The sequence below is a fragment of the Pseudomonas sp. C11 genome, from assembly GCF_034683865.1.
Taxonomy (GTDB): Bacteria; Pseudomonadota; Gammaproteobacteria; order Pseudomonadales; family Pseudomonadaceae; genus Aquipseudomonas.
Window position 1 is genome coordinate 236,110 of record NZ_JAWIIP010000004.1, and the last position, 56,609, is coordinate 292,718.

The following is a 56,609-nucleotide window of genomic DNA, read 5'->3' on the forward strand; positions in this document are numbered from 1 at the left end:
CTGTACCGCGGGCAGCGCATCGAGCCCGTCACGCAATGCGTAAGCGCTGTAGCCGAGCTGCGTCAGCAGGAACACCGCACTGGCGCTGCGTTTGCCGCTGTCGCAGTAGCACAGGTAGGTACGCGAGCGATCCAGCAGACGGGCTTTCAGGCGCAGCAGTTGCAACGGCATGTGCAACGACTCCAGGGCATGCGCCCGCTCGTATTCTTCCTGCAGGCGCACATCCAGCCACTGCCCGCCCTGGCTGAGCAGCCGCGAGGCTTCCCCCAGTGACACCTCGGCCACCACCGGCGCCTTGAGCAGGGCGAAGAAGTCCTGGCGATCGAGGCGCAGCACGCTGCCCTCTTCGATCATGGTCACCGTTGCGTTGCGCGGACGATCCGACAGCAGCGCTTCTTCACCGAAGCAGGCACCCACTTCCAGCTCGGCCAGCACCTGGCTCTCGCTGCCGGCGCCACGCATCACCTCGGCACGACCACTGCGCAGGAAAAAGCAGCAATCCCCCGCCTCACCCTCGGCCAGCACCTGACTGCCGGCGGGTAGCTCCAGGCGCTGCAGGCGGGCCAGCATGGCCTGGATATTGGCCGGCGGCACCTTGGCGAACAGCGGATTTTCCAGCAGTTGCTCTAGCCATTCGACCTCTTCACCGCCCTGCTCCAGCGCCAACAGCAGATCCTGATAGCTCAGGCGCCAGGTCAGCATGCGGTTGAGCACGACACTGTCGATGGCCAGCACGCTGGCATCGGTGATGGCCATGGCCTCATGCAGACGGGGCAGGCTGGGCGAAATGGGGTGGCAACTGGCAGCACTGCCCGCCACCAGATGCTGCGGCAGGCCATCGCCCTGCAGCGACAGCTCACCGGCCAACAGGTAATAAGTCATGCGCGCCTGATCGCCCCGCCGAAACAGCAACTGCCCGGCCAGCAGGGGCTGCGGCACGAGCTGGCCGCGCAATTCACGCCACTGCAGCTCGGAGAGTACGTTGAGCGGCGTCAGGCTGCGCAGTTGTTCGGGGGTGAGCGGGTCAGTCATGTGATGGCATCCAGTCTCTGGATTTCAGTGTAGTCAGCGCGCGGGGCAAGCGATGCCCGTCGCCCTTGCAAACCACCGGTATGGACGAAGATCAGGCGGCTGCCGCGAGCAAAGTAACCGGCCTGCACCTGCTGCCGCAATGCCAGCAGTGCCTTGCCGGTATAGAGCGGCTCCAACGGCAGGCCGCCAGCGCGCTCGGTCGCGACGATAAAGGCCACGAGTTCCTCGTCGACCCGCGCAAAGCCGCCACGCGCCGCCTCCAGTAAACGGTAGCCCAGGTCATCCTGCCCGGCGGCCTGCAGCAGAGTACGAACCTGTTCGGGCACACCGTAGGAGGCCGGCACCGCCAGCGCGCCATGCACCGGTCGCCGGCCCTGCTCGGCCAGCACCAAGCCGGCCAGCGTGGTACCGGTACCGGCGGCCAGCCACCAACCCTGGAAATCCGGCCATCCGAGATCGGCGAGCTGGGCCTCGGCCATCGCCACCAGTTGCCGGCACCCCTCGGCGCCGGCGAGCCCCAGCCCACCCTCGTTAACCGCCTGATAGCGCGGATAACGCGCCAGCCATGGCGCCCAGAAATCGGCGTCATGGCGCTTGCGGTAATCGCCGTGGCTAAGCCAGTGCAGGCGCATGCCGAAGGCCTGCAGGTCACGCACGGTCGGCGTGGCCTGCGCATCACCACGCAGCAGACCGACTGTGGCAAAACCGAAACGCCGGCCCGCCGCCGCCAGGGCATGCAAATGATTGGAATGCGCGCCACCCAGGCTGATCACGCCCAGCGCGCCAGCGGCGCTGGCCTCGCGCAATTGCAGTTCGAGCTTGAACCACTTGTTGCCGCTGATCAGCGGATCGATCAGATCCAGGCGCAGACAGGCCAATTCGATGCCAGCGGCATCGAGCCAATCGAGACGGATGCGTTGCAGCGGCGCGTGGGGCTGCCAGTCAGGTAGCGAGAGCACCAAGATCAGCTGACGGTACGCAGTCGGCTGCTGGCCCTGTGCCGGGAGCAGCAATTGGATTCGCCGACCACGAAACGGCTGGGCGTATCCACCCGGTCGATGGGAATCGCACAGCGCTCACCACTGGCCAGCGCGGCATCGCAGCTGGGCTGCTGATAGTGATCGAGCCAGCGACGATACTGGTCTTCGGAAACGAAGCATTTGGCGGCAGCATAGGCCATGGGGTTGTCCTGGTAGCGGGCGACATCCTGCAGGGCGATGGTCAGGTGCCCGGCGCCCGGATGATAAACCACGAACACCACGCCCAGCCGGGCCAAACGCTCCAGCACCTGATCCCCGCTCTGACCGGCGAGGCTGTCACGCTCGGCTTGCAGGCGCGTGATTTGCGCCTGCAACTGCGCTTCGAGTTCGCTGCAATAGGCCAGCTCGACATCGCGCACCGACACCTGCTCGCGGTAATCGGCCACCGCCGCCGCCACCTTGGCCTGCAGCTCGGCCTCGAACTGGGCCCTCAGGATATCGCTCTCGGTACGCCCATGGCGCTGCACCGCCTGCAGTTGCTGGGCCAGTTCCTCCCGACTGCGCTGATAGCTATCGGCCTGCGCCGCCAGTTGCGCCTTGAGGCTGGCGTTGAGTTCCTCCTGCTGCCGCAGTGCCTGCTGCATGCCCTGCAGTTGCGCCCGCAGCCGTGCGGCCTGCTCCTCGGCGGCCAGCTTGAACTTGGCCAGTTCCTCTTCGTGCTGCTGGGCCAGGCTGGCGATGCGTAAGCGCTGCTGCTTGATCAGTTGCGCGGTCTTGGCGCGGTGCTCCTGATCCATCTTCTTGGCCAGTTGCTCGGCCACTTCCTTGGCCGGATCGGCCGCATACCACTTGTCTTCGGAGGCGACCTGCAAACGCTCGGGGGCCACTGCGGGCGCATCCTCCTCGACCAGCAGGCCAAGCTGATTGCGCTTGACCGCATCGCGCAGCAGCACCAGGTCGTTCTGCCCCGGCGCCAGGCTGGGATCCCACAGATGCATCTGATGCCAGGACACCGGGCACTGACTGCGGCACGCCAGGCGAATCGGCCCGGCGCCCATGTCAGGTCCGCGCCCGGAGCGGTCGGCCAGGTGCTGCAGCGGCAGGTTCCAACCGCGATCCGGACGGCCGTCCTCGTCGAAGTCGAGATAGAAGAACACCGCCGCCTTGACCATCAGGCGCGGGTTGATGACCGCATAGACCACACGCATCTGCTCGTCGGCGAACTCGGGCATGTTCACCACGCCATCGAGCAAAGCCTCGAACTCCGGGTAGAGCATCTGCTTGCAGATGCCGCGATCGCTGAAGAACATCACGGCTTCCACCATCTGCGGCTTGTTCTGCATGCTCATCGATGACCCTCTGACCCAACCGGGAAATATGCGCGCACGGCGCCATGCGCCAGGGCAGCATGGGCTCTGGCGCAGACGTCGTCCTTGAGTGATGGGGCAAGTCTAGGGGAAAACGCAACCGCGGCAATGTGACTCGGTTAGCACGAACTCGGCGCGCTGGCGAAGATTGACCGACGGCGGCGCAAAACTGTGATGAATCCGCGATGCAGAGTGGCGGCCAGGGACGTCCCTCAGCCCTTGGCCGCCTTCAGAAACGGCGCCAGGCGTTGCGCCATCTCCGCGCCCAGGGCCTGCAGCCCACTCATCGGCCGCACCATCACCTCGAACTCGACGATGCGCCCCGCCTCATCGAAACGGATCATGTCGATGCCCTTCAGCTCGCGCTCGCCCACGCGGGCGGAGAACTCCAGCACCACATTGAGGCCATCAGCCGTGGCCAGCTCGCGGCGATAGGCAAATTCCTCGAATACCTGAAGCACGGTATTGAGGATCAGATTGACCGCCTGCGCACCCGGGTACGGGCTGTATGCCATGGGTGAGCGGAACACCGCCTGCGGATGCAGCAACTCGGGCAAGGCGCTGAGATCCTTGGCGGCGATGAACTGGTGCCAGCGTTCGAGGCTGGCTGCGGCGGCGGGTTGCAATTGCGCGTTGAGGGACATGGGCTTCTCCTTGTTATTGTCAGCCACATAGAACACGCCCCGCACAAGGCGGGGCGTTGTCGTTACAGTTCAGCCGCCAGACGCGAGCCCTGGTTGATCGCCCGCTTGGCATCCAGTTCGGCGGCGACATCCGCACCGCCGACCAGGTGCACGCGCTGACCGGCGTTCTCCAGTCCTTGCTGCAGCTCACGCAGCGGATCCTGGCCTGCGCAGACGATCACCGTATCGACCGGCAGCACCTGCTCTTCGCCGCCAGCGATGCGGATATGCAGGCCGGCATCGTCGATCTTCACGTACTCGACCGAATTGAGCATTTGCACGTTCTTGTTCTTCAAGCCAGTGCGGTGAATCCAGCCGGTGGTCTTGCCCAGGCCGTCGCCGACCTTGGTCTTCTTGCGCTGCAGCAGGAACACGTCGCGCGCTGCCGGGTGCGGATGCGCCTCGATGCCAGCCACGCCACCACGCGCTTCAAGCGCCGTGTCGATGCCCCATTCCTGCCAGAACGCCTCACGGTCGAGACTGGTGGCCTTGCCCTGGTGAGTGATGAACTCCGATACATCGAAGCCGATACCGCCAGCGCCGATCACCGCCACCTTCTGCCCAACCGGCTTGCGCTCGAGAATCGCATCCAGATAGCTGATCACCTTGGCATGCTCGATACCCGGAATCTCCGGGGTACGCGGGGCAATGCCGGTGGCCAGGATGATCTCGTCGAAGCCGCCCTTGACCAGGTCATCCACCGCCACGCGGGTATTCAGGCGCACATCGACACCGGTGGTTTCCAGCTTGCGCTTGAAGTAGCGCAGGGTTTCATAGAACTCTTCCTTGCCCGGCACGCGCTTGGCCACGTTGAACTGGCCGCCGATCTCGCTGGCCGAATCGAACAGGGTCACGCTGTGGCCGCGCTCGGCGGCGACGGTGGATGCGGCCAACCCGGCTGGGCCGGCACCGACCACGGCGATCTTCTTCACCGTGGTGGTGGGGATGTAGTTCAGCTCGGTTTCGTGGCAGGCACGCGGGTTGACCAGGCAGCTGGTCAGCTTGCCGCCGAAGGTGTGATCCAGGCAGGCCTGGTTGCAGCCGATGCAGGTGTTGATCTCGTCCGCGCGGCCCTCGGCCGCCTTGTTGACGAACTCCGGGTCGGCGAGGAACGGGCGCGCCATCGACACCATGTCGGCATCGCCCTCGGCCAGCACCTGCTCGGCCACTTCCGGGGTGTTGATGCGGTTGGTGGTGATCAGCGGGATCGATACCTCCCCCTTGAGCTTGGCGGTGACCTTGGTGAAGGCTGCGCGTGGCACCTTGGTGGCGATGGTCGGGATGCGCGCCTCGTGCCAGCCGATGCCAGTGTTGATGATCGTCGCGCCGGCTTTTTCGATGGCCTTGGCCAGCAGCACGATCTCGTCCCAGGTGCTGCCACCCTCGACCAGATCGAGCATCGACAGGCGATAAATGATGATGAAGTTCGGCCCGACTGCCTCACGCACGCGACGGACGATCTCCACCGGCAGGCGCATGCGGTTCTCGAAGCTGCCGCCCCAGCGGTCGGTACGATGGTTGGTGTGGGTCACCAGGAACTGGTTGATGAAGTAACCTTCCGACCCCATCACCTCGACGCCGTCGTAGCCGGCCTGCTGGGCCAGCGCCGCGCAATTGACGAAATCGGCGATCTGCTTCTCGATGCCCTCCTCGTCCAGCTCACGCGGCTTGAACGGGTTGATCGGCGCCTGGATGGCGCTCGGCGCCACGGACTTGGGGCTGTAGGCGTAGCGCCCAGCGTGCAGGATCTGCATGCAGATCTTGCCACCGGCCTCGTGCACGGCCTGGGTGACGACCTTGTGCTTCTCGGCCTCCTCCACCGTGCTCAGTTTGGCCGCACCGGAATAGACGCCGCCCTCTTCGTTCGGGCCGATGCCGCCGGTGACCATCAGGCCAACGCCGCCACGGGCACGCTCGGCAAAATAGGCCGCCATGCGCTCGAAGCCGCCCGGCTTCTCTTCCAGACCGGTGTGCATGGAGCCCATCAGGGTGCGGTTCTTCAGCGTGGTGAAGCCCAGATCGAGCGGGGCCAGCAGGTGCGGGTAACGAGCAGTCATGGAATTCTCCACATCGCGGTGCAGTTCACGGATTGCCGCGGTCTCATGGGCACGCGGTCGGTTATGAGGCCAGACGATAAAGAGGCCAAACGACAGGCTCAATGATCGAATCTGACAAGATAATGATCAAAAGCAACATCAAGGCTTGGCACGCGGCCCGACCCGACCTAACCTGAACCGCCTGTTTCAAGAACAACCCTCATGCAACGACTGATCATTTACCTCAGCATCGCCCTCCTGCTCGGCAGCCTGGGTGGCTACGCCTACTGGTGCGAGCAACGCGAACCAGTGCGCTACCTGTCCGACCTGCGCAGCCATGTCGCCCTGGATCAGGGACGCCCCAGCGCACGCGGCAATCTGCTGGGCATCCAGCCCGAGCTGGTCACCAGCGACTACCAGAGCGTCGAGCGCCTGCGCCTGAAGCTGGCGGCCTACCTCGATCATGCTCGCGATCTGAACCTGCTCAATGCACGCACCCTGGTGGTGTTGCCCGAACATATCGGCACCTGGCTGCTGGCCGTCGGCGAGAAGGACGAACTGTATCAGGCCCGCGACCGGCAGCAGGCGCTGCACTGGCTGGCCGCGAGCAATCCGCTGTCATTCACCCAGGCGCTGCTGACCGCCAAGGGCGAGGCACGGCTGCAGGACGCCATGATCCGCACCAAGGCAAAGACCATGGCACGCGACTACCAGCAACTGTTCGGCGGCCTGGCGCGCGACTATGGCGTGACGCTGGTGGCCGGCTCCATCGTGCTGCCGGAGCCCCGAGTCGAGCTGGGCCAACTGAAAGTGGCCAACGGGCCGCTGTACAACGTCAGCCTGGTCTTCGACAGCGCCGGTAATCCCATCGGCCAGCCACAACGCCAGACGCAAGGTGACCAGATCATCGCAGGCGCCCCGCCCTCGCAGCTGCATGTGCTTGATACACCCGCCGGACGGCTGGGCATTCTGCTCGGAAAGGACGCCCAGGACAGCGAGCACCATCGCCTGCTGGCCGCACAACAGGCCGAGCTGCTGGCCCTGCCGACCAGCAGGCAAGCGAGCCCGGAGCAGGCAACCCGCCTCGCGCAGCAGATGCAGCAGATGCAGCAGCACAGCCTGCGCGCGGCCATCGCCGTGCAACTGCGCGGTCGTCTGTGGGGTAAAGCGGCGCAGCCACGCAGCCTGGTGGTAGAACCTGGCCAGCCCCTGTTCGGCGACGCGCGCAGTGGCGCCCAACTGGTCAATCTGTGGTTATGAAAGCCTCACGCATTCGCCTCGGCGACCTCTCTGTCGGCTTCACCCAGGCACTGGCAGCCGCACTCGCCGAGTGCGGGCATGACCCTCAGCCGCTGCTGCAACAGTTTGGCCTGAATGCCGAACGCCTGGCCGAACCCCGTGCACGCCTGTCGATTCCGCGCTATATGCGCCTGGGCCACAGCGCCATTGCCCTGAGCGGCGAGCCGGCGCTCGGCCTGAGCATGGGCAGGCTGAGCCGTCTGGCGCATATCGGCCTAGCCGGCATCTGCGCCGCACAAGCGCCGGATCTGCGCGAGGCGGCGCGCACCCTGACCCGTTTCGAACCGCTCTACGCCGCCAACTACCGCGGCCATTCCAGCTTCAGCGAAGACAGCCGCGGTGCGTGGCTGCACTTCTATTCCATCAGCCCGTACAACGCCTACAACCGCTTCGTGGTGGATTCGGTGCTGGCTGGCTGGCAGAGCAACCTGAGCCAGGTGGTAGCCCGCCCGATCAGCGCGGAGAAGGTCGAGATCGAATTTCCTGCACCCGAGTATGGCGAGCGTTATGCCAGCACCTTCGGCTGCCCGGTGGACTTCGCAGCCGGCGCCAATCGCCTGCGCCTCAGTAGCGAGACCCTGGCCCTGCGTAACCCGGAACATTGCCCGGGCACCTGGCGGCATCTGCTGGAATTGTGCGAGCGAGAGCTGGATCAGTTGACCCGCACGCGCAGCCTGCGTGAACGGGTGATCCAGTTGCTCGGCCCGCTGCTGCATGGACACGAGCCGGATCTGCAGGAGGTCGCCCGCAGCCTGCAGTTGCCGAGCTGGACGCTCAGGCGCAAGCTCGCCGAGGAAGGCACGCAGTTTCGCACCATCCTCAACGATACCCGCCGCGACCTGGCCACGGCCTATATCCGCGACACTGAACTGGCCTTCGGCGAAATCGCCTACCTGCTCGGTTTCGCCTCAGCCGAAGCGTTCCAGCGCGCCTTCAAACGCTGGCTCGGGCAAACGCCCGGCGACTACCGCCGCGCCCAACGCCGGGGCGGTAGCGCTGCTCAAAGCTCAGTAGCGTCATCCGCTTCAGTCACGTCCTGATCGAAGGCATCACGCTCGAGCAATTCTTCCTGGTAATCGTCCATCTGCTGCTCTCCTGTCATTTCAGCTGATCGATAGCAAGCTACGTTCGCGAAATGAAGACAAGATGACGAAAAGTCACAGGCAATAAAAAACCCGCTGATCTCGCGATCAGCGGGTTTCGTATATGGCGCAGCGGACGGGACTCGAACCCGCGACCCCCGGCGTGACAGGCCGGTATTCTAACCGACTGAACTACCGCTGCGTGTCGGTTGGACTTTCGTCCAGAGAACTCTCTAAAACGTCTTGCATCTGATAGCGCCCTTGCGGGCTTTGCCATCTCAAACCGACTAACCGTCGATCTGGGAAATAATGGCGCAGCGGACGGGACTCGAACCCGCGACCCCCGGCGTGACAGGCCGGTATTCTAACCGACTGAACTACCGCTGCGCGTCGGTGGACTTTCGTCCTTCTCACTAGGGCTATGGTGGGTGATGACGGGATCGAACCGCCGACCCTCTGCTTGTAAGGCAGATGCTCTCCCGGCTGAGCTAATCACCCATGTGCCTTAGCGAGGCGCGCACTTTATGCAGGCAGCGACGCTAAGTCAACACCCTGCTTGAATTTTTTCTGAAAAAGACGGGTCACCGCCTAATGCCATTCAGTTAAACGTCGCCGCTGCGAATTGGGTAGGAGCGGCGCCCCGCCGCGAACCGGGGGAATGCGCAATTGAAAAGCTTCGCCCCGGGGCGGGGCTCCTACGAAAGGACAGTTTGGCAACCTAGGGTCACCACCCGGCTCAGTCCATCTCGCCACACAGCTCGGCGGCCCTCAAGAGTGCCGCAGCCAAGCTGTGGCGCTCCCACTCGGCCAGCGCGGCGAAACGCTGATTGAACTCCGGTGGCATCAACGATGGCGCCTGCTGGATCAACTCACGTCCGGCCTCGCTGATCAGCAGCCATTGGCGGCGGCGATCCTGATCATCGCGCTGGCGCTGCAACAGGCCACGCTCTTCGAGGCGGTCGAGCAGGCCGGACAGCGTCGCGGCGGTCAGGCTGACGCGGCTGCTGAGTACGCTGGCGGTCAGGCGCGTCTCGCTGGCCAAAACCTGCAGGATCATCAACTGCATCGGCGTCAGCCCACCGAAGCGGGCCAGGCGCTTGGCATGCACCTCCCCTGCCTGCTGCAGGCGGCGCAAGGCCTGGAACAGAGGCATCTCGAAGGCCATGACAGATGACAAATCTATTTCAACAGGAACTTTTTTATCACTCATAAGCACCAATTCATAACAACCAAAACTTTGACATGAAAGCATTATTTTGTTTTGGTGTAAAAGGCTCGACCACGAGCCACTCCCCAACGGCAACACCGGTAAGGAACTATGTGCGGAATAGCTGGAGAACTTCGTTTTGATCGACGCCCCGCGGATCTGGCGGCAGTCGAACGCATCACCCACCACCTGGCCCCTCGCGGCCCCGATGCCCACGGCTTCCACAGCCAGGGCCCCATCGCCCTCGGCCATCGCCGCCTGAAGATCATGGATCTGGCCGAAGCCTCGGGCCAGCCGATGATCGACAGCGATCTCGGCCTGTCGATGGTGTTCAACGGCGCCATCTACAACTACCCCGAATTGCGTGCCGAGCTGGAAACGCTGGGTTATCGCTTCTTCTCCGGCGGCGACACCGAGGTGCTGCTCAAGGGCTACCACGCCTGGGGCGAAAAGCTGCTGCCCAAGCTCAACGGCATGTTCGCCTTTGCCGTCTGGGAGCGCGACACGCAAAGCCTGTTCATCGCCCGTGACCGCCTCGGCATCAAGCCGCTGTACCTGTCGCGCACTGGCGAGCGCCTGCGCTTCGCCTCGTCGCTGCCGGCCCTGCTGCAAGGTGGCGATATCGCCAAGACGCTGGATGCCGTCGCCCTCAACCACTATTTGAATTTCCATGCCGTGGTACCGGCGCCGCGCACCATTCTGGCGGGTGTCGAGAAGCTGCCGCCGGCCACCTGGATGCGTGTCGACGCCGACGGCGAGGTCGAGCAAAAGACCTGGTGGGCGCTGCAGTTCGGCCCACAGGGCGAGGAAGTGAATTACGGCTTTGAAGAATGGCGCGACCGCACGCTGCAAGCCATGCGCGAGGCGGTGGAGATTCGTCAGCGTGCCGCCGTGGATGTTGGCGTGCTGCTCTCCGGCGGCGTCGATTCGAGCCTGCTGGTCGGCCTGCTGCGCGAAGCCGGCGTGGAAAACCTGCTGACCTTCTCCATCGGTTTTCAGGACGCCGGCGGCGAGCGCGGTGACGAGTTCCAGTATTCGGATCTGATCGCACAGCGCTTTGGCACCCAGCATCATCAGCTGCGCATCGGCGAGCACGAGATTCTCGAGCAACTGCCGCAGGCCTTCCGCGCCATGAGCGAGCCGATGGTCAGCCACGACTGCATCGCCTTCTACCTGCTCTCGCGTGAAGTGGCCAAGCACTGCAAGGTGGTGCAGAGCGGCCAGGGCGCCGACGAACTGTTCGCCGGTTACCACTGGTACCCACAGGTCGATGGCGCCAAGGATGCATTCGCTGCCTACCGCGCCGCCTTCTTCGACCGCGAGCACGACGAATATGCCACTTGTGTGCAGCCCGCCTGGTTGACCGGCGACATGGCCGGCGAGTTCGTCCGCGAACACTTCGCCATGCCGGGTGCAGACGCCGCCGTGGACAAGGCGCTGCGCCTGGACAGCACCGTGATGCTGGTCGATGACCCGGTCAAGCGCGTGGACAACATGACCATGGCCTGGGGCCTGGAGGCGCGCACGCCGTTCCTCGACTACCGCGTGGCCGAGCTGTCGGCGCGTATCCCGGCACGGTTCAAGCTGCCCGAAGGCGGCAAGTACGTGCTCAAGGAAGCGGCGCGCAAGGTCATCCCCAGCGAGGTGATCGACCGACCCAAGGGTTACTTCCCGGTGCCGGGCCTCAAGCATCTGGAAGGCGCCACCCTGGGCTGGGTGCGCGATCTGCTGCTCGACCCCAGCCAGGATCGCGGCCTGTTCAACCCGAGCATGCTCGATCAGTTGCTGACTAACCCGCAGGGCCAGCTCACGCCGCTGCGCGGCTCCAAGCTGTGGCAGTTGGCGGCGCTCAACCTGTGGCTGAGCGAACAGGGTCTGTAACGACGCAGGAGCGGCTGCAGCGCAATGCCGCCCAGCCGCTCCTACGCGTTAAAGAACGGTCGTCGCCCAGATGCCATTTCGGCTCGACATGACTCAACACTCGATCCGGCTCAGACCGGCGAAGGACAACTCATGCGCTCCCCTGCCTTCAAACAACGCCTGATCCGTGGCCAGACACCCTCCTACGAGCGCTTGCAGGCGCGCCTGGCCGAAGATCACACCAGCGAGCCGAGCCAACCGCAGGCCATTCACTGCGGCTGGGGTCGCCTGCTGATCGGCCACACCTACCCGGACGCCATGGCGCTGGCCGAATCCCTGCTCGATGAGCAACCCGGCGAGCGCGATATCGCCCTGTACGTCGCTGCTCCCCATCAAGTGCTGGCACACGCCCCGCAGCAGCTTTTTCTCGACCCCTCCGACACCTTGCGCCTGTGGTTCACCGACTACCGTCCGGCGCGCCGCAGTTTTCGCGGCTTTCGTATTCGCCGTGCACAGAACGAGGCGGATTGGCAGGCCATCAACTGCCTGTACCAGACCCGTAACATGCTGCCCATCGACCCGGCCAAGCTCACGCCCTACAACGAAGGCGGCCCCACCTACTGGCTGGCCGAGGACGAAGACAGCGGCGCGGTGATCGGCAGCGTCATGGGCCTCAACCACCAGCGTGCCTTCCGCGATCCGGAAAACGGCAGCAGCCTCTGGTGCCTGGCGGTCGACCCGCAATGCAGCCGCCCCGGTGTCGGCGAAGTACTGGTGCGCCACCTGATCGAACACGGCATGAGCCGCGGCTTGAGCTACCTCGACCTGTCGGTGCTGCACGATAACCAACAGGCCAAGAAGCTCTACGCCAAGCTTGGCTTCCGTGAACTGCAGACCTTCAGCCTCAAGCGCAAGAACGGCATCAACCAGCCGCTGTTCCTCGGCCCCGGCCCACAGGCCGAACTCAACCCTTACGCCCGCATCATCGTCGATGAGGCGCTGCGTCGAGGTATCGAAGTAACGGTGGACGATGCCGAAGCCGGACTGTTCACCCTCAGTCACGGCGGCCGGCGCATCCGCTGCCGTGAGTCGCTGTGCGACCTGACCAGCGCCGTGAGCATGACCCTGTGTCAGGACAAGCGCCTGACCCATCGCACCCTGTCACGCGCCGGCCTCAGCGTGCCGGCGCAACGCCTGGCCGGCAGCGCCGAGGACAACGCCGCCTTCCTGGCCGAGCATGGCTCGGTGGTGGTCAAGCCGGTCGACGGCGAACAGGGTCAAGGCGTGGCGGTGGATTTGCGCACGCCCGGCGAGGTGCAGGAGGCCATCGAACGCGCCCGTGTTTTCGACCAGCGCGTGCTGCTGGAGAGTTATCACGCCGGCCATGACCTGCGCGTGCTGGTGATCGGCTATGAAGTGGTGGCTGCAGCCATCCGCCGCCCGGCCGAGATCATCGGCGATGGCCGCCACAGCATCGGCCAGTTGATCGACGCACAGAGCCGCCGCCGCCAGGCTGCCACCGGTGGCGAGAGCCGCATCCCCAAGGACGCCGAAACCCTGCGCACGCTGCACGGTGCCGGCCTCGACTACGACAGCGTACTGCCGGCCGGCGAGCGCCTGGCCGTGCGCAAGACCGCCAACCTGCACACCGGCGGCACCCTGGAGGACGTCACCGCGATCCTCCACCCGACCCTGCGTGACGCCGCGATCAAGGCCGCGCGAGCGTTGGACATCCCGGTGGTCGGCCTCGACCTGCTGGTGCCCGCCGCCGATCAAGCCGAGTACGTATTCATCGAAGCCAATGAGCGTGCCGGCCTGGCCAACCATGAGCCTCAGCCGACCGCCGAGCGTTTCGTCGACCTGCTGTTCCCGCTGAGCCACGCCACAAGCTGAGCTACTCGCCCGGCCCACTCCCGCAAACGGGAGTGGGAAGACTCAAACGCCGAGGAGACTATATGCAACAACTACCCGAACCCGACCTCGACTACCTGCACAAGGTCTTGCTGGAAATGCTCGCCATTCCCAGCCCCACCGGTTTCACCGACACCATCGTGCGCTACGTCGCCGAGCGTCTGGAAGAACTGGAAATCCCCTTCGAGCTGACCCGTCGCGGCACCATCCGCGCCACCCTGCGCGGGCGCCAGAGCGAGTACGAACGCTTCGACCGCGCCGTGTCCGCGCACCTCGACACCATTGGCGCCATCGTCCGCGAGATCAAGGACAACGGCCGCCTCGGCCTGGCACCGGTGGGCTGCTGGTCGAGCCGTTTCGCCGAAGGCAGCCGCGTCAGCCTGTTCACCGACAACGGCGTGATCCGTGGCAGCGTATTGCCGCTGCTGGCCTCCGGGCATGCCTTCAACACCGCTGTGGATACCTTGCCGGTGAGCTGGGATCACGTCGAACTGCGCCTGGACGCCTACTGCGCCACCCGTGCCGATTGCGATTCGCTGGGCATCTCGGTGGGCGATATCGTGGCCTTCGACCCGCTGCCGGAGTTCTCCGAAAGCGGCCATATCAGCGCCCGTCACCTCGATGACAAAGCCGGTGTCGCCGCTCTGCTGACCGCGCTCAAGGCAATTCGCGACCATGGCCTGCAGCCGATGATCGACTGCCATCCGCTGTTCACCATCACCGAAGAGGTTGGCTCCGGCGCCGCCGCTGCCCTGCCCTGGGACGTCAGCGAGTTCGTCGGCATCGACATCGCCCCGGTCGCGCCTGGCCAGCAGTCCAGTGAGCACGCGGTCAGCGTGGCCATGCAGGATTCCGGCGGCCCCTATGACTATCACCTGTCGCGGCAACTGCTGCGTCTGGCGGCGGAAAACGACATCCCGGTGCGCCGCGATCTGTTCCGCTACTACCACAGCGACGCCCAGTCGGCCGTAACCGCCGGCCACGATATCCGCACGGCATTGCTGGCCTTCGGTTGCGACGCCACTCACGGCTACGAGCGCACCCACACCGACAGCCTCAAGGCGCTGACCCAGATCCTCACTGCCTACGTGCTCAGCCCACCGGTTTTCGCCAGCGACGCGCAGCCGGCGCAGGGCTCGCTGGAGCGCTTCAGCCACCAGTTGGAACACGAGGCGCAAATGGAAAGCGATACCCGTGTGCCTTCGGTGGACAGCCTGTTGGGGCAACGTGATCAGGACGCTTGAAGGCCGCTCGGCATAAAGGCAAAGTGACGGCAACGGAAAGCGAGGGGAGCGACAGCTCCCCTTTTTGTGGCCGCGATTCGCGCGACTACTCTTCATACGGATCGTCGCACCGCGACGTTGGAATGACTGCCGGCCATGCCTGCATGGCCCCTCTGAGGTTCACGGATGCCTCGTTTCTGCCTGGCTTTGCTCCTGTTCTGGCTGGCCGGCCCGCTCTGGGCCGCGCAACCCGCGCCGCTGGATAGCGACGAGCTGCGCCTTTCCCTCGGCCCGTACACGACCTATTACGAAGACGCCGGTGGGCAGATGGACAGCGACCAGATTATGGCGCTGGACGATGCGGCGTTTCAGCCGCTCAAAGGCGAGTACGCCAATCTGGGCAAGAACAACTCGGTCTGGTGGTTCAAGCTGCGCCTGGTCAATAGCCTCGAACACCCGCTGGGCGGCTATCTGGAGGTCAACTACCCGCTGCTCGATGACCTGCAGGTGTACCTGATCGATCCGCTGGGGCAGACGCTGCGCCAGGAAAGCGGTGATCACTTCGCCTTCGCCCAACGCCCGGTCAAGGTGCGCAACTTCTGGTTCCCGCTGCAGGTGGAGCCAGGCGTCAGCACCCTGCTGGTGCGGGTCGAGACCACCAGCACGGTGTTCGTGCCCCTGTTCTTCGCCACTCATGGGGCCAGCGCGGCCGCGCAAGAAAACCTCATGGGTTTCAACGGTGCGTTCTACGGCGTGCTGTTTGCCATGTTCTGCTACAACCTGTTTCTCTACCTGTCGCTGCGCGAATCCGCCTACCTCTGGTACCTGGCCTACAACCTCAACGTCGGCCTGCTCGCCGCCTGTTTCGACGGCATGTTGTTCAAGCTACTGCCCGAACACGTGGCGCTGCAATCGGTGGCCATCTACATCCTGATGTACCTGCACTGCCTGAGCGCCATCCAGTTCAGCCGCCACTTCCTGCATGCCGCGCAGTTCTTCCCGCGCCTGGACACCGGCCTGCGCCTGCTCATGCTGGCCTGCATCGGCTGCCTGGTTTCGGTGCCGCTGATCGGTTTCGCCGCCTGGAACATCCTCGCCAGCCTGACCGTTTCGCTGGTCTCGCTGATCCTCCTGCTGACCGGCCTGTACGCCTGGCGTCGCGGCGTGCGCTACGGCTCCTACTACACCCTGGCCTGGGCCGTGCTGCTGTTCGCCTTCATCCAGGCCACCACCGGCTCGCTCGGCCTTGAAGTGTTCGGGGTGTTCGGCGGCACCGTGGTGAAAATCGGCGTCACCCTCGAACTGATCACCCTGTCCATCGGCCTGGCCGACCGCATCAACCTGCTCAAGGAAGAAGGCTTCCAGTCGCGCCGCGCGGCCGAACAGGCAGAGTTCGAGAGCCAGGCCAAGAGCCGCTTCCTGGCCAAGATGAGCCATGAGATCCGTACGCCGCTCAATGGCGTACTGGGCATGCTGCAACTGCTGCGCGAAACGCCGCTCGACCGCAGCCAGCGTTTCTACGTGGACACTATCTCCAGCTCCGGCAGCTCGCTGATGGCGGTGATCAACGACATCCTCGACTACGCCCGCATCGAATCCGGCAAGCTCAGCCTGGAGCAGATCGACTTCGACCTCGAAGACATGATTTCCGAGACGCTCAGCCTGTTCACCGGCCAGGCGCTGGACAAGCGCCTGCGCCTCTATGTCAGCCTGGAAGCCGGCGTGCCACGGCGCATCCAGGGCGACCCGACACGGCTCAAGCAGGTGCTGATGAACCTGCTCAGCAACGCCCTGAAGTTCACTCCCGAGGGCCACGTCGCGCTCAGCGTCAGCCTGCGCAACGACAGCCAGGGCAACCCGCATCTGGTCTTCGCGGTGGGCGACAGCGGTATCGGCATCAGTGAACAGGTGCTGGCCAAGCTGTTCGAGTCCTTCGCCCAGGGCGACTCCAGCACCACCCGCCGCTATGGCGGCAGCGGCCTCGGCCTGGCGATCAGCAAGGAACTGGTGGAAATGATGGGCGGCCGCATCGAGGTGCAAAGCACCATCGGCCAGGGCACCCGCTTCGCTTTCGACGTACCGCTGCTCGCCGAGGCGGCCGCCCCCGACGAGCTGACGCGCCTGCTCAACGGGCGTACCGCCCTGCTCGCCTCGCTCGACGGCCTGGGCCTGGACGCCATGAGCCGCCTGCTCGGCCGCTGGGGCTTGCGTACCGAGCGCTGCCAGACGCCCGAACGCCTGCAGGACTACCTGGAGGACTTCAAGGCGCCGCCCCTACTGGTGCTGATGGCGCCCTGGCCCGGCAGCGTCATGCACTGGCTCGAATCGCTGCGTCACAAGCTGCAACCCGGACAGCGCGTGTTGCTGGTATGCCCTCCCGAGAACTGCCAGACTCTGCCCCCCAGTCAGGGGCTGCGCCTGCAGCACCTGGCCCAACCGGTCGCGGTCAATGCTCTGCGCCTGGCATTGAACGAGCTATACGCAGAACCCCGTGCAAAGGTGCATCAGTTGATCCGAGAGATACGCAGCGACAAGGGCGAAGCCCCCTGCATCCTGGTCGCAGAAGACAACCCGGTGAATCAGTTGGTGGTACAAGGCTTCCTGAAGAAGCGTGGCTACAGCGTGAAGCTGGTCACCAATGGCCAGGCCGCCGTGGACGAGTACCGCCGGGATCCCGGCGGCGTCCACCTGATCCTCATGGACTGCGAAATGCCGCAGATGGACGGCTTCGAGGCCACCCGGCAGATTCGCCGCCTGGAGCGTGACACGCCGTTGCCCGCAGTACCGATCATCGCCCTGACCGCGCACATTCTCGAAGAGCATCGGCAGAACGGTCTCGATGCCGGCATGGACGACTTCCTCGGCAAACCGCTGGACAGCGGCCTGCTTTACAGCACCCTGGAGCGCTACCTGCAGGCTCGCAGCCCATCCTGACAGCCTTTATCATGGGCGCCGTCCGACCGGAGCGCCCCACCGTGCTGATCCCCGCCAACCTGCTGCAAGCTGAAACCCTTACCGCCCTGATCGAAGACTTCGTCACCCGTGACGGCACCGACAACGGCGACGACACCCCACTGGAAACCCGCGTACAGCGCGTGCGCCGCGCCCTGGACAAGGGCGAGGCGGTAATCGTCTTCGACCCCGACAGCCAGCAGTGCCAACTGGCGCTCAAGCGCGACGTGCCCAAGGAATGGATCGACGCTCTGCGCGACGACGCCTGAACCCTCAACGGCGCCAGCGCCGTGCCAGCCAGTAATCGACGCTCAACCAACGCCCTGCCCCACTGAAGAACAACGCCACCAACATCACCAGATAGGTGGCGGCGAACTCGATGCCGTTGTTCAGCACCACGAACTTGCCGCTGCCAGTCAGCCAATCGTAATTGCCGTGCTCACGCAGAATCGCCCGCGCCCGTTCGAGTTTCTCTGCCGCTGCCAGCACACGCTCATTGGCGAAGGGCGCGGACGGGTCGGCAATCGCCTGCCAACCATAGGGCCAGTGCACGGTGACGATCGCCACCAGCATGGTGACGATCAAGGGAATACTGATCCAGCGCACGGCAAAACCAAACAGCAGCAGGATGGCGCCACCAGCCTCGGTCAGCGCCGCCGCCCAGGCCAGCAGTTCGGGAAATGGCAGGCCCAGGCCCCAGTCCGGGTTACCGAACCAGGCGGCGGTGGCGTCGATATCGGCCAGCTTCTGCATGCCGGCCATCCAGAACACCGGCACCAGATACAGGCGCAGCAACAGCGGGCCGAGAAAATCCAGGCGCCGGGTGGCCTCCAGCGCATCCTGAAAGCGATTGAGCAAAGCGATCATGGTGGTCAGTCCTCGGAATGGGGAAACCAGATATCGCGCGCCTGCCAGTCATCCAGCAGTACGCGAGCGTTAGCGAAATAGTTGCGATCAGCGGCCAGACCATGGGCGGCGGCCAACCCAAGCTGCGCCTGCATCGGCGGCTCGCCAGCCTGCAGGCGCAACGCCAACTGATAGGCGAACGGCGCCAGTTGCATGAAGCGCACCTGATCCTGGCGATCGCGCCAGACCAGCAGGCAGGTCGGCTCGTCAGGCGGCTGCGTGGGGCAGTGATCGGCACCGATCCTCTGCACCGGCCAGCAATAGGCCAGCGGCCAGGCCAGTGGCGACCAGCCTTGCGCGGGCAACCGCGCATCGCTGACATCCAGCGCCAGCTCGACCCACTCGTAATGAGCCAGCTCCAGCATGAACGCAGGGTCGTCAGGCTCGGCGCGATAGCCCTGCTGCAGCCAGGCGATGAACTCCTGGCTGATTTCCAGAAAGTACGGCGTACTCGCCCGATGCTCGGCGAAGAACGCGCGCAGTAGCCGTTGCCAGCGCTCGCCCCCGAGAACCCCGCGCAGCACCGGAAAGGCGCCGCTGACCAGGCTAGCGACGTTGTTGAAGAAAAGCTCCTCGTAGATCGCCATGCGCTCGCCGCTGATGCCCGGCAACAGCGGCTGCGCCTCGGGCTGGCGAATACGCGCAGCGAAGTCGCGCTGCAATTGCACGCTGCTCATGTGCCGTACCTGCTCTGCGGTTGCGCGGCCTGTTGCAGGCTGCGGATATGCGCCAGCTCGGCATACAGCTCGGCCAGCGGCGGGAAGTTGAAGTCGCGCTCCAGCAGCGTCGGGCGTACGCCATGCTGCGCATAAGCGCGGCTCAGCAATGCCCACACCGGGTCGATCACCGGCGCACCGTGGGTGTCGATCTTCAGATCTGCCGCCTGGTCGTAATGCCCGGCGACGTGCAAATAGGCGATGCGCTCACTGGGCATCGCGGCGATATAGGCTTCGGCATCGAAGTCGAAGTTCAGACTGTTGACGTAGACGTTGTTGACGTCCAGCAACAATTGGCAGTCAGCACGCTCCAGCACCGCGCGAACGAAATCCGCCTCATCCAGCTCGCCGGGCAGGCGCGCGTAGGCCGAGACATTCTCGATGATCAGCGGCCGCTCCAGCACGTCCTGCACGATACGCACGCGCTCGGCGATGCGCGCCACCGACTCTTCGGAAAACGGCAACGGCATTAAGTCATAGAGCAGGCCATCGTCGGCACAGGCCGACAGATGCTCGCTGTAGGCCAGCACGCCATGCGCGTCGAGAAAGCCCTTGATGGCGTGCAGCAACTCCAGATTCAGCGGCGCGAAGCCGCCGAGGTTGAGGGACAGACCATGGCACAGCAACGGCCGGCGCTCGCTCAGGGCGCGCAATTGCTTGCCCAGGCGGCCACCGACGCCGATCCAGTTCTCCGGCGCCACTTCGAGAAAGTCGGCGCCGCTGGCTTGATCGCCAATCAGCTCGGCGAGTAACCCGCGACGCAGGCCGAGACCGGCGCCGGTTAGGTTTGCGAGGTGCATGATCCGTCCTCCCCTGCGCCCTTACTCGTGCTTCTCGCCGCCGCACTTGCCTTCGGCGTCAGTCTTCTTGTCGGCGCCGCAGGAGCCTTCCTTGTCCGCTTTCATATCGCCTTTCATCTCACCGCCACATTTGCCTTCACCGCAGGAACCTTCCTGCGCCTTCTCACCGGCAGCCAGGCTATAGCCGCTGCTCAGCTCCTGCGCGGCGAACGGGTTGCTCGCGGCCTGCGCGGTAAAGGCAACGGTGCTCAGCAGCGCGGCGCCCAGGGTAGCGGTCAGGGTATTGAGTTGTTTCATGGCATCTCTCCATCGGCTTCGAATACGGCGCCGGATTGGCGCCCTCGCAGCAATGGACGAGGCACAGGTGCGGGCGTTACAGCAGAGACAAAAATTTTCCGTAGCCCGGATGAAATCCGGGGAGCGTTGCCCGCCACCAGTCGCGGCTACGACTGCATGGATGCAGGAGCTAGAGCGAAGCAGGATGCGAGAGCCGCCCGCTCCCACAGACACAGAAAAATCCACCGCACCGTGGGAGCTTCAGCGGCGAGGCTTTCGATAGCCAGTAGCCCGAACGGCCAGCGCAAACGGTGGATGAAAAAAGCGTCATCCACGCGCTGGAGCTGTTGCTGATCACGGCCCTTTACAGGCATGGGATGAATGTCGGAGGAACGCGCGACTTACAGCATGGCATCGCAGTCATTACGCTTGGTCTTGCTACGACGGCGATAGGGCAGCACGTACCGAAGATGCAGCAGCCTGACCTGATGACCGAGCGATTGCGCCAAGCGCCCCCAGTAATGCGCTGTGCCGCAGGCTTCCATCACCCACTCGACCGGCTCGGCCTGCTCCTGTATATATCGCCGGAACGCCTCTCGGTTCAGCCGCTTGCGCTGCACCACTTGGCCGGAACGGACACACTCGGCAACTTGGTAAACGGACTTGGCCAGATCAACAGCGATGCACTTCATAACGGCTCTCCCGTTCAAAAACCTCGAAACTTTGGGATAGAACTGTGGTGTGGGGAGAGTCCATTGCAGCATTCAAGCCGCTAGCGTCGCTCACTGGGACGGGCTAAAGCCCGCCCTTTAACCAAACGTTAGATTTCTCATGAACGAACCACTCACGCTCAAAAGCATTGCCCTGAGATTCATAAACCGGATTGCCAATCCCAGCTTTGAAAACAAGGCAATCGGCGCATTTCTCGTATCGGGCTTCGCCTTTCTATATTTCTCACAGCCGCTCAGCATCAACGGAAGGATTCAACTAGATTTCGGCTTCCTGAAAGCTGACCTTGCTGCCGGGAACGATCCGAATTGGTATCTCTTTTCGCTGGGAGTTTTTTTCATCGCTTATGGTGGATATGCACTGTTCAAGCTGAAATTGGCACCACCAGTCTCACGACGCAGCGAAATTGGCGAATTACTCTTAATGATCGAGCAGAAAAAATCGCAGTTGAAGAACGCACAGATTCAGCAGTTCTTTTCGGATCTATTCAAAATCAAAGCACCTGTTCCCATTATCGAAAAACTCTTGTCTGCGGATGATCCGACCGGTTGTATCTACGACTATCGCTTCGCCGGCCACCTCGTCTCATTGCGCAACAATAGTTTCGTCTCTGCAAAGCCAACAATTGACCATCAGCGCCAAGTCACGAGATATAGTTGGGCCTACTACGCCGTGAGCTTTACCCTATTAACCTGTATGGCCGCACCGCTTGCGCCCTTTATCGATGCACCATCCCGCCAGCAACTCTCAGTACTAGGATTTCCGTTTGCGATTGCACTCGGACTAGTCGCAGCACTAATTTTGAGTCTTATTCGCGCCCACTCTGCAGCCCTAAGACTTCTCGCTTCGCCCGCTGGTGAATCGCCGGAGGCCAAGAAAGACAGGGAAACCATGTTAAAGTTATTAAACAGTGTACATACACCCACCTTCGATAACTTCATCTACTACGGGCGTCTTCATTTTATTGACAATAGCATTTTCCACTTCTGGGAAGGACTAAACGGAAAGATCAATGCCTCAAACTTCCATATATATGATGATGACCTTCGAGTCGCCACTTTGGGACTTCATGCGAATTGGGGGAAAAGCCTCAGCTTCGGCAAATACTTTATAAACACAAACAACGGTCACTTTCACAAATTTGACAGCCGAGACGACAACTATCGAGACCAAGAGGCCAAGGCTGCTCATGACGCCTTTTCTGAGGCGATCAATGAGGCAGACCAATATCTAAGATCACTACTTGCGCTCGTTCGCGAGAAGTTTCCCGACATTGATATTGAGACCACCAACTCTATTGCGCTCGCTGACTATCGAAGTTACCAACTTGAGGACATCTAACATTTCATTCCACTGGATCTGTGCAAAAAACCGCGCAGATCGGTGAATTCAAACGTTAGGATAAAAGGAATACGCATGACAGAGCAGTTACTTCTAGCCAAAAGATTGTTTTTGATTGGCTCAGGGTATGCTGAGAAAGATGACCCAGTTTCGGCAGGGGTTTCAATCTCACTATTCCAAGACTCGATAGAAATATTCATATGGTCACTATTGAAAACCCTTGACGCCGAAGCAAATGATAAAACCCCGTTCACTGCATTTTTTGACCTTGTAAAGAACGCCAAAGGAAATACAAATAACTCATCACTTCCTTTCAAAGCCAAAATACTAGAACTAAACAAGGCACGAGTTAACTTCAAGCACTATGGGAATTTACCAGACATTTCTGAAGCAAAAAAATTTAAAGCATACACTGAAGAATTTTTATCCATCAGTTTCTATGAGTTTCACTCAATAGAGTTTTCATCGCTATCGCTTGCTGAGTTAATTCCATACCCACACATTCGCGCTCAGATAAAAAGCGCAGAAACGATGCTAGAAAGCAAAGAGTACGAGCAAGCTATAGCTGAACTATCAATCGCAAAAGCTATGCTATTCGAAAAAATCTCCGATTACTTACCAAAGCCAGACAGAAGACTTTCCGACGGCGATAGCTTTTTAAGGAAAATATCCGGCACACAAAGTATAAGACTGTTTGGCCCGCTCACACAGTACTTAGAAAAATCAAATGAAATCAGTATTATTGCATTGCTTGGAATCCAAATAAGTGACTATTTTTTGTTGCAAAAATATCTCCCTGCGGCACTAAAAATGGCTGCTGGCAATTGGGTATTGCAATATCACAACAGGCTTAGCCCTGATGAAAAAATCACAAAAAATGCCATCAATATAATTACATCAGCAGCAATTCGAGCCAAAGAAGTCATCGGAGCATAGTCAGCTATCAAATTAGCGCCTAACAAGTGGATATGGACTCCCCCCACAAGTAGTAAACAATAGCTTTTCGAACCTGTCGTCAGCGCGGTTACATTCGTATATCCGGCCTGTTCTGGGCGCTCACGCCCTGGCCATTCTGTAGTTCGCGCAGCGGGGGCCAAGCGTTCAATCGATCACACGGATCATCATTCTTATCGGCTTTGCTCCACTGCGGGGCTCGCCTGTTCCGGGAGTGGACATCCGAGAAACCAATAACCCCCCTCGCTCACACCTGATTGCGCTGGTTCTGCGCCAGACGCTCAGCCAGGGTGTCGAGCAAGTAGCCTGGGTAGAGCACAGCGAAACCCGGGGGAAATTCGAAGGGTTTCGCGTTGCTCTACCCATCCTACGGTGCTGCTCTTGCAAGCGAGGTTTCTTAGCCCTAGGGCGCTAGCAAGTAGCCCGAACAACCACCGCAAACGGTGGATGAAAAAAGCGTCGACTACGCACCCCGATCCACCCTACGCGTGAGGACGCAACCAAGCCCCTCAACATTGACGCAGTTCACCCCTGATCACGCCGATTCTGCGCCAGGTGCTCGGCCAGCACATCGAGTTCAGGTAACTCCTCCTCCGGCATCTGCCGGATCACCGCCTGGGTCAGTTTCATCTGGCGGATAAAACGCCGACAGTTGCCGCACATGGCCAGGTGGGCGCGTACGGCCAGGCGCTGGCGCAGGGTCAGTTGGCCGTCGAGAAAATCGCTGGAGTGAGCGACCAGTTCCTTGCAGGTCAGCATTGGCCTGTCTCCTCGAAATGTTCCAGGGTGGCGAAGACTTTCAGGCGTGCCCGGTGCAGCAGCACACGGGCATTGGAGAGGGAGATGTCGAGAAGATTACAGATCGCCTCCAGCTCCAGGCCCTGGCGTTCGCGCAACACCAGCACGCTGGCCTGCAGTTCGGACAGGCTGGCCAATGTGTGTTCCAGGCATTGGCGCAGTTCGTCCTCGGTCAGCAGCGCCTCGGGGCTGTCCTGGTGCCAGGCATGGGGCGCCAGCAGCCAGTGGCCGTCATCGGCGAAACGCTCGTCCCCCACCGTGCCGTGGGGCGCGGGCAGGTCGTCGAGCAGTACTTCGCGGCGGTTGTGTTTGAGACGGGTCTTGGCTGTGTTGGCGGTGATGGTCAGCAGCCAGGTCTTGAGGCTGGCGCGTTCCTGAAAGCCCGCCAGGCTGCGCACCACGGCGAGCCAGGCATCCTGCACCACTTCGTCGGCGTGGCGGCTGCCGACGATGGCGTAGGCCACTGCGCGCATCGCGCCCTGATAACGCGCGACCAGCTCGCGATAGGCCTTCTGCTCACCGGCGAGCAGGCGGCCCAAGAGATCGGAATCGGACATAGCACTCCCATAGGTGATGCCTGCGCACAGGTGTGAACACTCCCGTGCGCCTCAGGCATACCTACAGAGAGTTCAACGCTTGCGCAAAATTACACTGCCGATCGAATAACCGGCACCAAAGGAGCTTAGAACACCCAGGCTGCCCGCCGGCAGGTCGTCCTGGTTCTTGTGCAGGGCGATCACCGAGCCGGCCGAGCTGGTGTTGGCATAGGTGTCGAGGATCACCGGCGCCTCGTGCGGCTCGGCGTCGCGACCGAGCAACTTGCGCGCGATCAGCAGGTTCATGTTGAGGTTGGCCTGGTGCAGCCAGAAGCGCTTGACGTCGCTGACGTTGAGCTGGTTTTCCGCCAGGTGTGCAGCGATCAGCTCGGCGACCATCGGGCAGACGTCCTTGAACACCTTGCGGCCTTCCTGCACGAACAACTTGTCGCGGGCGCCAACGCCCTCTTCCGCGGCGCGGTTGAGGAAGCCGAAGTTGTTGCGGATGTTGTTGGAGAACTGGGTCAGCAGCTTGGTGCCGACCACGTCGAACTGGTGCTTGGAGGTGGCCTGGTCGGCACGTTCGATGATCACCGCCGTGGCGGCGTCACCGAAGATGAAGTGGCTGTCGCGGTCACGGAAGTTGAGGTGGCCGGTGCAGATTTCCGGGTTGACCATGAGGATGGCGCGGGCCTGGCCGGTCTGGATCGCAGTGGTCGCGGCCTGGATGCCGAAGGTGGCCGAGGAACAGGCCACGTTCATGTCATAGCCCCAGCCCTGGATACCCAGCGCGGCCTGCACTTCGATGGCCACCGCCGGATAGGCGCGCTGCAGATTCGAGCAAGCGACGATTACCCCGTCGATATCGGCGACGGTCTTGCCGGCGCGCTCCAGCGCCTGCTTGGCAGCGCCGACGGCCATTTCGCAGAGGATGCCCCACTGCTCGTTATCACGTTCAGGAATGCGCGGCACCATGCGCTGCGGGTCGAGGATGCCATCCTTGTCGATGACGAAGCGGCTCTTGATGCCCGACGCTTTCTCGATGAAAGCCGTGCTGGATTCGCTCAGCGCCTCGATCTCGCCACGGGCGATGGCCTCGGCATTGTCGGCGTTGAACTGCTGTACGTAGGCATTGAAGGATGCCACCAGCTCGTCGTTGGAAATGCTGTTGGCCGGGGTATACAGGCCGGTACCACTGATCACGACGTTATGCACGGTCATTCCTCTTCTCGGCCGCTGGCGGCCTCAGGCAGTAGGCCGGCGACAGGCGCGCAGGCCGGAAATCGGGGGAGATGCGGGCGAAGCTCTGACGACGGTTTCGCTCCGAGTCACGGAGTGTGCCACAGGGCAAAGCCATTCGTCCTCAGCCCGTGAGAGTGTCTGAACGGCCACAACATGACCGTTTATAGCCAACTGGTCTAACATGCACGTTGACCCGTGATCCAGGAGCCTGCATGAACCTCTCTTTACTGAGCCGCTACGCCTTCTTCGCCCTCTGCGTACTGTTCACCCTGGCTAGCCTGCCCTTTCTGCATCACGAATGGTTGTGGCCGTTCACGCTGCTCACCGGCGTGCTCAGCCTGATCGGTATCGGCGATCTGCTGCAAACCCGCCATGCCGTACGGCGCAACTACCCGATCCTGGGCAATATCCGCTACTTGGTCGAGGGCATCCGCCCGGAGATCCGTCAGTACCTGCTCGAAGGCGATGCTGAACAGCTGCCCTTCTCCCGCGCTCAGCGCTCGCTGGTCTACGCCCGGGCCAAGAACGAAGGCGCCGACAAACCCTTCGGTACCCTGAGCGACGTGTACCAGAACGGCTTCGAGTTCATCAGCCACTCCATGCGCCCGGCGCCGCTGACCGATCCGTGCAGCTTTCGCGTGGAGATCGGCGGGCCGCAGTGCAGCCAGCCGTATTCGGCTTCGCTGTTCAACATCTCGGCGATGAGCTTCGGCTCGCTCAGCGCCAATGCCATTCGCGCACTGAACGAGGGCGCCAAGCTCGGCGAGTTCTACCACGACACCGGCGAAGGCAGCATCAGCCCCTACCACCGCGAGCACGGCGGCGATCTGGTCTGGGAATTGGGCAGCGGCTACTTCGGCTGCCGTACCTCGGACGGTCGCTTCGACCCCGAGCGTTTCACCGCGCAGGCCACCAGCCCGCAAGTGAAGATGATCGAAATCAAGCTCAGCCAGGGCGCCAAACCGGGCCACGGCGGCATCCTGCCCAAGCACAAGATCACCGAGGAAATCGCCAGCACCCGTGGCGTGCCGATGGGCGAGGACTGCGTCTCGCCGTCACGCCACAGCGCCTTCTCCACGCCGACCGAGCTGCTGCAGTTCATCGCTCAGCTGCGCGAGCTGTCCGGCGGCAAGCCAGTCGGCTTCAAGTTCTGCCTGGGCCACCCTTGGGAGTTCATGGGCATCGTCAAGGCCATGCTGCAGACCGGCATCCTCCCGGATTTCATCGTCATCGACGGCAAGGAAGGCGGCACCGGCGCGGCGCCGCTGGAGTTCACCGACCACCTCGGCGTGCCGCTGCGTGAGGGCCTGCTGTTCGTGCACAACACTCTGGTCGGCAGCAACCTGCGCGACAAGATCAAGCTCGGCGCCAGCGGCAAGATCGTCAGCGCCTTCGACATCGCCCGCGTGCTGGCCATCGGCGCCGACTGGGCCAACTCGGCGCGCGGCTTCATGTTCGCCATCGGCTGCATCCAGTCGCAGTCGTACGGGGGAGTTAGGCCAGCTTGACACGCCTGGGGAGCTGCGCAACAAATGGACAAACCTCCCCCAAACGAGCCGTCCAGATGAGCGAACTGCCCACGATAGAGAAGGTACGGATAGCGAACTTTCTGATCGCCTGCCCTACCACAGAAGCAGGTGCACCGCTCTTTCCCTCGACTCTCTGGTCCTCTGTGAAGGTAGCCACGTACTACTGGCGCCCAATCCCGGATAGCGCAATCACACAGTATCCACATATGCCGGTGCTGCTGGAATCAAATGGAAGCATCTGGGTGCATGGCTGCTTGTATCTCCTTAACCGCGCAATTGACCCGCTGAGAAACGAACCGCTAGCCCCTGCGACACTTGACTCCTTGGCTCGTGACTTGCGGATATTCAGAGAAGCACTTGACTCCGTCAATTGCGATTACCTGCTAGATAGCGAGTATCAAAGTCGACGACCAACGTATCGGCTAAAGGCAGCCCTCAAGAAGAAGATTGATGACGGGTATGCGATCAGTTCGGCAAATAGGATTCTCTCGACGGTAAAGAGCTTCTATTCATGGCTTATCGATTCAAAACTTGCGACCTTCAAATTTGGGCTTTGGAGAGCAAGAAAATCGAACGTCCGCACAGTCAACGACCAAGGCTATACGTTCTACAAAACAATTGAATTAACTGATCTTACCTTTAGAAATATAAAGCAAAGCGAAGAAATGAGTTCAGACTCCATTCATGATGGAGGGAAACTACACCCAATAACATTCGCAGAACAAAGAGAAATTGCAATAGCTCTTTCTGAGCTTCAGAATCCTGAAATGACGCTAGGCATACTCCTAGCTCTTATGACTGGCGCACGAATCCAATCAGTCTTTACTCTGCGAATTGGTGAATTTTCCAACGAAAAGGTACAGGACACCGATAGCGTCCCAATCGAGATTGGCAGGCACGGCGCCGACAGCAAACGTAGTAAATCCTACCCACTTTATGTTCCAGGCTGGCTTTACAACCGGATTAGACTCTATATCGGTTCTACACGCGCCTTGGGTAGACGACAGCTGAGTACCAACATATACAGCGACACTCAGGACCAATACTTGTTTCTGACCACCAGCGGGAATCCGTACTACATGAGGCGCTCAGATCCAGATATCTACTCCTCAAAGGAGCCAGTTCGAGGCGGCGCAGTACGAAAATTCATCAATGATCAGTTAATTCCACACCTTGCTTCCAAGGGCCTTGGCATCCGATTCACGTTTCATGACTTGAGGGCAAGTTTCGGAATGAACTTGGTTAGGGATGGAATTCGCGACATTGAAAATGGCCTGCAATCAATGGACGGACTACTGCATTATGTTATGACACGCATGGGGCATAAGAGCATCAAGGTCACCATGCGTTATCTCAATCACGACTACGCCAGGGCGGCATCCTATCGCGCTCAAAGCGGCTGGGAAAAAGAAGTTGCGAAGCTTACGGAAATAGGTTTTCATCAAGGACATCTTGATGAAGATCATGACAATGGTATTGACGAAAACTGAGATAGACTTACGAAATCTGAACGAAGCAGAGTTTGAGAGACTTCTCTCTCATCCCAACCCAGAGACTTTCACTCTCATTTTAGAGTCCAAGCGAAAAAGATTCTTTATTGGACAGATTGCGTACTTGGCACGTAAGCGCGAAGAAGATGACGTAGTCGAAAGCAGCCTCTCCTTCACTCGCCGGGCTATAGTCTTCAAATTCCTAGACTGGGTGTATCATAGGGCCTCTACGGGTGACCTCGCGATTACTACGATTGAAGGGCGAGTCAGAAAGACCCTTGATTTTTTTCACTGGTGCGATGCGAATAATTATCAAGACTTTACTCAAGACGCTGAGCTAGGGAGCGTCGCCTATAGAGCGTACTCAGATCATCTGAAAGAAAGGGTTAGACTTGGCGAGATGCATCCGACCTATGCTTCCGAGCATCAGGGAATTGCAGAAGATTGCCTGTACTGGATATTCCCAACTTTTCAGCCAGAATCACTCCAAGGTATCAGACGGATACAGGCATCAAGCGCTGAAAGAAATGCCACCCCAGTTTCAGACGAAAATGATACCGCTAAAAACCTAGCACTTAGCCAGGCCCTATTTGATGGTCTGACAGACTTCCTTATTAACAACGCCCCCTTTCCGTTCCAGCTTTCACTTCCGAATGAAACTTGCTGGGTTTTACCGTGCCAGCAATGGATCAGACCGGCGTTCAGGCTCAATGAACGCAACTACACTCCAAACTGGTCGTGGAACTATGAAACCGGTCAAATTAACGATATCGACTTCATAGAGAGCAAGTATCAAAAAGGCCGAAGTGAGGCCGCAAAAATGTATCGAAGGGCGCAGAAGAACCTTCAAGAGGCTAACAGCAACCCTCATCACCATACACGATTAGGTCTGGCTGCCTGGGCACTAAAATCATTTTCTTTTCTCTTCTGCAACAATGTTGGCGGTAACAGAAAGTCATTCCTAGACCAAAAGTGGGACATTGAATGGAAATATGTAGAGGATGACCGACTACCACAGCCTCAGAAGAAAAGCATCCAATTCACGACCATCAAGCCAAGAGCAAGTCGCTATACCAGCTTCAAAATAACCAAGACATTTATCCCGCAATTCGAAAAATTTCTGAAGCTGAGAGACTTTCTACTTAATGGGCAGGAATTCGAATATTTATTTTTCGATTACGACCAATATGGTGCAATCAAAAAAACCTCCCCTCACTTCCTGCAAACGTACTTCCACCTTGCAAGAAAGCTGCTTGACCCAACAATAGCCAATATTTCAACCAGAGCGATTCGAGCCTCAAAAGGCGATTGGGCACAAAACAATCATCGACCTGAGGTTGCAGCTGAACTTCTTCAGAACAATATTGGTACGGCACAGAAGTCCTATGCAACCGGCAATGAAACGAGTCAATCGCTAGAGTTCTCAAATTTTTTTGAGGTTCTTTCCTCACGCACAGGACTTATTGCAACCGACAGGCCTAACAACTACACCTCATTGTCCAACGGGGGATGCAATGACTTCGGAAAGCCAAAGTCTATTCATCCGAACGCTCCTACCGAGCCAGATTGCAAAAACCGGGGCAGCTGTCTTTGGTGTGAGCACTTTGTGTTGCATGCCGACGAAGAAGACGCTCATAAACTTTTCAGCATGAGATATGTGTTTGAGAAGCTAGGTGAATTTACCGACTCCTCAACTCGTAAAAACATGATCGAACCGACCATAGAAGCTATTAACATTTTCATTGGAAAAATTAATAGCAGTGGTCCTGATGCCTCGATTTTTTTGCAACGAGCAGAATCACGCGTGGACGGTGGGTACTTGAGCGATTACTGGTCAGGAAAACTTGACCTACTGCTAGATATTGGGGTTATTCAATGATTGCCCGTCAAATGCTACTTGAATACATACCAGGGAACTCGCTGCCAGATGCTTATATAGAAGCTCAGGACGGTGAAATTCATTATCCTGACCAAAATTTTGTAATTTCCCGCGACGAGCACGGCAATACAGTAAGCACCTTCGGCGAGCTAGAATGGAAATTAAGTACTTATAGCAGAAACCTAAAGGAAACCACGTCTATATTCTTTCACACACTGGGCTTCTACCGAAATAAATCCCTACAAATCCAGGTTAAATGGCTAGTATTTATCCTGATGTTCTTCCACCACGGAAGGCGTGGAAATGGCCTAGCCATTTCAACTTTGGTGAATTACTCACTATTATTAAACAGACTCTCCGCCTACGCTGATGAGAACTCACTAAGCCTGTATGACTTTTTTACCAATCAAGAATTGCTCATAAACTTTGGAAAAACCCTCGGAACTTCCGAAAGACGAAGGTGGCTCTCGCTTGCAAGATTTTACTACACGCTACCCAGCTCGGCTTGCGGATTTAGGTGTATAAACGCAAGAAGACTACCATCAGCCCGCTTGAGTAACGCATCAGATAAATGGTGGCCCGACCAAACAGAGGTCATTCCCCAGCGCATTTACTTGGCAACCCTAGATTACCTCAACGAAAGAATAGTTGAATTTATAGATAATCTTGAAAATTTAAGAGACCTCCTCATAGCTCTTAGCGAGGACATTACTTATGGAAGAAGCAAAACCCAGCAAAGACTATATGGAAATAAAGCAGGAACCTATCAACCAACTTTTCCTGAAGCAACCAAAAATTTTGGACTAAATGATTTTTTCGACAAACATGGAATCAATGATGTCACCCAACTTTCTCATTACTTAAGCACCATTCAGTTCACCTGCAAGAGCATGATTCATGCTTATAGCGGTATGCGCGACGGCGAAGTGTATCTACTCCAGTTCGACTACCTTGAAACAAAAAAATTAAAAGGCAAAAAGACTCTTCGCCTAATTGGATATACAACTAAACTATCTGACACAAAAAAAGAGACATACTGGGTTACATCACCAGAAATTGAACTACCCGTCCGCGCTGCTCAATACATATGCCAACTTGTCTCTATTCACACTGGTGTCCCGGCCGAAAACACATATTTATTCCCCAGCCTGAGTCATTTAAACTTCAGCAACGCAAATACTCGTATTGATCGCAACGAGATTCTTGTAGCCAACCTAAAGAACGCGGTATTCAATTATATTTTTAAAAAGGATGAGAGATTCAGGATTACTGCTCAAGATCGAGCGCAGCTCCATAAAATTGATTTCACCCGCAGATGGGAACGCGACCATAGTTTTGATGAAGGGCAATTTTGGCCATTTGCATCGCACCAATTCCGCAGATCGTTGGCTGTATATGCGCTCAGCAGTAAGCTGGTTTCACTGACCTCCTTAAAGCGCCAACTTCAACATATTTCGCTTGCTATGACACTCTACTATCTAAAAGGAAATCTCGCAGAACAGAACCTATTCGGGGACGCCCCGGACCACTTCATTAATGAAGTGAAGCACTCCTACGCCATTGTGGCGGGGCTTGACTACTTGGAGGTAGTCCTCTCTGATGAGAAACTCTATGGCGTACGTGGCCAGCAAATAGAAAAACAAATCAAGCCACTCGGAAAGAAAAAAATTCTCGATAGCCGTAAAGAAACAGTTCGTCGATTCCAGAACGGAGAGTTGTCTTACCGCCCGACCCACGCGGGAGGTTGTAGCAATCCCGAGCCTTGCGCAAAGGTTCTTCACCAACCTCTGACCAGTTGTATAAATAAATGTCATCACGCAATCCTGCTCGAGGGCTCCCTGCAAGCTGCACGAAAACACCAAATTAAGCTAGTCTCCAACTTGGAGCCAGGTCACGAGCGCAATACCGAGTTACTCGAACTCGAACACCTTGAAAACTACATGAAAAAGAATGGAATGGCATTAGAAAATGACTAAGCCCCAAAAAAATGGAGAATCAACCCCGATCTTTGAACTTTTCTTAGCTCTTGAGCGCCTCAAATCCAATACACCTGCGATCTTGCCTCCAAACTCAAAGATTAACAATGACAATGTGGCTCTAGAATCCGGCAGACAGAAAGGCTACATCAAAGCAGTTCGCCCCCAGTTCCATAAACTCATTGAGTGCATCAAGGCAGCAGCCGCTGAACAGAAGTCGATCAAGCCAGACCCAAAGTTCCAAATCAGAAAACTCAAGGACGAAAAAAGAGAACTGGAACTCAAGCTTCACTCAGCCTTGAACAGAGAGGTTTTGCTTCACCAACGCCTCATGGAACTAGAAGTAAAAATCCGCGCGTACGAATCTGGTACTGTCGTTAATATCAGCCGGTAACTCGAACGTTTTACAACTGAGGTTGCACATAATGAGGCTTTGCGATTCGTATAGTTTGGAACAGCTCAACCTGATGAGTAAGGATGGTCTGCCAGGCTTTATGGGAATTAAAGTATGCGTGCTACAAGAGAAATATCTTGAAGGCCAACTAATTATCGAGCAGAAGCACCTACAGGATGGTTATTTGCATACCGGAAGTGTTACTACACTTGCTGATACTATTTGTGGCTATGCAACTCTCACTCATCTACCGCCTGAGGCGCATACCTTCACCCCCTTTGAATTAAATAGCCATTATCTCAAAAAGTCGACTACAAGCTCCATCCTTTGCATAGTGGAGGCGGTTCAGCTCCGGAAAGAAATCTACACATGGGATGCGACTATTTATGAGGAATCTGCGGAGGAAGACACTTTTGGCCAAAAATTGGCCCTCTTTCGCTGCACTCATCTCATTCGACGGCTAAGTTAGATTGACTGATCCGCTCCTGATGATGTCAAAAGCCGTATCCATATACTTCATGCTGTTATTTTTTGCTGTTCATCCCCGTACTTTTTAACAAACGAATCAATCGTTGAAGAGTATTTATCTGCAAAAACCCTAGTGCTTGCAGCCCTTACGATTCCTCTATTAAAGCGCCTAGTCTCTGCTGCTGACTGCTTGAAGGCCTCGACTGGTTTTCGCCCTCTTGGTGTACATACCAATGCCAAATCTTTACGCAAACTCAGCATTAGCTCTGCGTGAGGATGCGCCGGTCCCATGCCTTGTCCACCACTAATCACCACTGGATTATCGGAGGTCATGAAGCTCACACCATCCGCAGCGACAAAAAACTGCCAATTCTTATTTAAGGCACTTTGAGCAATGGCATGCCCAAGCTCTAACATGGGACGCAGTGATACCCAAGGCTTGGCTTCCGCCTTTATCCCATGTGCCAAAATCTGTTTCGCAATTTCAGACTGCTCATTGGCAACTTCTTGGAGTGCCATATTGGCAACCCAAGTATAAATATCATTAATCCCATCCCTAAAACTTGGCACCCTTGTAAGTCCGACACCAATAAAAAATGCGAGCTTACCTTTATCCTCTTCAGACAGCAGGACCTGTCGCCCAGGCTGCACCACAAGCGCCTTTATTATTTTTGGTATTTCGTTATCCAAATTACGAGCGAATGCTTCTTCTAGAATATCAATATCTTGCTCACCACCCTCCGTCTCCTGCGAATAGTAATAGTCTAAATACGCCACGGACTTAACGGATTTTCTAGCTGGCATAAAACCCGGCCGCTTGTCGTAAACCCAAACAAACGGAGATCCGGCCTCATCCGAAAAACCCTTTAAATAAGCTTGCGGCACAAAATGCTGCCTGACAGTTGTCAATCAAACCTCCAGTTCAAGACTTTCTATTTCATGGGTGCAGCCTTAAGCTCTATCTTGCTTATACAACTTGAACCCGTGCGGATTCTTATACCCTTTGTTATAAGATTCGTACGCCTGCCTTATGCTCCCCTTTGTTATAAACAGCTTATGATAGAATATATGGGAAAACAAGGCAGCATTATTAACCCGGCAATTTAACAGGGCAAGTAGCGATCAACTTGTAGATTCATAAATTATTGAAATTAATGGTTTTTTGTGAAAGCTGGAGATGTGCTATTTGATTGCCGCGTTAATATAAAATTTCGGACTGCGCGAGGGGCCTATGTAATACTTAGCGCCCAAATCATTGACTATAAACTTACCAAACCCTTCGCTCCCCGACATACATGCCGTACTAACAATGGCAACTGCATTCGACTTAAAGCTATATTTTGTAAAATTCTTCCTACTCCCTATACCATTAGGCGTCCACCACCCCGAAAATTTTCCGCGCGCGCTAACTTTCCCGTGCGCCGAGACATGAATATACTTATACCTAGATTCAGCAATTAACGCTATCAGATCTTCAATACTATTAACTGAAGAGTATTTAGACTTCACCTCCATTAATCTAAATATATTTCTCAAACAATGACCTTCTGACCCCGGATCTTCTTCATCAAGGCACTCGATGACCTCAACCCCATCTTTTAATTTCACATACGCTCCTTAGCCGATCTCAAACATGAATTTTTTGCGTGTGATTTTTGAATTAGTTTATCCATTACGTAGTATTACTAGATCTCTTGGCTTTATGCGAGGAGGCCGGTTACAATGACCGCTCAAGGGCCGAAGCACGTCGGCCCGCCCGTCCGCATTGGCGAAGCTGTAGCAGCATCGTGCGACTCATCTCTCGAGCCAGGTTGCCTTTCTACGGTAAGCCGTGTGTCTCGATGTGCGGACGCATCGACTGTCACCGGTTGATTGTCGGAGGCCATCGTGGCAAGAGTCTTCACTGAAGCTCAAGTAGAGCGCTTTAAACGCGAAGCCAAAAAGCTTCGTCATTTCGAACCTGATCTTACTCACAGCGCGGCCCTCGACCGCATCGCAGCTCAACAGGGTTTTTCGAACTGGTCCCTTCTGCACAGACACTGTGAGTGCAACGACCCAAGATCTGTTCTCCAGTCGATCAGCGTTGCCCCCCTTCCGCTGATGTTTCAACGCACTCCCGAGGAAATGCGGCAGACGCTTCGCAAGCTCCCCGAGAGGTCTGACAGCAATCGCCCTGTCTCAGCTGAAGTGCGTGCCCAGACAGAAGACATCAGAGGCAAGTTCGTATCGGCCGTCAATGCTTTGGACTACGCGATTGCCTACATGGGTAGCCTACTATCGGTACCGCGGTTCCATATCAATGCCTCGTCTCTTGCCAACTGGGAGATGCGGTGCTGGTTACCGTACTCCATTCATCCCATTGCGGATGACGATGATTTCGCCCAGGGCCAGATCTTGGTGAATCGTCGCTACAAGCCAGTAGGACAGACCTCTGACGAGTGGACAGATTATAGGGAGCACACAAGGTCTCACCTGAAGCTAGATGCCTCGCAGCTCAAAGACATAACAGGCAACAGGTGCAGACAGGGATACTTGTTCAATGACGGTTCGTGTCCGTGGCACTCACGCAAGCTCTCCGAAGGCTATTTGGAGCGACTTCTGTTGTTGCGGGACATCCTGAGAGGGTGACAACGGACACGGTGATCCATCGTTTAACGGTGGATCACAAACAGCTTCGCATCAGCCCGCCAAAGTGACGGATTGCTCTCCCTTCCCTGACAACCTCAAGGAAATTACGACTCGAACCACACGAACTCGTCAGTAGCGATTCGATGCGAGATCCTTCTGATATCCACTGGCTTGTCCAGCATGCCGGCCGCTACATCGGCATCTTCTCTCGATAGATGCATGCTGTTCAGCGCATAAGAGTCACCCGAGAAGACGCCCCAGCACACACGCCAGCCCGGGTTGTCCCTATCTAACGTGGGCGCAAGGCCTTCTAGATCTGGGATCAGTCCGAAATACGCGGCGAACCCTATCCCAGGTTTACCAGGTTCAGGTAGTAACGAGCGGCTCACCATTCCGACCACTTCGCCATTGCGATTGAATACAGGGCCTCCGCTCATTCCAGACGGCCAGTCACTCTCCACAACAAACACGGGTGTTCTGTTTGAGCTACTGACCCCTTCAGGGTGAACCCCAGTGATCCGTCCATAGGCGCCAAACATGCCTTCCGTGAGCAGCGCCTGCTGTGCCGAATCGTCTACCTCAGACAGGTCCAACTGCGGGAATCCAATGGCTAACACTATCTCTCCGGGATAAGGAACCCATCCACTGGACCGAATGGGTACCGTCTGTGGAGGCCTAACGCCTGGACCGTGCGGGGCTGCCTTCAACGACGCAACATCGATGGCCGGCTTGCTCGTTGACTCACCTCTCAAGGTAGCTAATGGATCATCCGCCTCGGTCATCGGCACGTAAGCTCCAATAGCCGGCACGAAGCAATCTGGGGGGATACGTATAGTCCCGAAGATAACGGCATGCATACTAAGGAACAAAATGGGTCGACTGCCAGTATCCTGCTCAATGAAGTCGATCACATGGTACGCCGTCAGGAAGCAGCCAAACCCATCGACATGAAATGCTGTTCCAAGGCCGTACATCCTCCCCTCCAGGTCCTGCCGAAAGACCGGAACAATCGCATTTCGAAGCCCAAACGGGTCATGAATTTCAAACGGCGAATAGGGCTTGCCTTGAACTGGCTTGTAAATACTAACGCGATGCTCCCCATCAATATGCGCCTCGCAGGTACGAACGCTAAACGGTTCGAACTCTTCCATCCGTAGTGCCCTCTCCCAGATTTCATTGCTATGACAGGCGTTTTCAAGGCTCCCCTCCGTGGCAGCAAACCCTGCTGTAGCCAATAACCAGATCCCTGCCCACCTAAGCCCGACATACACAGATTCGTGCCGCCAACTCATGGAGACGACGTGCTGTTACGCGCCACGCCTTTCTGCTGAAAGCACGTTTAACTCCCGAACGAGGGAAAACTGCTTCCCGTCTCACTACCAAGGCACATGCGGCAAATTTACCCAGGGTTTGACTGCTTTGACAGACTCTTCAGGTACAACCCCAAGTCCTGGAACCCGGCATTACGCAGGATCTCCGATACCTTGACCGAACGCTTTTCAGCTTTTGGCAGAAAGATGGCGTGCTGTTCTGAGTACGGCTGAGGTAACGCTTGGCAGAAATAGGTGGCCTGGAAAGCCCGCATCGCTCTGTAAAAAGCGTTCTGGTGTTCGGCCCAGGAAGAGAGCACGAAAATGTCGAAATCACGCCTCAGGCTCGCCAAGGCCGTCTCATTTAAGCCATACACCCGATACCGCCCCTTAAGCGGAACCTTCACGTCTATACGAGCAGCAATGTATTTGGCCGCAGCAAAATGATGGGAGCCTCCGCTATTCATCAGGAACACCCGCCGATCCCAAGCCCAAGTCGCAAAGTAGTCATGGTCCTCGCGGCTTATGATTCGAATTTCGTCCCAGGAAAGGTGCTCAGCGAGCCGCTCAGGGCTGACATCAGTAATCAACGCCTTGGAATTTCGCTCAACCATCGCATCCATGCTCTTAAACATGCGGAGGTCCGACTTTGACGCAGCGAAACCATCGACATCCTGGATATCACACGTCCAATCTTGGATTTCGTACTCCGCCCCAAGATTGGCAAGGTCATCGCGCTGGATCGAGGTGTCACCATAGTTACAGTGAGACCCCGGAGAATATGTCCAGCCACGCAAGCGCCCCGGTGTTGGCCAACTGTAACCCAACGCCATTTGGCCAAACCTATCCCACTTCACAACCTCTTCAGCCGAAATCCCTTTCTCATACTCAACCAACGGCATGTTCAGGCCCGGTTCCTGGTTAACTAAGCTGATGACAGACGCGGGATATCCCAGGTCATCGCATATCGAATCAAAGACGAATCTTGCTGCTTTCTTCCACATACGCCTGCTCGCCGATCAATGAGAGAAGGCTCTAGGATGCATTTATCCCAAAGCAGATGCGAGCCTTTTGACGCCATAAATATGGCGTATTAGCGCTTGTTCCAAGCATAGGCACACATGAAAAGTGGAAGGAAAGGTTTCTTCCTCAAGCTCCGCAGTGGCCTAAAGCTAAGCGATGAAAGCCAAATCAGCTATCAGTCAGCAGTTGCATCTCAGCGCAAGCGGCTTGCTGCTTGCTGCTTGCTGCTTGCTGCTTGCTGCTTGCTGCTTGCGGTCGCGATTCGTAGGCAGTGTGCCGGGGGCTTCCAGAGGCGGATCGGAACTTCGCTATGACACCTCTGTAGCCGAGTGGATGAATCTGACTATCTGGTCAACGTCATGGACTGCTGGTTGCCACCCACATAATGGCAATGCAATATTGCGATGACGTTGGTAAGGAGACTGGCTCATGTCACAGCAGATCGTGCAGCAACGACAAATCAATCATCTGATACATTTCACTCGTTTTCCGAACCTCCAGGGCATCCTTCGAGACGGGATCATTCCCCGGCAAGCGTTGGTCGCCCAGCGCGTTCCGTTCTTGTTTAATGATGAACACAGATGGGACGGAAGAACTAATGCCAGTTGCTTGTCAATCTCATTTCCTAATTACAAAATGTTCTGGCCCATTCGTTTAAATAATCCTAACGATGATTGGGCTGTGCTGCGCATCCACCCGAGCATCTTATGGGAAAAACAATGCTTATACTGTGACGGAAATGCAGCACGTGGCGATATCGCAGCAACAGCCACTCACCTTCTTCAAGGTCAAAACGCCCTTGAGCAAATGTTTGGCGAGAAAGAAGACTTTCCAACCAGAGCACAAGCACGGTTAAACAACAATGAACCGACAGACGTACAAGCAGAAGTTCTTGTATTCGGAACAATTGAGCCTAGATACATAATAGACATCAATATTGATGCAGCTAACAAAACACAAAATTTTAATCAGATCCTTGCCTTTTCAAGAGAGCACCCACAATTTGCTTGGCGGCACGAACCGGCCTATTATTACCCACGACATGATCATTGGATAGTCAGAGAGTTCCAGGATGGCTGAGAGACCTGTTTTTATCCCATGCGAAAATGGCGACTTCCTTGTTAAAACTTGCTTTGTTGGTTTCGAATGGTACCCAGGATTTTCCATTTCTCAAAAGCAGAAAAGCATAAATTCTTTGCACAGCAATGCGAAACGCAAACTAAACATTAGTAGCACCTTAGAAATATCATCAAAATCACCTGACATGTCAGGTGTCGCTGCAAGTGCCTTTAACTTAAAAATCACAACAAAAAAGCTAAATAAAACATTTTCGGTAGAGTGCGCCTTTCAAGCAAGCAAAAAATTTGAGCGCGGCGGCCCTTTTGTAGACTTGCTCGAAAAATCATCTATTGATGCAAAGAAAGATGAGCGACTGAGAAACAGTGGTCGCCTCGTAGAGTTTAGATTCTATAATACTTTTTGGCCACTAGAGCCTAAAACTATGTTTTACGACTGGCTCTATATCAATGCACTTCACAGTAACCCAGAGCTTGCCAAGCGAATAATTGAGCACGATAGCTATACTGACATTGAGTTCAATCACGAACGCTCCATTAATTGCCAAGCCTATTCGGCCGCTCTGTATAAAGCCCTTTTCAAAAGAGACCTACTAGAAAAAGCCCTTTCTTCGCAAGAGAGCTATGTAGAAATTATAAATAGTTATAAAACAGATGGCGCCAGAGACAACAACTCAATCCAGCCCGGCTTAGTGTAAGGCGCGATAGATCATGCAGGAACGAAAACGTCTCATGGATGGCATCATCGCAAGAATCAGCTGGATAAAAAGCCAGGTTGAGCTATCCAATAAAATCAACTTAACAGATATAAACATACACGCCGAAAACTTCTATCGGGACTTACTAAATCTAGTCCTCGGCATCCAGCTAAAAAACATAAACATTGCCGAACAAAATGCTACCGCCATTGACTTAGGCGACGCAGAAAATAGAATTGCGATTCAAGTCACCTCAAGTAGCGACTTAACAAAAGCAAAAACAACACTAGAAAAATTCGTCGAAAAAAATCTTGATAAAAAATACGACCAACTGAAGATTCTTAACATAACAACCAAGAAACACCACAAAACAAAAGAACTTAAACGAGGGAGTCTCATCTTAAGCACAGAAAGCGATATCGTAGACACCTCTTGGCTTATTCGCAAAATTTCAGATTTGAACTCAGACAAGCTACGGCAGGTGCACGAGTTTCTACGAAAGGAAATTAATCTCGGGGAAAATAAATCAAGCATCCCCAAAGAAGTTGACACAATACTAAGAATTATTGAGTACATCAGCGACGACGCTCACCCAATGGCGGGAGCGGGTGATGACTTTCTTGAAGAGCCCTATCCAGACGAAAAAATAAACATCCGATTCAAAGACCATGCCGATTTTTTAAAAGCAAGATACACCGATCTATACGGTGAGTATGGTGCAGTTCTCAAGGAAACTAAAGCGTCAGCAGATATAGGACAAGTTAAATTGAGACGCGCAGCCATGCACCTTAGAGGGCACAGTGATAAGTTACTAAGAGAGAGCAACGGAGATCCACAGCTAGCCCTTAATAAGATCATTGAAAATTTATCTCTATTGATTAGTTCAACTGGAATACAGTTCGACTCTAATGCAGCAGAATTCTATATCGTCGATCAACTAATTCAATGCAACGTTTTCCCTAACAGGCCTGAATCGTGCCCAGCTTGATATCCAAGGATGACGACTTAGCCTCCTGCGCACCTGTAGTAGGATTTGAAATTCTTAAAGCGTTACAGAATAGTGACCAGAAGAAATTAAGCATCAGCGAAATATCAAATAAACTAAAAGCAAAGAACAAAGCAAACGTACGCACACTTTACTTTGGTCTCATATTTCTATACTCGGCCGGCCTTATTGATTTAACGCCGCCATATGTGGTGCTAAATGTTCAAACTGACAAGACTCTATAGCTATCCAGAAGCTTTCGACGAAATCCAGTTCCACAGCGGACTCAACATCATTCTGGGCGAAACCAAAGAAGACAATCACAAAACGAATGGCGTTGGAAAGTCGCTGGTCGTTGACTTCATAAACTTCTGCCTACTAAAAAAATACAAAGATTGCCGAATATCCTTAATACCAGAATCAGTTTTACCACAAGACACGGCGATAATTCTTGAGTTCGAGTTTGATGGAGTACCATACAAGGTAATAAGATCCCCAAAAAACCACAATAATCCTCGCCTTCAATCGTACCTTGCCGATCTAAATATAGAGTTCTCTAACTTAGAGGATGCAACTGAATATTTCACCACGAGATTCATCAAGAGCAACGCAAGCGGCTACAACCCATCCTTTCGAACCATGCTGGGCCCGCTTATCAGAGATGAAAAATCAGAGTTTAAATCTATCGTTCTTTGCCACGACACATCAAAGAGAATACCAGCTGACTATACGCCCCACTTGTATTTGCTAAATATCAACGCGGTTCCGTATATTGATATAAAGCGCCTTTGGAGCGAGACGGACAAAGTTTCTGAGGCACTTTCGAAGATCAAGAGCGATATCCAAGCACTTACCGGAAAAAACTACAATGCATCCAAGGCCGAACTTAATGAGCTTACAAGTCAGGTTCAAAAAATCAAGAATGATATAGACACCCTTGAGAATACTGAAACCAATAAGATTATTAGCGATGAAATAGCTGAACTAGAAGATAGAATTGACAGAGCAAAATCGAAGCAAGCCGTTCTCAGACGAGAACTAGTAAAGACCAAGATTGCCAACGAAGAGCAATACATTCCAAACAACGAAATTGAACACCTCTACAACCAGCTATCCGAGGGACTAGGTAGCTTAATAAAGCGGCAGCTTGATGAGGTCATAGGATTCAAAGAACGAATTGACGACTTTCAAAGGTCGCTACTGTCTGCGAAGCGAGATGAGATCAGTCGTCAAGTTGAAAAAATAGAAAACGAGCTACAAGAGTTAGATTCAAAATATAGTGATAAGGTCGCACTACTAGACCAGGCAGGGTTACTCAAGAGTCTTCGGCAGACCATAGCTATTCATCAGAGCAAGGTAGAGGATCTATCCTCACTATCGGCCTGGTTCAAGACGTGCACAAAATACGAGCTGGAAAAGGTTCAGCTTGAATCTAATAGAAACTCAAAAACACTAGAACTCAGCATTTCACTAAACGAAGCCAATGAAGTACTGGACTCCTTTCAGGAATCAATACTAAAAATCCATGAATTTATAGCTGGCAATCGACATTGCTCTTTTGATATAGAAATTAATAGCAAAACTCGCGAGATAATCAAGTACAACCTTCGAATCCATGACGACGGCAGCCACAGCAACGAGCGAGAAAAGGTTTTTATGTACGACATATCTCTACTCCTCAACCATGAAACAAGTCGATATCATCCCCGCCTATTAATCCACGACAACATATTCGATGTAGACCAAGACACACTAGTCAGAAGCCTAAACTATTTGCACGAGAACAAATTGACCCTTGACCAAAGGCAATACATCTTAACTATAAATATCGACAAATTCCGAAGTGAAGATTTTGAAAGGTTGAAGTGGAATATACCTAGTATATCCGTCGCCAAACTCACCAAGCGACAAAAATTCCTTCGTACCAACTATCAAGAATTGTCCCATAAATCGAAAAAGGCGCGGTAAAAAATTGCAACCCCAGCGCACCAACGCAGCATAACCTTGAAACAATACATATCCAAAATAGCAGAACATAAAGCGTTTAAAGAAATACTGGAAGAGCCACCGGCACAGCTCAATGCATTCAAACGCAACTCAAGCTCTGAAAGAGAAAAGTTAGAGAAGGATAACCCAGAGCGATTAAAATAAAAATTCTCGACAGAATAATCATCTGTTAACGAGGAGAGGAGAGTAAAATTTGCATTTCGGATACATAGAAGGAGAAAAATGCAAGCCTGAACCAGGAAAAAAGTCAACCTGTGCCTACTGCAACGGCGAGCTGATAGCACACTGCGGCACACACAAAATTTGGCACTGGCATCACAAATCAAAAATATCTTGTGATGGGTGGTGGGAGCCTGAAACTGATTGGCACCGCAATTGGAAGATGCTATTCCCAAGGGAGCAACAGGAAGTAATTCAGCTTGATAAAACAACAGGTGAAAGGCACATCGCCGACATAAGGACGGATAAAGGCTATGTGCTTGAGTTACAACATTCTATCCTCAAGGAAGATGAACTTAAAGCACGCGAGATTTTTTACGGAGATGCATTAGTTTGGATCGTGGACGGTATGCGGCTTGAGTTTGACCGCTTCAATTTCAATTTCTTGCGTAAGGGTGATTGGCCAAACTTTACGTTTGGTTGGTATTGCGCATCTAAACTTCCCCACCGATGGACTATAGCTCAACGTCCGGTTTTCTTTGATTTTGGATGCGAAAATCTATTTAGACTCGAAAGCTTTGACCCGATAGGAAAAACAGGAATGGTTAAAGCATTCACCAAGCGTAGGTTTATAAGTTATTGCGGAATAACTCCTACAGAAGAAGAAATAAAAATCGTCTTAGATCCAATCGGTTACCGAAACAAATAACATCTCACCAAGCTGGAATGCACCCGACCTAAGCCCACTAAAAGTTTCGGTATAAAATCCAAACTTCGAGACAATCTCATCAATTGCAGTTGAAATCTTAGATTCAGCTATTACCGTCTGCGGCGCATAGTTTATACGATACACTTTACTCTCTTCTAATTACCTCACCTAGATTCTTGAGCAAGAACGAAGGAGCATCTTCGCATGCGTAAAGTACGACTGATAGCGGCCCTGAGACAAACGATATTGAGCGCCAGCCATGCTCTTTAAGCTGTGGATTTACTAAAACCTCGCCTGAAATATAACCATGTACATCATCTAGATTTACATAGAAAAGCAAATCTAATTTACGCTGTGTCGCAGGGGCATATGGTCTGATTTTTGGAATCGTTTCTTCGACTAGTCTGCATAGTTCGGTGTATGTTATATCTATGGCCGTATATTCCTCGAATAGATCCTCTACCACTTTGGCTTCCTTCGCGCGGCGAAGACTCTCCTTATATTCGGAGTGACGACGCTTTCCAGGGTCCATGATTTCCTTGATCTCGAAGCAAGCATCAAGGAAAACCACATCCGGCGGCTCGTCATTTGCAGAAAAAACAGGTCCAGCAGGTGCTTGCCCCCCAAGATTAGCCAAGAACTCCTCTACAACCCAACGCTCCCGTTCGGGTTTTCTTGCGGCAGAAAAGAATGAGACCGCTTCTTCCCGGGCCCTGATAGTGGCGGCAATGAAATCTTCGTCATCCACAGCGGTCCCTCTAATAAATTTAACGAATATCGCTTACAGTCTAATCTTTTACTTGAGAGGATGCCCAGTCAGACGGAAATTCGTCATCAGTATCAGATAAACCTAGTGAACCGCCTAAGTTTTTCCTTCTTCAATTAGAGCCCACGGATCAGCAACCAAATTGTCCTCGTATTCTTTGACACCACCAGAAACTTGACTAGAGCTGTGATTAGGTGTACCTAGAAACCCTTTAACTTCCTTGACCATATCTTTTGGTATCAACACCAATTCAGCATCGACGGCTTCCGCAATTTTGTCGATAGTTGAAAGATTTGGATTACCACCCTTCTCTATTTTTTCGTATTGCTGCCGATTTATTCCTGCAAGTAAAGGCATATCAGAAGACTTTATCTTCAGTGCAAGCCTGCGCTTTTTTATTTGATCTAGAAGCGTCGTTCTCATCGCCAATCGCCAATCGCCCATTGCAGCACGAATGCTGCACAGAATTGACTCCAACACACCGCGACAGAGCATTCTAGGGTCGCAGGGTATTAACCCGGCAATTTAACAGGGCAAATAGCGATTGGCTCGTAAAGTCATAAGCCATTGAAAAATATGGTTTTCTCCAGAGTCCATAGATGTGCTATTTGATTGCCGCGTTAATATCAAGGACTAGCCAGAGGCCTTGACCGCGACTCACCTTTACCGTCGAACTCCAACCTCCTCAGCCTAGTTAGCAGTGTATCTGACTCATCATATCCCGGCGCATAGCCCAGACGGGTTGCTCCCGGCACCCGGCCAATGCGCAAAGTTCCTCTCCCTTCTCGTTGTTTAATTTGATCCAAAACCTCCATCAGCCGCTAAGCACCCAGTCGCGGCGCTGGTGCAAATAGATCAGGCGTTAGCTCTGCACGCTGCCTCAGGTCCATCAGCAAGATGGGGCATTTGGATAAGGGTATCCAGGTCGGTAGATTTGGCTCATGCCTCGCTGAGCGAATGCCAGAATCTCACGCGTATCATCCGTGGCGATTGGCAGGGCCAGGAGGCCCGGCGCCATGATTGCTGGCCGTTACAGGCGGAGCTTAAAAGCGCAAGCCTGTGACCCTAGCTCTTTCACCAATACCAATTGCTTAAAGCTAGCATTCGACGGTGCCTGTCAAGCGACGTGTGACTTAGTAAGCTCCGAAGAAATGGCTAAAATAGGTTGCTACTGATCAATATTAGGGAAAGTAAAATGACAATGAGCAATATCGAGAAATTCGACGAAATAACAGGAGAAGTGTTCGCTAAGCTCTATCTAAATTTCCCCGTACCATGCCTGCTTCGATCCGCTGAATATGTTGCTAACTCAACTGAGTACAACGAACACATCGGAGCTGACGTGCCTACTAAAGAAGCGGAGTTTTTCTTTGCAAGTATCCGCTGGCTAGAAGACGCAGGATATATCGCTACAAAAGCTGAGAACGAATTTTATGTAGCAGAAGTTGTGCTCACTAGCAAAGGACTAGAGGTTTTGCGAGCAATGCCATCAAGCCTACAAGGGAAAGCATCCATCGGAGAACGTCTAGGGGATACAGCAGCTAAAGGCGGGAAAGAAATTGCACGCATGCTAGTTTCAGAAGCACTTGCTCTCGGAACGCGGATCGTTAGCCAAAAAGTAGGAATAGCTGTCTGATTTTCATAGGAATATTCGGAGACCGGGAGTACGCATAGATGCTTCAAGCAGCAACGGGGAAACTGTTCACTTATGACGTAGAACGCACCAACGTTCTTCGTGGCGTCGTTTATACAAACATTAGTTTTTTAGCAGGGGAAGGATTCGAGACCTCAATCGGCTCTATACAGAGCCTATCATCTAGAAGCTTTCCCAATGTCTTCAATTGTTCAATCACAGAGAAAATTGAAAAAAGCGGGAGTGGACCTGGAGTCTTAGTATCCAACAGCATCAGCGCATACATTCAAGACTTTTCGGATGTTATATCGTTTGTGCTTGGCGTTACTTGCACTCCGGACATTAAGGCCGCTGAAAGAGCTTTGATTGAGAAAAGCCGAATCAGTAGAGACCCTGAAAGCCCAGCTTTAAAACGATATTTCTCCCCAGATATAGTTATTAAAACATCTGAAATCGAACACCTGAAGCAGGTAACAAGCGATCTAATCGCACTTCGTCGTGCACAATACCTGGCTGCAATAAAGTCCATTCGATCTTACACCACCGCCGTTTATCGTTCTAAAGATGATCTTGACTTAGCATACACACTTCTAATTATTTCTCTTGAATCACTTGTCCAAAATTTCGACAACTACGAAACATCATGGGCCGATCTCAACGAGATAAAAAGAAAGCCTATTGACAAAGCGCTAACGGGGCTTTCTACCGAGAGAGCAGAATCCATCAGAGGAGCCGTTTTATCTGGTGAACATGTCGCCCTTAGCAGACGATTCAAGCAGTTTGTATTTTCCCATATTCCAGACGATTACTTCGGAAAAATGGCAGATACGGAGCCTCGACCGGCTGGAAAAAAGGATCTTAAGCAGGCGTTAGACAATCTCTACCAGACACGCTCCAAGTACGTTCACGAACTAGTTTCTCTACCACGCAACATGCTCCATGCTGTGGATGCAGAAACCGTCGTGATTGACGGAAAAATACTATTTACCTTTCAGGGACTCCTACGCTTAGCAAAGACTGTAATTCTTGAGTTCATTCTTAGGCAAGAAAAAATAGAGAAGGAACCATGCAATTACATGATTGATAACCCCAATATTATTTTCGCAAAAATGTGCCCCTCCACATGGGTCGGAAACACACAAGGGCTAGCTACAAACAATTGCCCATCCTATTTTGGCGGTTTTATAGAGCTGATAGGAAATTTTTATGAAGCCCACCCAAATGGAAAAATATATGATGTCAGAGAAGTGATCAAGAGCGGCCTTAAACTTAAAGGCCTAAAGCCAAATCAAAAAAGATCACTGCTAGGTATGCACTTCATATTCAATTACTTCATTCGAGGCGACCAGCAGTCAAAAATAAAAATATCGAACGCCGACTTAAAGTCCATCAACGAGCCATCCCTTGAGTCCTTGATAACACATGTAATTATTGGACAAAACACTGAATGGGACACGAAGGATCACGAGAAGTACTATCATGCTTACTACAAGCAACGTCTCAATAAATCCGGAATTTATCTCTCCAACAAGATAGAAGCATGCCTAGGTCTATCTCTCGCTGAGAGTTTTCGCCTGTCCAACCAAATACAAGAATGTGTTGCCCAGCTCCGCACCACCGCTGAAGACCATCCTGCGCTCATCAAAATTCGTGAGCTGTCGGAAAATTTTGACAGCAACACTCCGATTCAGTGGATTACTTTGGTCTATTCTAATATCGTTAAGCCCAAATCAAACCTGGAGTGTGTTGGCCTATAAGCGGTATTTTCAGCCTTCCTATAAACTGAAATAGGATTAGAAATGTCCAAAATCGTTGAATATAAAGCTCTAGAGGCACAGGTCGCCGCGCAGATTGCTCAGCTGGATGCAATGAAAGCAAGCGGCGCGCTAAAGCGCGAGATTGAGTTTGAGGACAGCTTCGTACACTCCTTGCGACTTAGAATATTTCACTGCGGGATGTCATTGCGATACTCGACCCAAACTCTAACCGCAAACCGGCAGTCGATCAGCAAGCTGATCGCCGTAAGAAGCGTGTTCTTAAGCGGTACAAGAATCCCAACACTGGCGAAATCATCGAAACGAAAGGTGGTAACCATAAAGTTCTTAAAGGCTGGAAAGCGGAACACGGCAATGCCGTTGTCGAGAGTTGGGTGCAGTAACCTTCACGCTAGCTACGCTAAAAGCAAAAGGATGGGCGAACCGCAGTCAAAACTCATCCGTATAGTAGCCCCATTGCTGGACCAGCTCATTAATAGCGAGAGAGATTCTAGATTCAGACGTCAACTCGGCTGAGGTGTAACTCAGAGCTACAGCAACCACCATCTGAAAGTCATCCAAGAGCCTTGGATCAAACGGCCAGACCTGAATATTCATCACAGAGGCATCCAGGCTAGTAAATTCGTTCACGAACTCCACATGCATCTTCAGGACCTCCCACTCACCTAAAGCTAGTGCAAAGCTTTTCTGTGGATAGTCTGCAAGCATCGTTCTTGTGTCCAAATACGTATCGCCGGCAGGACATAGGGCAGGATGACTGAAGGCCTTAATGCTGAACGACATCAACCTAGGAGACGATACGAAGTTTCTTATGAGTGCAAAATCCACTGGACCACGGCTAAACTCCCAATCGAGAACCCGAGTGAGATATTGTTGTAGATTGGGATGATTTGCCATCACCACGCAATTAACAGGGGCCGTCATCATTTATACACCAACCCCGTGCTCTAATTGTTTCAATAATTTATATACGGACTCGCACCCTGCGGTCGTTGCCATCGCTTCGCAAGGAGAGATGCCCCCTAAAGCGGTGCTTTTTAGCTGTATCCAGCGGGCAGCATTTTCGCTGAATAAGTACATAACCAAACCCAGCGTCGCTGCATACTTCACGATGTACTGCTCATCAGAGCATCTCGGGTCAATCACGTCTAGAATTGCTACTCCACTGTGCTCAGGGCACCGAGCCCTAAACCATCCGTGGCGCTCGGTATTCTCTCCTTCACTGCCACATATTTCGCAGACAAAGCCAGATACCAGCTCTGTGATATCGAGAGCCATATCAACTGTGGCATCCCCACCTCGCTGGTATATGCGCAGCTCGCCGAATTTCTCCTTGACTTGAACTATGCCGACTTCAAGACCGGCTTGACCAGCATAACTTTGGACAAAACGAAAAGTTCCTTCCAGTAGATCTGCCCAGCCGTCATGACACTCGAAACCGAAATGGATAGAGTCACCACCTAAATTGAGCAGAGTGCCGTAACGGATGGAAAGGCGTCTTTCGTTGAGGTTATTCATCTGCACCACTTTCCCTAGGCCACACCACCTTTCCAGAACTATCGTCCATCCCAACCGGATAGCAGTTTCCATTCTCCAACAGGTAACAAAATACTCGCCCAATCAATCTGATTTCACGGAGAGGCTCCATTAGCCAACTTCCGCTCTCATTAAGCCAAGGAGGTGATACAAGCTGAATCTGCTGAATACGTGTCTCTGAGGTGTCTCTGGATGCGAGCCCCAATAGATAATGCGCACGAGGGATCATGAGCTGCTGACAATGCTTATTGTCATCTTCGTCCGTCGACTCAAGCGTTACAAAAAACCATTCATGACTCCAAGTTTGAGCCACGTACGCCCAGCGATGCGAGCCAGCCTGAGGAGCAATGAACAGATCTGGCGCCAAAAGCGCGTGGTCATGAGTTTCGAACATATTATATCTCCAGTCGAAGGCATATGCGTACTATAGTACGCTTACATTCTCACCTCAACGTGGCTTCATACTCCCTTTTGGAGAGGGACTTATGAGGGACTTGAACGAGGCGTTTGCCCATGCGCTGAAATGCTTGAGGATCGAAGCAAAACTTACCCAGAACGACTTCCCCCCTGAGGTCAGTCGCGAGCACGTGAGCTTAATAGAGCGCGGCCTGCGCTCTCCTAGCCTTGAGATGATCGATCTGCTTGCGAACAAGCTGGGTATCCACCCGCTAACCCTCGTTACACAGTGCTACTTATCCGGCATGCGCTCAGTGGAATTGGACGATTTACTGGAGACTGTGCGGAACCAAGCCAGGCCAGACCTTGCTAGGTGAGGGCTTTAGCTTTGATAGATCTGGCTGATCCACTTTTAATCGAAAAAGATGGACATCCTGTTTTTTCCCTAAGCATCTGATTTTTCTGGAGTAATGTATGTCCATTTTTCCTATTACTCCCCAGTATCCTTCTTGCCACACCAACAAATGCCCGACCGGCGTGGCCACCCAGGATCCACTGCGCCAGCGTGCTCTAGTGGTCGAGGACAAGGCCCAGCGCGTTTACAACTTCCACCGCAACACGCTCAAGGCGCTGGCCGAAATGCTCGCCGCCGCCGGCCTCGACCATCCTTCGCAGATCGACGCCAAGCACCTGGTGCAACGCCTGTCGGCGACCGAGATCAAGCTGTTCGCTCAGCAGCACGTCTTCCTCCAGCCGGGCGAATTGCTCAGTGGCCAGATCGGCGGCGAGTTCTACCAACGCATGTGGCAGATGGCGCGCGCCGACAGCTTCGAGCCGGCCTCGGCCTGAACCTGGGCAGCGCCGGCGCTCCGACCTTCGCCTGGCATCTTGAGCGACGCACGAAAGCGTGACACCTTCGCCCGTGCGCCTGGCAGTAGAGGAGTCGCCATGCTTACCCCACGCTGCACGACATCATCGCTCGGCCGGTCATCGCACCCCGCATGAGTACATCGTCCCTTTGTCGCCTGGGCGCTCTGCTGGCCTGTCTGTTCAGTTCGCTGACCCAGGCCGGGCAGCCGGCGCTGCGCTTCGCCGTCACCGAAAGCACCGCCATGCCGATGATGCAGATCGAGCATGGCGAAGCGGTGGGCGGCATTCTCTACGACCTGCAAGCGCGCCTGGCGCAGAAAGTCGGGCGCGAAGCCAGGATGCTGGTGCGGCCCCGCCTGCGTGTGCAGAGCATGATGATGCACGGCGAGATCGACGTGCGTTGCAATGTCAGCCCGGCCTGGCTGATCAGCGGGCATCACCAGTACATCTGGAGCCTGCCGTTCATGTTCCAGCGCGACGTGCTGGTGACCCGTGCCGACGTACAGCATCGCGAGCCCAAGGCCGGCGAACGGATCGGTACCGTGCTCGGCTTCGGCTACGCCGCGCTGGAGGGGCGCTTTCTCAGCGGCGACCTGCTGCGCGAAGACGTGCGCACCCAGGCTCAGGTGCTGGAGAAGCTGGCCGCCCGGCGCTATGACTTCGCCGTCGCCAACCAGTTGACCCTGGACTGGTTCAACCGCCACCTCGCCCCGGACAAGCGCCTGGTGCGAGTGGCCGAGATTGGTAGAGACCCACTGGCCTGCATCGTCCGCGACGAAGCGGACGTACCAACCCAGGCCCTGCTCCGGGCCATGGTGCAGATGAAAGAGGATGGCGAGCTCGACGCCATCCTCGCTCACTATCGCTAGGTTCTGTACGAAAGGTAGTCGAGCGAAGGTCAGGCAAGGCAAAAACAGGTGAGGAAGCGGAGTTTACGAGCTGTAAATGAGCATTCCGAACCTGTTTTTAACGAAGCATCACCGAGCACAGGCACTTTTCGTACCGAACCTAAACCCTGGGCGCCGCGTACTGCGGCAGCGTAATACAGCCGACATTGCCACCGCCGAGCAGCAGCTCACGCGAGCGCTCGATGCCAATGATGCGATGCTGCGGGAACAGCTCGGCCAGCACAGCCTGGGCCGCGCGGTCATTGGGGTCGTCGAACAGCGGCATGACGATCGCCGAGTTGCCGGTGTAGAAGTTGATGTAGGACGCGCAGATCAGCGTGCCGGCCTGGCGCGCCATACTGCCGTCCACCGCATCGAGCCCCTCGGCCTCCTCCGCGCTCCACTCCAGCACCCGTGGTTGCGGCAGCTTGTGCACGTCCAACGCACGGCCACGGGCGTCGCGGGCACTGCGCAGCACGTCGTAGGCTTCCTGGTAGATTTCCCACTGCGGGTCGCTGCGGTCGTCCGTCCACTGCATCACTACCACGCCCGGCCGTACGAAACAGGCCAGGTCGTCGATGTGCCCGTCGGTTTCGTCGAACTTACAGCCACGCGGCAGCCAGATGATTTGCTCGGCGCCCAGGTAATCGGTCAGGCGCCGGGTGACCTCGGCCTTGCCCAGGTGGCCATTGCGATTGCGGTTGAGCACGCACTGCTCGGTGCTCAGCAAGGTGCCCTGACCATCGCTGCGGATGCTGCCCATCTCGGCGATCAGCGAGGCACGGTAGCGGTCGCACTCTTCCAGTTCGAGAATCTTCTGCGCGATCTGGTCGTCCTTGTCCCAGGGAAAATACAGCCCGCCATCGAAGCCACCATAGGCATTGAACTGGAAATCCACGCCGCGCACTTCACCCGTGGCGTCATTGACCAGGAAGGCCGGGCCGCTGTCGCGGAACCAGGTGTCGTTGCAGCTCATTTCCACCACCCGTACCTGCGCTGGCAGGCGGCTGCGGGCATTGGCGTACTGCGCGGCCGAGGCGCAGACGGTGACCGGCTCGCTGCTGGCGATGGCGCTGACCACGTCCACCCAGACCTGCTGCGCCGGCTTGCCGCCGTTGCGCCACACGTCCGGACGCTCCGGCCAGCCCAGCCAGCAGCGGCGCTTGGGCTCGAACTCGCCGGGCAGGCGAAAGCCATCGGCCTTGGGGGATGAAGTCAGGGTACGGGCCATCTCGCGGCTCCTCGTCGGTGGCTGGAATCGGCCCAGACACTACCCGCGCGGCACTCGCGCGACCAATGAGGTTTATCGCGGAACCCTTGAATTCAATTCACAGGTCGGTCAACTGATCGGTGAACCACTCGATGAAGCCGGCCACCGCCGGCTTGTCCAGGCGCAGGCGCTCGCAGACCAGCGCGTACTGCCCCAGCGCCGGCACCTGAGCAGCGAAGGGGCGCACCAGGCGACCGCTGGCCAGATCCTCGCCGCTGGTGAGGTTGTCACCGATGGCAACGCCCTGACCACGCGCGGCGGCTTCCATGGTCAGGCCGGCATGCCCCAGGTAGAGGTGCCGCGTGGGGCGAATGTCGCCGGCATGAGTGGTCAGCCAGGCCGTCCAGGTCTTGCCGTCCTGATCGTCGTGCAGCAGGCAATGGCGCGCGAGGTCACGCGGATGCTTGAGCGGCGACTGGTTGAACAGGCCAGGGCTGCACACCGGGAAGAACTGCAGGGTCGGCAGCGGCCGCACGAAGTAGGCACTGGCATCGTCCGGGCCGGTGCCGTAGGTGATGGCGATGTCGATATCCGCCGCCGGCAGCGAGGCGTCGAGCGGCTGCTCGTGCAGGTGTAGGGTGACCTGCGGGTGGCGCTCGGCAAAATCGGCCAGGCGCGCCACCAACCACTTCTGCGCCAGCTCGGCGGTCACTGCGATGCGTAGCTGGGCTTGCGAGCCGGGGTCACGCAGCTCATCGCAGGCCTCGCCGATCAGCTCGAAGGCCTGCTGCAGACGACTTAGCAGCCGCCGCGCCTGGGGCGTCGGGCGTACCTGGCGCCCATCGCGTTCGAACAGGGCGCTGCCCAGTTGCTCTTCCAACTGGCGAATCTGATGGCTGACGGCGCTGTCGGTAACACATAACTCCGCAGCGGCACGGCCGAAATGGGCATGCCGCGCGGCGGCTTCGAAGGTGCGCAGAGCGGTGAGCGAGGGCAGGCGGCGCATGGCGATCCCGGTTCGGTCGAAAACGCGCATGCTCGCCCAGCCCGGGACGACCAGCAAGCCTCGACGAATGTCGTGCTATGGCTGGCTCAGAGTGCTCAGCACTTGCTGAACCCGCTGTTGCAGCGAGCCGGTCAGCCGAGTGAATGGCCTGCTGCGCCGCGTCAGTTGCTGCTCGTACCACTGGTTCTGGCGGCGACGAAAGGTCTCGTCCTGGCGGGTGCCGTCCTGCACGAAGGGGAAGTCGTCGGCGCACAGGAACAGGTGGTGATAGTACCGCTCGGCCAACTGCTCCAGTTCAGCCTCGGCGCGGCCGAACAGCTCGCGGCAATAGAACAGCGTGGTCAGGGGCGTGGTGTCGCAAACCAGATAGCGCCGGCACTGCCCGGCCAGCTCGCCTTCGCGCGCGACCTGAGTGCGACCGATGCGCAGCAGGTCGTCGTAACCGAGTACGCCGCCCTGCTCTTCCCACAATTCGCGGCCGTACTCGGCGGCATGCCGCGTGCCCAGCGCCTCGGCCAGTGCCACGGCGAGGCTGCTTTTGCCGGTGGACTCGCCGCCGAGCAAGGCGATGCGCTCGACGAAGTCGGCATAGACCGATGGCGCCAGATACTCGCGCAGGCCATGGATATCGGCACGCAGACGCGTGCCGGACACCGGCACCTGCGTGCGCGCCCGGTCGATCTCGACGTGTTGCACCGGCCGCCCGAAGCACCGGCTCAGATACGCCGCGAAGCCCTCACCATAGGCTTCGCTGGTGAACACCGCATCGACCGGCTGCCCCAGCACCGTCAGGCAAAAGTCAGCCACGAACTGGCGCTGCACGGCATCGGGCTCGGATTCATCGGGCAGATCAGGCAAGCGCATGCCTCGTTCGCGCTGCTGGGCGACCCACTCGGGCGTCACCACCCAACTGCGCAGCTCGGGAAAACGCATCCGTAGCCAGTTCGCCCGTCGCTCGGGCTCGCAGTCGGCACGCTCCGGGCATGACCAACTGAGCAGCACGAGCTGCTCGCACTGGGCCTGTGCCTGGCGGATCAGCCATTCATGCCCCAGATGCAGCGGGGCGAACTTGCCCACCACCAGGCCAATCGCAAAGCGTTTGCTCATTTCAGACCGTCTGCAGATTCAGTTCTCGGCGCCAGCGGTACAGCCCGTACCAGGCATTGCACCAGAACAGCAGATAGATGAAGGCCGTCAGGTACAGCTCGCGTGAGGCGAACAGCGGCACCGAGAGCGTGTTCACCAGCAGCCAGCCGTGCCAGGTTTCCAGCTTGCGGCGCATCAGCAGCAGTTGCGCCAGCACGCTGAAGGTCAGCACCAGGGAGTCGATGAAGGGCGCGTAAGCGTCGGTGAAATGATGCAACAAGGCGCCATAGGCCAACGCCACCAGCACGGCCAGCGCGCTCGCAGAGAGCCACTCCACGCCGGACAAACGGCTGATCGGCATGGGCTCGCCACCGCGCCCGCGTGCCCAGCTCCACCAGCCGATCAGGCTAGTGACCACGAAGAACCCTTGCAGGGTGACATCGGCATACAGCTGCACGCTGAAGAACAACCCGCCAAACAACACGCACCCGACCAGCCCGACCGCCCAGGTATGCACCGAATTACGCGCTGCCAGCAGCACCGAAGCCAGGTAGAACAGATTGGCGAGAATCTCCAGCGACGACGGCATGCACGCATCCTTATGGACATGGAATCAGCCGCGCAGCCTAGCACGTGACGCAGGCCACAACCGTGCATGCATCACCTGAACACAATAGGTGTTCCATGGTCTGATAAGCGCCCCTGACATTCCAAAGGACTGGATCGCCCCATGCCCCTGCTCGCCCTCCTCGTCATCGCCTGCCAAGTCACCTGCGGCCTTCATGTGGTTCGCTCCGGCCAGGAGCGCTACTGGCTGTACCTGATCATCGCCCTGCCCGGTCTGGGCTGCCTGATCTACTTCCTCGGCATCATGCTCCCCGATCTGCTTGGCAGCCGACGCGGGCGCCAGACCATCAACCGCCTGCACGACAGCCTCGACCCGCAGCGCCATTTGCGCGCCCTGCGCGACGAACTGGAGATTCGCGACACGCGTGAAACACGCGTCAACCTGGCCGACGAGTTGCTGCGCCTGGGTCAGGCCGAAGAAGCCGCGACGCACTACCAGCTCGCTCTACGCGGACTCGACAGCGATGCGCCGGACATCCTCCTCGGCCTGGCCAAAGCGCGCTTCGCGACGGAGGACTACGCCGGCTGCCAGCAAACGCTCGACCGTTTGATCGCC

At 56.0% G+C, this 56,609-nt stretch carries 52 protein-coding genes, 3 tRNA genes and 4 pseudogenes (2 of these 59 only partly in view); 28 read left to right on the forward strand and 31 right to left on the reverse strand.

Annotation, left to right across the window (positions count from 1 at the left end; genetic code table 11):
- The 5 genes from VC352_RS09030 to VC352_RS09050 all read right to left on the reverse strand — a co-directional run.
- Nucleotides 1-1,032, reverse strand: the 5' portion of a protein-coding gene (locus VC352_RS09030) for a cyclic nucleotide-binding domain-containing protein (RefSeq protein ID WP_322979240.1). The gene continues 75 nt to the left of window position 1, outside the view; only the first 1,032 of its 1,107 coding nucleotides appear in the window; its start codon is at nucleotides 1,030-1,032; its stop codon lies off the left edge, out of view.
- Nucleotides 1,029-1,994: a 1-aminocyclopropane-1-carboxylate deaminase/D-cysteine desulfhydrase gene (locus VC352_RS09035; protein WP_322979241.1), complete on the reverse strand. Its 966-nt coding sequence runs from the start codon at nucleotides 1,992-1,994 to the stop codon at nucleotides 1,029-1,031. Before VC352_RS09035 ends, VC352_RS09030 begins: the two co-directional genes overlap by 4 nt.
- Nucleotides 1,995-1,996: 2 nt before the next feature.
- On the reverse strand, nucleotides 1,997-3,361 hold the full coding sequence (locus VC352_RS09040) for a chromosome partitioning protein ParA (RefSeq protein ID WP_322979242.1): 1,365 nt from the start codon (nucleotides 3,359-3,361) through the stop codon (nucleotides 1,997-1,999).
- Nucleotides 3,362-3,591: 230 nt separating this feature from the next.
- Complete coding sequence (locus VC352_RS09045) at nucleotides 3,592-4,023, reverse strand: nuclear transport factor 2 family protein (protein WP_322979243.1); 432 nt, start codon at nucleotides 4,021-4,023, stop codon at nucleotides 3,592-3,594.
- A gap of 62 nt (nucleotides 4,024-4,085) precedes the next feature.
- Nucleotides 4,086-6,119 carry an NADPH-dependent 2,4-dienoyl-CoA reductase gene (locus VC352_RS09050; protein ID WP_322979244.1) on the reverse strand — a complete coding sequence of 678 codons (2,034 nt, stop codon included), beginning with the start codon at nucleotides 6,117-6,119 and terminating at the stop codon, nucleotides 4,086-4,088.
- Between the two features lie 201 nt (nucleotides 6,120-6,320).
- On the opposite strand from VC352_RS09050, the gene VC352_RS09055 reads away from it, so the two are divergent.
- The gene (locus tag VC352_RS09055; RefSeq protein ID WP_322979245.1) at nucleotides 6,321-7,358 is read left to right on the forward strand and encodes a carbon-nitrogen hydrolase family protein; all 1,038 of its coding nucleotides are present in this window, start codon (nucleotides 6,321-6,323) and stop codon (nucleotides 7,356-7,358) included.
- The gene (locus VC352_RS09060) at nucleotides 7,355-8,437 is read left to right on the forward strand and encodes an AraC family transcriptional regulator (RefSeq protein ID WP_322979246.1); all 1,083 of its coding nucleotides are present in this window, start codon (nucleotides 7,355-7,357) and stop codon (nucleotides 8,435-8,437) included. The genes VC352_RS09055 and VC352_RS09060 overlap by 4 nt, the downstream gene beginning before the upstream one ends.
- Nucleotides 8,438-8,604: 167 nt before the next feature.
- Here VC352_RS09060 and VC352_RS09065 read toward each other — a convergent pair.
- The 4 genes from VC352_RS09065 to VC352_RS09080 form a co-directional block, all read right to left on the reverse strand.
- Nucleotides 8,605-8,681, reverse strand: a tRNA-Asp gene (locus tag VC352_RS09065).
- Nucleotides 8,682-8,789: 108 nt separating this feature from the next.
- Nucleotides 8,790-8,866: transfer RNA gene (locus tag VC352_RS09070), tRNA-Asp, on the reverse strand.
- Nucleotides 8,867-8,901: 35 nt separating this feature from the next.
- Nucleotides 8,902-8,977: transfer RNA gene (locus VC352_RS09075), tRNA-Val, on the reverse strand.
- A 238-nt stretch (nucleotides 8,978-9,215) separates the two neighbouring features.
- Nucleotides 9,216-9,689, reverse strand: coding sequence for a MarR family winged helix-turn-helix transcriptional regulator (locus VC352_RS09080; protein WP_322979247.1), 474 nt, complete (start codon nucleotides 9,687-9,689; stop codon nucleotides 9,216-9,218).
- 108 nt (nucleotides 9,690-9,797) lie between these two features.
- Here VC352_RS09080 and VC352_RS09085 point away from each other — a divergent pair, with 108 nt between their 5' ends.
- From VC352_RS09085 to VC352_RS09105, 5 genes are all read left to right on the forward strand, one after another.
- Nucleotides 9,798-11,567, forward strand: coding sequence for an N-acetylglutaminylglutamine amidotransferase (locus VC352_RS09085; RefSeq protein WP_322979248.1), 1,770 nt, complete (start codon nucleotides 9,798-9,800; stop codon nucleotides 11,565-11,567).
- 132 nt (nucleotides 11,568-11,699) lie between these two features.
- Complete coding sequence (gene ngg, locus VC352_RS09090) at nucleotides 11,700-13,439, forward strand: N-acetylglutaminylglutamine synthetase (RefSeq protein ID WP_322979249.1); 1,740 nt, start codon at nucleotides 11,700-11,702, stop codon at nucleotides 13,437-13,439.
- A 62-nt stretch (nucleotides 13,440-13,501) separates the two neighbouring features.
- Entirely contained in the window at nucleotides 13,502-14,701 is a 1,200-nt protein-coding gene (locus VC352_RS09095; RefSeq protein WP_322979250.1) for an osmoprotectant NAGGN system M42 family peptidase, read from the forward strand.
- 165 nt (nucleotides 14,702-14,866) lie between these two features.
- A complete protein-coding gene (locus VC352_RS09100; protein ID WP_322979251.1) occupies nucleotides 14,867-17,614 on the forward strand; it encodes a hybrid sensor histidine kinase/response regulator in 2,748 nt (915 codons plus the stop codon).
- 41 nt (nucleotides 17,615-17,655) lie between these two features.
- On the forward strand, nucleotides 17,656-17,901 hold the full coding sequence (locus VC352_RS09105) for a YheU family protein (protein ID WP_322979252.1): 246 nt from the start codon (nucleotides 17,656-17,658) through the stop codon (nucleotides 17,899-17,901).
- A 4-nt stretch (nucleotides 17,902-17,905) separates the two neighbouring features.
- Here the strand turns inward: VC352_RS09105 and VC352_RS09110 are convergent, their stop codons facing one another.
- From VC352_RS09110 to VC352_RS09130, 5 genes and pseudogenes are all read right to left on the reverse strand, one after another.
- Nucleotides 17,906-18,499, reverse strand: coding sequence for a DoxX family protein (locus tag VC352_RS09110; protein WP_322979253.1), 594 nt, complete (start codon nucleotides 18,497-18,499; stop codon nucleotides 17,906-17,908).
- 5 nt (nucleotides 18,500-18,504) lie between these two features.
- On the reverse strand, nucleotides 18,505-19,215 hold the full coding sequence (locus tag VC352_RS09115; protein ID WP_322979254.1) for a DNA-binding domain-containing protein: 711 nt from the start codon (nucleotides 19,213-19,215) through the stop codon (nucleotides 18,505-18,507).
- Nucleotides 19,212-20,054 carry a DUF692 domain-containing protein gene (locus VC352_RS09120; RefSeq protein ID WP_322979255.1) on the reverse strand — a complete coding sequence of 281 codons (843 nt, stop codon included), beginning with the start codon at nucleotides 20,052-20,054 and terminating at the stop codon, nucleotides 19,212-19,214. Before VC352_RS09120 ends, VC352_RS09115 begins: the two co-directional genes overlap by 4 nt.
- 21 nt (nucleotides 20,055-20,075) lie before the next feature.
- Entirely contained in the window at nucleotides 20,076-20,351 is a 276-nt protein-coding gene (locus VC352_RS09125; RefSeq protein ID WP_322979256.1) for a hypothetical protein, read from the reverse strand.
- A 311-nt stretch (nucleotides 20,352-20,662) separates the two neighbouring features.
- Nucleotides 20,663-21,022 (reverse strand): annotated as a pseudogene (locus VC352_RS09130) (IS110 family transposase); the annotation flags it as partial.
- A gap of 139 nt (nucleotides 21,023-21,161) precedes the next feature.
- Between VC352_RS09130 and VC352_RS09135 the strand changes: the two are divergent.
- Nucleotides 21,162-22,400 carry a hypothetical protein gene (locus tag VC352_RS09135; RefSeq protein ID WP_322979257.1) on the forward strand — a complete coding sequence of 413 codons (1,239 nt, stop codon included), beginning with the start codon at nucleotides 21,162-21,164 and terminating at the stop codon, nucleotides 22,398-22,400.
- 75 nt (nucleotides 22,401-22,475) lie between these two features.
- On the forward strand, nucleotides 22,476-23,336 hold the full coding sequence (locus tag VC352_RS09140) for a hypothetical protein (protein ID WP_322979258.1): 861 nt from the start codon (nucleotides 22,476-22,478) through the stop codon (nucleotides 23,334-23,336).
- Nucleotides 23,337-23,879: 543 nt separating this feature from the next.
- On the opposite strand, the gene VC352_RS09145 is transcribed toward VC352_RS09140, so the two are convergent.
- From VC352_RS09145 to VC352_RS09155, 3 genes are all read right to left on the reverse strand, one after another.
- Nucleotides 23,880-24,113, reverse strand: a complete 234-nt coding sequence (locus VC352_RS09145; protein WP_322979259.1) for an anti-sigma factor family protein — start codon at nucleotides 24,111-24,113, stop codon at nucleotides 23,880-23,882.
- On the reverse strand, nucleotides 24,107-24,709 hold the full coding sequence (locus tag VC352_RS09150; RefSeq protein ID WP_322979260.1) for an RNA polymerase sigma factor: 603 nt from the start codon (nucleotides 24,707-24,709) through the stop codon (nucleotides 24,107-24,109). The genes VC352_RS09145 and VC352_RS09150 overlap by 7 nt, the downstream gene beginning before the upstream one ends.
- A gap of 72 nt (nucleotides 24,710-24,781) precedes the next feature.
- Nucleotides 24,782-25,903, reverse strand: coding sequence for a beta-ketoacyl-ACP synthase III (locus VC352_RS09155; RefSeq protein WP_322979261.1), 1,122 nt, complete (start codon nucleotides 25,901-25,903; stop codon nucleotides 24,782-24,784).
- 239 nt (nucleotides 25,904-26,142) lie between these two features.
- Between VC352_RS09155 and VC352_RS09160 the strand changes: the two are divergent.
- From VC352_RS09160 to VC352_RS09185, 6 genes and pseudogenes are all read left to right on the forward strand, one after another.
- A pseudogene (locus VC352_RS09160) lies at nucleotides 26,143-27,414 on the forward strand (FMN-binding glutamate synthase family protein); the annotation flags it as partial.
- Nucleotides 27,415-27,494: 80 nt separating this feature from the next.
- Entirely contained in the window at nucleotides 27,495-28,949 is a 1,455-nt protein-coding gene (locus tag VC352_RS09165; RefSeq protein WP_322979262.1) for a tyrosine-type recombinase/integrase, read from the forward strand.
- Nucleotides 28,915-30,828, forward strand: coding sequence for a hypothetical protein (locus tag VC352_RS09170; RefSeq protein WP_322979263.1), 1,914 nt, complete (start codon nucleotides 28,915-28,917; stop codon nucleotides 30,826-30,828). Before VC352_RS09165 ends, VC352_RS09170 begins: the two co-directional genes overlap by 35 nt.
- Nucleotides 30,825-32,804: a hypothetical protein gene (locus VC352_RS09175; RefSeq protein WP_322979264.1), complete on the forward strand. Its 1,980-nt coding sequence runs from the start codon at nucleotides 30,825-30,827 to the stop codon at nucleotides 32,802-32,804. The genes VC352_RS09170 and VC352_RS09175 overlap by 4 nt, the downstream gene beginning before the upstream one ends.
- A complete protein-coding gene (locus tag VC352_RS09180) occupies nucleotides 32,797-33,198 on the forward strand; it encodes a hypothetical protein (protein ID WP_322979265.1) in 402 nt (133 codons plus the stop codon). The genes VC352_RS09175 and VC352_RS09180 overlap by 8 nt, the downstream gene beginning before the upstream one ends.
- A 73-nt stretch (nucleotides 33,199-33,271) precedes the next feature.
- The gene (locus VC352_RS09185; RefSeq protein ID WP_322979266.1) at nucleotides 33,272-33,667 is read left to right on the forward strand and encodes a PaaI family thioesterase; all 396 of its coding nucleotides are present in this window, start codon (nucleotides 33,272-33,274) and stop codon (nucleotides 33,665-33,667) included.
- Between the two features lie 47 nt (nucleotides 33,668-33,714).
- Here VC352_RS09185 and VC352_RS09190 read toward each other — a convergent pair whose 3' ends face one another.
- Both VC352_RS09190 and VC352_RS09195 read right to left on the reverse strand, forming a co-directional pair.
- On the reverse strand, nucleotides 33,715-34,575 hold the full coding sequence (locus tag VC352_RS09190; RefSeq protein ID WP_322979267.1) for a DUF4238 domain-containing protein: 861 nt from the start codon (nucleotides 34,573-34,575) through the stop codon (nucleotides 33,715-33,717).
- 273 nt (nucleotides 34,576-34,848) lie between these two features.
- Complete coding sequence (locus VC352_RS09195; RefSeq protein ID WP_322979268.1) at nucleotides 34,849-35,274, reverse strand: hypothetical protein; 426 nt, start codon at nucleotides 35,272-35,274, stop codon at nucleotides 34,849-34,851.
- A gap of 279 nt (nucleotides 35,275-35,553) precedes the next feature.
- Here VC352_RS09195 and VC352_RS09200 point away from each other — a divergent pair, with 279 nt between their 5' ends.
- A complete protein-coding gene (locus tag VC352_RS09200; RefSeq protein WP_322979269.1) occupies nucleotides 35,554-36,294 on the forward strand; it encodes a glyoxalase superfamily protein in 741 nt (246 codons plus the stop codon).
- A gap of 104 nt (nucleotides 36,295-36,398) precedes the next feature.
- Here the strand turns inward: VC352_RS09200 and VC352_RS09205 are convergent, their stop codons facing one another.
- Complete coding sequence (locus tag VC352_RS09205) at nucleotides 36,399-37,445, reverse strand: serine protease (RefSeq protein ID WP_322979270.1); 1,047 nt, start codon at nucleotides 37,443-37,445, stop codon at nucleotides 36,399-36,401.
- A gap of 248 nt (nucleotides 37,446-37,693) precedes the next feature.
- Nucleotides 37,694-38,608: a DUF6685 family protein gene (locus VC352_RS09210; protein ID WP_322979271.1), complete on the reverse strand. Its 915-nt coding sequence runs from the start codon at nucleotides 38,606-38,608 to the stop codon at nucleotides 37,694-37,696.
- 448 nt (nucleotides 38,609-39,056) lie between these two features.
- Here VC352_RS09210 and VC352_RS09215 point away from each other — a divergent pair, with 448 nt between their 5' ends.
- From VC352_RS09215 to VC352_RS09235, 5 genes are all read left to right on the forward strand, one after another.
- The gene (locus tag VC352_RS09215; RefSeq protein ID WP_322979272.1) at nucleotides 39,057-39,707 is read left to right on the forward strand and encodes a DarT ssDNA thymidine ADP-ribosyltransferase family protein; all 651 of its coding nucleotides are present in this window, start codon (nucleotides 39,057-39,059) and stop codon (nucleotides 39,705-39,707) included.
- Nucleotides 39,700-40,401 carry a DarT1-associated NADAR antitoxin family protein gene (locus VC352_RS09220; RefSeq protein WP_322979273.1) on the forward strand — a complete coding sequence of 234 codons (702 nt, stop codon included), beginning with the start codon at nucleotides 39,700-39,702 and terminating at the stop codon, nucleotides 40,399-40,401. Before VC352_RS09215 ends, VC352_RS09220 begins: the two co-directional genes overlap by 8 nt.
- 34 nt (nucleotides 40,402-40,435) lie before the next feature.
- Nucleotides 40,436-41,389 (forward strand): SMEK domain-containing protein, encoded by a 954-nt coding sequence (locus VC352_RS09225; RefSeq protein WP_322979274.1) that lies wholly within the window; start codon nucleotides 40,436-40,438, stop codon nucleotides 41,387-41,389.
- A gap of 216 nt (nucleotides 41,390-41,605) precedes the next feature.
- Nucleotides 41,606-43,354: a DUF2326 domain-containing protein gene (locus VC352_RS09230; RefSeq protein ID WP_322979275.1), complete on the forward strand. Its 1,749-nt coding sequence runs from the start codon at nucleotides 41,606-41,608 to the stop codon at nucleotides 43,352-43,354.
- Between the two features lie 232 nt (nucleotides 43,355-43,586).
- A complete protein-coding gene (locus VC352_RS09235; protein ID WP_322979276.1) occupies nucleotides 43,587-44,261 on the forward strand; it encodes a competence protein CoiA in 675 nt (224 codons plus the stop codon).
- Between the two features lie 145 nt (nucleotides 44,262-44,406).
- Here VC352_RS09235 and VC352_RS09240 read toward each other — a convergent pair whose 3' ends face one another.
- The 3 genes from VC352_RS09240 to VC352_RS09250 all read right to left on the reverse strand — a co-directional run bounded on the left by VC352_RS09240 (nucleotide 44,407) and on the right by VC352_RS09250 (nucleotide 45,842).
- On the reverse strand, nucleotides 44,407-45,009 hold the full coding sequence (locus VC352_RS09240; protein WP_322979277.1) for a DUF1780 domain-containing protein: 603 nt from the start codon (nucleotides 45,007-45,009) through the stop codon (nucleotides 44,407-44,409).
- Between the two features lie 114 nt (nucleotides 45,010-45,123).
- Nucleotides 45,124-45,522, reverse strand: coding sequence for a helix-turn-helix transcriptional regulator (locus VC352_RS09245; protein WP_322979278.1), 399 nt, complete (start codon nucleotides 45,520-45,522; stop codon nucleotides 45,124-45,126).
- Nucleotides 45,523-45,653: 131 nt separating this feature from the next.
- Entirely contained in the window at nucleotides 45,654-45,842 is a 189-nt protein-coding gene (locus tag VC352_RS09250) for a hypothetical protein (RefSeq protein ID WP_322979279.1), read from the reverse strand.
- Nucleotides 45,843-46,222: 380 nt separating this feature from the next.
- Between VC352_RS09250 and VC352_RS09255 the strand changes: the two genes are divergently transcribed.
- The 3 genes and pseudogenes from VC352_RS09255 (at nucleotide 46,223) to VC352_RS09265 (ending at nucleotide 48,818) form a co-directional block, all read left to right on the forward strand.
- Nucleotides 46,223-46,663, forward strand: a complete 441-nt coding sequence (locus VC352_RS09255; RefSeq protein WP_322979280.1) for a hypothetical protein — start codon at nucleotides 46,223-46,225, stop codon at nucleotides 46,661-46,663.
- Between the two features lie 38 nt (nucleotides 46,664-46,701).
- The gene (locus VC352_RS09260) at nucleotides 46,702-48,417 is read left to right on the forward strand and encodes a hypothetical protein (protein ID WP_322979281.1); all 1,716 of its coding nucleotides are present in this window, start codon (nucleotides 46,702-46,704) and stop codon (nucleotides 48,415-48,417) included.
- Between the two features lie 42 nt (nucleotides 48,418-48,459).
- A pseudogene (locus tag VC352_RS09265) lies at nucleotides 48,460-48,818 on the forward strand (histone-like nucleoid-structuring protein, MvaT/MvaU family).
- Between the two features lie 46 nt (nucleotides 48,819-48,864).
- Here the strand turns inward: VC352_RS09265 and VC352_RS09270 are convergent.
- From VC352_RS09270 to VC352_RS09280, 3 genes are read right to left on the reverse strand one after another with little or no spacing between them, the layout of a single operon-like run.
- Nucleotides 48,865-49,362 (reverse strand): hypothetical protein, encoded by a 498-nt coding sequence (locus VC352_RS09270; RefSeq protein ID WP_322979282.1) that lies wholly within the window; start codon nucleotides 49,360-49,362, stop codon nucleotides 48,865-48,867.
- The gene (locus tag VC352_RS09275; RefSeq protein WP_322979283.1) at nucleotides 49,363-49,953 is read right to left on the reverse strand and encodes an MbcA/ParS/Xre antitoxin family protein; all 591 of its coding nucleotides are present in this window, start codon (nucleotides 49,951-49,953) and stop codon (nucleotides 49,363-49,365) included.
- Nucleotides 49,946-50,365, reverse strand: coding sequence for a hypothetical protein (locus tag VC352_RS09280; RefSeq protein WP_322979284.1), 420 nt, complete (start codon nucleotides 50,363-50,365; stop codon nucleotides 49,946-49,948). Before VC352_RS09280 ends, VC352_RS09275 begins: the two co-directional genes overlap by 8 nt.
- A gap of 91 nt (nucleotides 50,366-50,456) precedes the next feature.
- Between VC352_RS09280 and VC352_RS25390 the strand changes: the two genes are divergently transcribed.
- The 3 genes and pseudogenes from VC352_RS25390 (at nucleotide 50,457) to VC352_RS09290 (ending at nucleotide 52,106) form a co-directional block, all read left to right on the forward strand.
- Complete coding sequence (locus VC352_RS25390; RefSeq protein WP_416340123.1) at nucleotides 50,457-50,744, forward strand: helix-turn-helix domain-containing protein; 288 nt, start codon at nucleotides 50,457-50,459, stop codon at nucleotides 50,742-50,744.
- Nucleotides 50,745-50,865: 121 nt separating this feature from the next.
- A pseudogene (locus VC352_RS09285) lies at nucleotides 50,866-51,216 on the forward strand (glutamate synthase-related protein); the annotation flags it as partial.
- A 152-nt stretch (nucleotides 51,217-51,368) separates the two neighbouring features.
- On the forward strand, nucleotides 51,369-52,106 hold the full coding sequence (locus VC352_RS09290; RefSeq protein WP_322979285.1) for a transporter substrate-binding domain-containing protein: 738 nt from the start codon (nucleotides 51,369-51,371) through the stop codon (nucleotides 52,104-52,106).
- Nucleotides 52,107-52,245: 139 nt separating this feature from the next.
- On the opposite strand, the gene aguA is transcribed toward VC352_RS09290, so the two are convergent.
- From aguA to pnuC, 4 genes are all read right to left on the reverse strand, one after another.
- Nucleotides 52,246-53,355 (reverse strand): agmatine deiminase, encoded by a 1,110-nt coding sequence (gene aguA, locus VC352_RS09295; RefSeq protein WP_322979286.1) that lies wholly within the window; start codon nucleotides 53,353-53,355, stop codon nucleotides 52,246-52,248.
- A gap of 97 nt (nucleotides 53,356-53,452) precedes the next feature.
- Nucleotides 53,453-54,340, reverse strand: a complete 888-nt coding sequence (locus tag VC352_RS09300; RefSeq protein WP_322979287.1) for a LysR substrate-binding domain-containing protein — start codon at nucleotides 54,338-54,340, stop codon at nucleotides 53,453-53,455.
- Nucleotides 54,341-54,415: 75 nt separating this feature from the next.
- A complete protein-coding gene (locus tag VC352_RS09305) occupies nucleotides 54,416-55,447 on the reverse strand; it encodes an AAA family ATPase (RefSeq protein WP_322979288.1) in 1,032 nt (343 codons plus the stop codon).
- 1 nt (nucleotide 55,448) lies between these two features.
- Entirely contained in the window at nucleotides 55,449-56,015 is a 567-nt protein-coding gene (gene pnuC, locus VC352_RS09310; protein WP_322979289.1) for a nicotinamide riboside transporter PnuC, read from the reverse strand.
- Between the two features lie 141 nt (nucleotides 56,016-56,156).
- Between pnuC and VC352_RS09315 the strand changes: the two genes are divergently transcribed.
- Nucleotides 56,157-56,609, forward strand: partial view of a tetratricopeptide repeat protein gene (locus tag VC352_RS09315; RefSeq protein ID WP_322979290.1) — the 5' portion only. It continues 300 nt past the right edge of the window; 453 of the gene's 753 nt are visible here — the first part of the coding sequence; the start codon lies at nucleotides 56,157-56,159; its stop codon lies off the right edge, out of view.

What these genes read in the sequence shown, in the direction of transcription:
- VC352_RS09110 (WP_322979253.1), bottom strand. Translation starts at nt 18,499, where the DNA reads ATGATCGCTTTGCTCAATCGCTTTCAGGATGCGCTGGAGGCCACCCGG.
- VC352_RS09275 (WP_322979283.1), bottom strand. Translation starts at nt 49,953, where the DNA reads ATGAATAACCTCAACGAAAGACGCCTTTCCATCCGTTACGGCACTCTG.
- VC352_RS09175 (WP_322979264.1), top strand. Translation starts at nt 30,825, where the DNA reads ATGATTGCCCGTCAAATGCTACTTGAATACATACCAGGGAACTCGCTG.
- VC352_RS09290 (WP_322979285.1), top strand. Translation starts at nt 51,369, where the DNA reads ATGAGTACATCGTCCCTTTGTCGCCTGGGCGCTCTGCTGGCCTGTCTG.
- VC352_RS09230 (WP_322979275.1), top strand. Translation starts at nt 41,606, where the DNA reads ATGTTCAAACTGACAAGACTCTATAGCTATCCAGAAGCTTTCGACGAA.
- VC352_RS09100 (WP_322979251.1), top strand. Translation starts at nt 14,867, where the DNA reads ATGCCTCGTTTCTGCCTGGCTTTGCTCCTGTTCTGGCTGGCCGGCCCG.
- VC352_RS09210 (WP_322979271.1), bottom strand. Translation starts at nt 38,608, where the DNA reads ATGTGGAAGAAAGCAGCAAGATTCGTCTTTGATTCGATATGCGATGAC.
- VC352_RS09170 (WP_322979263.1), top strand. Translation starts at nt 28,915, where the DNA reads ATGAAGATCATGACAATGGTATTGACGAAAACTGAGATAGACTTACGA.
- VC352_RS09225 (WP_322979274.1), top strand. Translation starts at nt 40,436, where the DNA reads ATGGATGGCATCATCGCAAGAATCAGCTGGATAAAAAGCCAGGTTGAG.
- pnuC (WP_322979289.1), bottom strand. Translation starts at nt 56,015, where the DNA reads ATGCCGTCGTCGCTGGAGATTCTCGCCAATCTGTTCTACCTGGCTTCG.
- VC352_RS09095 (WP_322979250.1), top strand. Translation starts at nt 13,502, where the DNA reads ATGCAACAACTACCCGAACCCGACCTCGACTACCTGCACAAGGTCTTG.
- VC352_RS09045 (WP_322979243.1), bottom strand. Translation starts at nt 4,023, where the DNA reads ATGTCCCTCAACGCGCAATTGCAACCCGCCGCCGCAGCCAGCCTCGAA.
- VC352_RS09205 (WP_322979270.1), bottom strand. Translation starts at nt 37,445, where the DNA reads ATGGAAGAGTTCGAACCGTTTAGCGTTCGTACCTGCGAGGCGCATATT.
- VC352_RS09250 (WP_322979279.1), bottom strand. Translation starts at nt 45,842, where the DNA reads ATGGAGGTTTTGGATCAAATTAAACAACGAGAAGGGAGAGGAACTTTG.
- VC352_RS09305 (WP_322979288.1), bottom strand. Translation starts at nt 55,447, where the DNA reads ATGAGCAAACGCTTTGCGATTGGCCTGGTGGTGGGCAAGTTCGCCCCG.
- VC352_RS09185 (WP_322979266.1), top strand. Translation starts at nt 33,272, where the DNA reads ATGAGTAAGGATGGTCTGCCAGGCTTTATGGGAATTAAAGTATGCGTG.
- VC352_RS09040 (WP_322979242.1), bottom strand. Translation starts at nt 3,361, where the DNA reads ATGAGCATGCAGAACAAGCCGCAGATGGTGGAAGCCGTGATGTTCTTC.
- VC352_RS09085 (WP_322979248.1), top strand. Translation starts at nt 9,798, where the DNA reads ATGTGCGGAATAGCTGGAGAACTTCGTTTTGATCGACGCCCCGCGGAT.
- VC352_RS09125 (WP_322979256.1), bottom strand. Translation starts at nt 20,351, where the DNA reads ATGAAACAACTCAATACCCTGACCGCTACCCTGGGCGCCGCGCTGCTG.
- VC352_RS09300 (WP_322979287.1), bottom strand. Translation starts at nt 54,340, where the DNA reads ATGCGCCGCCTGCCCTCGCTCACCGCTCTGCGCACCTTCGAAGCCGCC.
- VC352_RS09260 (WP_322979281.1), top strand. Translation starts at nt 46,702, where the DNA reads ATGCTTCAAGCAGCAACGGGGAAACTGTTCACTTATGACGTAGAACGC.
- VC352_RS09120 (WP_322979255.1), bottom strand. Translation starts at nt 20,054, where the DNA reads ATGCACCTCGCAAACCTAACCGGCGCCGGTCTCGGCCTGCGTCGCGGG.
- VC352_RS09140 (WP_322979258.1), top strand. Translation starts at nt 22,476, where the DNA reads ATGACAGAGCAGTTACTTCTAGCCAAAAGATTGTTTTTGATTGGCTCA.
- VC352_RS09280 (WP_322979284.1), bottom strand. Translation starts at nt 50,365, where the DNA reads ATGTTCGAAACTCATGACCACGCGCTTTTGGCGCCAGATCTGTTCATT.
- VC352_RS09255 (WP_322979280.1), top strand. Translation starts at nt 46,223, where the DNA reads ATGACAATGAGCAATATCGAGAAATTCGACGAAATAACAGGAGAAGTG.
- VC352_RS09115 (WP_322979254.1), bottom strand. Translation starts at nt 19,215, where the DNA reads ATGAGCAGCGTGCAATTGCAGCGCGACTTCGCTGCGCGTATTCGCCAG.
- VC352_RS09050 (WP_322979244.1), bottom strand. Translation starts at nt 6,119, where the DNA reads ATGACTGCTCGTTACCCGCACCTGCTGGCCCCGCTCGATCTGGGCTTC.
- VC352_RS09220 (WP_322979273.1), top strand. Translation starts at nt 39,700, where the DNA reads ATGGCTGAGAGACCTGTTTTTATCCCATGCGAAAATGGCGACTTCCTT.
- aguA (WP_322979286.1), bottom strand. Translation starts at nt 53,355, where the DNA reads ATGGCCCGTACCCTGACTTCATCCCCCAAGGCCGATGGCTTTCGCCTG.
- VC352_RS09060 (WP_322979246.1), top strand. Translation starts at nt 7,355, where the DNA reads ATGAAAGCCTCACGCATTCGCCTCGGCGACCTCTCTGTCGGCTTCACC.
- VC352_RS09145 (WP_322979259.1), bottom strand. Translation starts at nt 24,113, where the DNA reads ATGCTGACCTGCAAGGAACTGGTCGCTCACTCCAGCGATTTTCTCGAC.
- VC352_RS09270 (WP_322979282.1), bottom strand. Translation starts at nt 49,362, where the DNA reads ATGATGACGGCCCCTGTTAATTGCGTGGTGATGGCAAATCATCCCAAT.
- ngg (WP_322979249.1), top strand. Translation starts at nt 11,700, where the DNA reads ATGCGCTCCCCTGCCTTCAAACAACGCCTGATCCGTGGCCAGACACCC.
- VC352_RS09165 (WP_322979262.1), top strand. Translation starts at nt 27,495, where the DNA reads ATGAGCGAACTGCCCACGATAGAGAAGGTACGGATAGCGAACTTTCTG.
- VC352_RS09150 (WP_322979260.1), bottom strand. Translation starts at nt 24,709, where the DNA reads ATGTCCGATTCCGATCTCTTGGGCCGCCTGCTCGCCGGTGAGCAGAAG.
- VC352_RS09055 (WP_322979245.1), top strand. Translation starts at nt 6,321, where the DNA reads ATGCAACGACTGATCATTTACCTCAGCATCGCCCTCCTGCTCGGCAGC.
- VC352_RS09180 (WP_322979265.1), top strand. Translation starts at nt 32,797, where the DNA reads ATGACTAAGCCCCAAAAAAATGGAGAATCAACCCCGATCTTTGAACTT.
- VC352_RS09080 (WP_322979247.1), bottom strand. Translation starts at nt 9,689, where the DNA reads ATGAGTGATAAAAAAGTTCCTGTTGAAATAGATTTGTCATCTGTCATG.
- VC352_RS25390 (WP_416340123.1), top strand. Translation starts at nt 50,457, where the DNA reads ATGAGGGACTTGAACGAGGCGTTTGCCCATGCGCTGAAATGCTTGAGG.
- VC352_RS09135 (WP_322979257.1), top strand. Translation starts at nt 21,162, where the DNA reads ATGAACGAACCACTCACGCTCAAAAGCATTGCCCTGAGATTCATAAAC.
- VC352_RS09245 (WP_322979278.1), bottom strand. Translation starts at nt 45,522, where the DNA reads ATGCTCTGTCGCGGTGTGTTGGAGTCAATTCTGTGCAGCATTCGTGCT.
- VC352_RS09215 (WP_322979272.1), top strand. Translation starts at nt 39,057, where the DNA reads ATGTCACAGCAGATCGTGCAGCAACGACAAATCAATCATCTGATACAT.